Source organism: Pseudoalteromonas rubra, from assembly GCF_005886805.2.
Taxonomy (GTDB): Bacteria; Pseudomonadota; Gammaproteobacteria; order Enterobacterales; family Alteromonadaceae; genus Pseudoalteromonas; species Pseudoalteromonas rubra_D.
Genome location: NZ_CP045430.1, coordinates 749,730 through 807,400, shown reverse-complemented (window position 1 = coordinate 807,400; position 57,671 = coordinate 749,730). Strand labels below are relative to the sequence as shown.

The following is a 57,671-nucleotide window of genomic DNA, read 5'->3' as shown; positions in this document are numbered from 1 at the left end:
CTTCGTCTTTACTGAATGTGTCGTCGTGATTCTTATCCAGCCAGACAGTAAAGCGTGCACCAATCTGATTGTTACCATATAGATTGTCTATGGTGGCGCGAGGCAGGAAATTGGTCGAGCCAACAACCGTTAGGTATGAATTATCGCTGCGAGAGAAGTCGCTCAGAGCTGTAAAGTTATATCCTGACGCGTTATATCCGGCTACGCCAGTCACCTCATGCAATACCGTGGAGTAGTAATTGAAAGTCAGTTTGTCGATGTACAAGACTCCTGCATTGCTCGGGTCGGTAATACTGGCGCTGCAACTTGAAACCGGTTGCAAAGTTAAAACCTGACTATTGCTATCACTGTCACTGCCATCCTGATATCGGGTGGTCAGGGATATGTTGAATGTCCCACCATTTTCGGGAAACTGGATAACCGGGTTTTCGTCGCTGCTGGTTTGATTATCAAATCCAAACTGCCAGCTATAACCAGGCTGTTTGGCCTGATTGGCGGCACTGTTGTTAATGAATTGAACCTTATTCCCTTCTAAAATTTGATAGCTGAAGTCGGCAATGATAGGCAGGTTAGGAGAATCAGCATCGATCATCACATCAATGACCTGGCCCGCATCCACCACACCACAGCTATGAATGTAGGAGTATTTGTCATCTGAGATGGCGATTCGCATCAGACCGATCCCTGCTGGTATACTGCTGTTAAGTGAAAAAGTGGCGCTATTACCTGAAATAGTTTCGTTGCCGATGAGCTTTTCGGTATAGGCGAATTCACCATCTTTGTCTGAATCAAACAGGACTGTGAGCTTTTTGCCGCTGAGATCTTTATCAAAACCCAGCGTGTAGTTACGTTTGCGAGCCAAAGGAATTCGAGCGCCGACCTCTGACGTATATTCTCCAATGATATTACTGATTTCATGGGTAGCAATGCTTAGACTGCCGGTATGTACCTGAGGAGAGTTTTGATACGGCGGACAGTTGACATCAGCCAGACGGCTAAAAAAGTGTCGATAAGCTGTTTTGGTATTGTTGTCACTGAACTGAACTTCTACGGCTGCGCGTGCCAAAACATTGAGTGGTAACGCGTGTGATTGCTGTAAAAAAGGGTAAATTGGCTGATTATCACTCTTGCGCCAGGTGCTGCTGGTGCCATCGCCCCAGTCTGCATGGATTTGCGCTATGGTGTCGGTAGCCAGGTGGCTGATGTCGTAGCTTACTTCGTTGTAGCTGAATCGCGTATTGGCGTCTAGCGTAGACAAATTGCTGTCTGCAACAATGCCGACGCCCAGCAATACGTCACTCACATCAGCTTTACGCTGATCAGCATTCTTACCGGCGATTTCAATGAAAGCGGTTTGTTCAGCCAGACAGTAGCCGTACTCATCCATGCTCATGTTAGGAAACATACATCCGGCTGTTTGAGCACGTAAGAATACTTTAAAGGCATCCTGAATTGACCATTGCTTGGTTTTGACCAGTTCATAAAAGGCTTTGCGTAGCACGCCACCATTGGCATGTTCTGTTTTCCCGGTCGAAAAGTCAGCCACATGATCGATACTGGTGCCGTCCCAGGATGGCAATTCATAAAAACGCACGCCCTGATCGGCATAGATTGCATCCCAGCCGAACCACCATTTGCGATTCTGGCCATACTGACCCGCCTGCTCAGTAAATTGTTTAGTAAAGTATTCCGACTGACTGTACGCGCCGCTGGCCTGATTTTGGAAGTAGTCCATAACCGCAATGGTCACCAAGTCTGAGAAGCCCTCGTTAATGGCACCATCTACACCTTCAGCACCAATGCCTGAATTCCAGTTGGTGATGGCGTGGCCGATCTCATGTGCAGCAATACTTAGTGTGGCTTGAGAATAGAAATAGTAACCATCACCTGAACCATAGTTGACAAATTCGCCGTCCCAGAAGGCTTTGTTAGTACCAAATATGGTATTGCTATGTACTTTTTGTTTAAGCGGCTTAAGGCAATACCCACTGGTTGAACAATCTGAGGACTGATTCGGATATAAGTGTGCAAATTGATTATGAAAATACTGCATGACCACACCTGCATTAAAGTGCGCTTCGCTGGCATGGCTATAGGTAAACCAAGTATCGAAGTTACCGGTTACTTTGGTCGCATCGAAATTTTCATTTTTTTCGCCACAGGAGTATGACACGGGACTTGTATCTGAGTTTCTGGCATCAAAGGTGCTCAGGTAGGGGTTCTCAAGTGTGCATGAATCCAGTTCTTTTTTGACAATCAGGGGGTATCCGCCAAATTGGGCGAAAATCGCATTGGGATTGGTGTCAGTAAACAACAGGCGTTGCCCAGTTGGCGTAAATTCATCGTATTTATATGTTGTACAGGCTTGCATGCTGTCTGGCTGTGGTGAATAACAGATTGCGCCCAGTTTATCGTTGCCACCTATTCCGCCTCCGGGGACAAAGCTACTATCCAGTACTGTGTTTGCTGAAACGGTTTCTTTTGAAAAGAAAGAGGCTCTGGAGTGATGGCGGATCACGGTGCCCTGAGCGCTGTCGACAACCAACTGCTCCGCAATACCCTGGCGATTGACCTCGACCACTGTCACATCAAGTAACTTACCATTTACAACTAAATAAGCCGCGGTTGATCCACGGATTATCGTGTGATTGTCCTGATAATGGCGTGCAACGCTTGCTTTGAGGTCTGGCTTGAGAACAGTGGCCTGCTTCGTGAGTTCAACCTGACCACTGAGCAACTTGCCCATGCTCTGGATAACATTGCCATTCATATCTCGTGCAATGATCAGCTGACTATCAAGAATAGGTTTGCCCTGATAGTAGGCCTGATAGTGTTCGTACTTTGGCTGGTCACCTACGGCTTTTTCTAGCCGATAGGTCAGCGCAGTACCTACAAACTGAGCCTTAGTGTTCAGAGAGGTGTGTTCTGATTGAGCCGCTGTCGGTAACTGTGACCACAGGTGCTGCTGATTTAATAGCGCTTGAGATTCGATAGAAGCTGCGGCTTGTGTACTAAACAAGGTAACAGCTCCGGCGCCAAGCACTGCGCTGAGGCGTGTCATAAATAATCCTTTTTTGTTGCATTATTGGTGTTTAATAGAGTTAAAACTCTCAATTGCTCACCAAGTATACAAATTAAATTAATTGTTGCAAATGTTTATTTATTGTTTATTTTTGCGGGTTTTTTAGTTGGTAAGGATGGGTTTTATGTATTGGGTACGAACTTTTGTATGGTTTTGTTTTTGTTGCCCTTTGTAAATAATGGCAGGAGACATAATTCGTTTGTTGCGCTTTGGGGTACGGTTTGTGAGGAGGTGGATTATTTAGTTCATGGCTTATGAAGCCATCGTTTTCTCAAGCGGATTAGGCTTAGTGCGGGGCTGATAAATGGCTCTGACACGAGCGTGTTGGCCTGCCTTTGGCAATAAAGGATTTTTGAATGTTGCAGGAGTACTCGCCTGATCAGTGTCAATGAATGTCAGGCGAGCATGTCGAATTGGTCAAAAGAAAAAGCCGAAACCTATATGTATTATTACTGCAACCACAGTGCAATGCGTTCGTACATAAAGTCCCGGATAATGGGCTGAGCTTCAGCATTGGGGTGCAAGTTATCGTTTTGCATAAGACTGCGATCTGCTGCAATGGGTAACATGAAGTACTCCATCAGATAGGCGCCAGTTTGCTCGGCCACCATGGGGTAACTGTCAGCGAATAGAGTACTATAGCGTTTGCCATAGTTTGGTGGTATCTGGATTTGCATCAATGCGACTTTGGCGCCGCTAGCCTGACTTTTCTCGACCAGTTCGCGTAAATGTTTGCGGATCAGTTTAGGCGGAAACCCTCGCAAACCGTCATTGGCGCCTAGCTCGATAAGTACGTGGCTGGGTTGGTGGCTTTCTAGTTGCTTGTCGACCGTTAGCAGCGCATTATCCGTGGTCTGTCCCGAGACGCTGGTGTTCACCAGAGTGATCGCTTTTTGCTCTGCTTCGTATTTATTTTGTAACAAATTAACCCAGGACGGTGCTTGTTTGAGACCATAACCGGCGCTTAAGCTATCACCTATGATCATAATTTTGGTATCGTTGGCATTCGCTTTTAAGACGAAAAGTGTGCCGAAGATCAATACCACCAGTTGTAGGAAAAATCGCATCATGTCAGTGCTTTCTCAGTTAAATATTATTCAGGTTAAGGAGTTGGGTAAAACCGTCAGTACCTTTGAGGGTGACCTCACTATCCTTAGCGATATCAATTTTTCTGTCAAGTCAGGTGAATCAGTGGCAGTGGTTGGCACTTCTGGCTCGGGCAAGTCAACGTTACTCAGTTTACTGGCAGGGCTCGATATTGCCAGCAAGGGAGAGGTTTATCTCGATGGTGAAGCGCTGCACCGTCTCGACGAAGAGCAGCGCGCAAGACTCAGAGCTGAAAAAGTAGGTTTTGTGTTTCAGTCATTTATGCTGGTTCAGAGCTTGACTGCACTGGAAAATGTGATGCTACCAGCAGAACTCGCTGGTGAAAAAAATGCCCGTGAGCAGGCACAAGCCCTATTGGACAAAGTGGGCTTGTCGCATCGGGTTGGTCATTATCCTTCACAGCTATCTGGTGGTGAGCAGCAACGTGTTGCCATAGCTCGTGCATTTATCGGTACGCCAAAAATCTTGTTTGCCGACGAGCCTTCCGCGAATCTGGACTCTAAAAACGGCCACTTAATCGAAAGCCTGTTGTTTGATTTGAATAAACAGCACGGTACAACCTTGATTCTGGTTACACATGATGAAGACCTGGCTAAGCAGTGCGATCGCATTATCCATATTGAGGGCGGTCAGCTGGCAAAGATCCGTGATGGAGAAGGAGTGGCTGTTCATGTGGGCTAGATTGGCGCTAAGATTATTTTTCCGGGAGTTGCGTCGAGGAGAGCTGACTATCATTTTCGCTGCCATTGCATTGGCGGTGCTGACAGTTTTTAGCCTAAGCTCAGTGACTGAACGGATCCGACTTAACATTGAACAAAAATCTGCTGACTTTATTGCGGCCGACCGCCGCCTGTCCAGTAACTATGAGCTGGATGAGAGTTACCTTAAGGTCGCGCAGGATTTCGGTCTGCAAACGGCACAAAACATCTATTTTGATTCCATGCTCTTCGTGGGAGACGAGTTGGTGCTGGGGTCAATTAAAGCGGTGAGCGATAGCCACCCCCTGCGTGGTAAAATAACCCTCAGAGACGCACTGGACGCAGAGAAATACGACATTGCTGCGGCACCTGGCAAGGGTGAAGCCTGGCTAAGTGAAGGGCTGTTTTACACGCTCGGACTTAAAGTCGGAGATAAAGTAGAAATTGGTGCGGGCATGTTTACCGTGACAAAGGTTTTGGTACAGGAGCCCGACGCAGCATTTTTCTCACTGGCGGGTAACAAGCGTGTGTTACTGAATATTGCCGATATCCCAACTACACAAGCGGTTCAGCCAGGCAGCGATGTGTTTTATCGACTACTGTTTGCGGGCGATGAGCAGACACTCAAAGATTATTATGTTTGGTTAAAACCTCAGCTCAGAGAAAATCAGAGTTGGCAGGGGATCAAAGACCGGCAGTCACCATTGGGTGAGAATCTTGAGCGTTCCGAGCGGTTTTTACTGTTGGCTGGCTTATTTGGCATTATGCTCGCAGCGGTGGCAATGGCCGTGTCTGCAAAACGTTACTGTGAGCGTCAGTACGACCCAGTTGCCATGATGAAAACTTTGGGTGGTAGTCGCGGGACAATCAAGCGTATCTTCCTGATGCATCTGTCGCTGGTAACCGTTAGCTCTCTAGCGATTGGTCTGGCAATTGGTTATGGCTTACAGGAAGTGGCGGTTGATTATCTAACCAGTTTTGTTGCCAACGAGCTACCTCTTGCCGGACCAAGACCCTGGCTGTTATCTATTGCCATTGGTGTCGTGTGTGCACTGATGTTCTCCCTTAAGCCGTTATTGGACTTGTTTGATATTCCCCCTCTGCGGGTGCTCAGAAGAAGTTTGGGCGATAAGCTGGCGGTAAGCCGGGTGCACATGGCGCTTTCGGTGGGCACCATCTTTATGTTGATGTGGCTGTTCAGTGGGGACATTAAAACCACGCTGTTATTGTTTGCTGGTACCGCGACACTGATGGGGGTGCTGTTTGGCTTGTCCCGGTTGTTCTTCAGTGCGGGTCGTAAATTGGGGCTGAGCCCGGGCAACAGTTGGTCTCTGGCGATTGCAACATTGCAAAAACGGGCCAATGCAAACGCGATTCAGCTGATCAGCTTTGCACTTGCCATTAAATTGATGTTGTTCTTGTTTGTACTCAAAAATGACATGATCTCTGACTGGCAAATGCAGGTACCTGAAGACGCACCTAATGCCTTTTTAATCAATATTGGAGAGCGTGACGTTGCGCAGTTTAAGACCTTCTTTAATGAGCAAAATATTCATCATGAGGCATTTTATCCGGTCTTCCGGGGCCGCGTTAATGCTCTAAACGGTGAGGCATTTGCCCGTCGGGTATCCAAACAGGAAGGTGAGGAGCAACAAGAAGACGCCCGTAATGGTGTTGGCCGTGAACTCAACCTGACCTGGAGCGATACTTTACCGGATGGCAACGAAATCCTGGAAGGACAGTGGTTTGAGCAAACAGATGAATTACAGGTCTCTGTGTTTGAAGGCACCGCGGAGCGGGTTGGTATTGAACTTGGAGATACATTGACATTCTTGGTCAATACGCAGACCTTTGAAGCCAAAGTAACCAGTATTCGCAGTGTCGACTGGGGAACGCTCAAGCCTAATTTTGTAATGATTTTTAACTCTGCTATGGCCGAGCGTCTGCCAGTGACTTATTTTACGGCGGCCAAGTTGGAGGATAATCATGTTCGCCCGATTAGCCGACTGTTACTGCAGTATCCGACTGTCAGTATGATAGACATTAAGAACAATATCGCCCAGGTACAATCTATGATTGCTCAGGTGTCTCTCGCGATTGGTTTTGTGCTGTCCATTGTGTTGATAAGCGGTGCCCTGGTCTTGATATCTCAGGTGCAAGCCAGTCTGGCTGAACGTATGCAGGAAGTGGTGATCTTGCGCACACTCGGTGCCAGGGGGAAGTTGATTAAGCTGGCGACTCTGTATGAGTTCTTGCTGTTGGGCGCGCTGGCAGGTTTCGTTGCTGCACTGGTCAGTGATATCACCCTGTTTGTTATTCAGCAGCAATTGTTTGGTGTGGATGGCAGACTTCACCCTTATGTGTGGTTACTGGGGCCGGTGTCAGGCGCTATGTTCGTTGCTTTAATCGGCTATTTTATGGTGGCACATACCATGCGTCAGAATACTCAGGGGTTATTGCGTAAGGTCGCCTGATGGTGACCCTCTGAGCGGTTGCGGTTTGTATTTTTCTGATACAAGCCGCGTCTCTCGCCTGTTAATTTGTCTATTAATCTGCGTTTCCATAGCGTTGATGATCTAGTTTTTCGGATTGAGGTTATAAAACGCCCATCTTAGTTAACGTAGCCTTGGCGATTTCGACCCGGGTGGATACGACTTCTTTAAAGTTTTTGGCGTCCATATTAAAAGCAAAGTAGTGACGCCCCTGGTTGTTTTCAACAATGCCAACATACCAGCCTATGTACTTACCTTTGGCGACCGGTCCGGTTCCCGTTTTTGCATACAGCTTGGTGTTGGCCGTCTGTTCTTGTAAGAAAATTTTGTCAAATGCCTGATAGGTCGCGGGCTTAAGTTTAAAAGCTTGGGTCTGTAACCGGCGCAGAAATGTGACCTGTTCAACAGCACTGATTTTTATGCTGCTGTTGAGCCAGAATTTATCATGAGGTCCGCTGATATCACGGTTGCCATAGTTAAAGTCATCGAGGTACTGTTGCATCACAGGCTTGCTCAGCAAGTTAGTCCAGGTCTGATATAGCGGCAGTGCAGAGTACTTGAATGCGTCTTGTGGGGTAATTGACTCTTTGCGCCAGGCGTCAAACCACCATTTTTTAGCCGGATAGGTATTTAAATCTATCTGGTAACCCTGTCCGGGTTTGATGGTCTGCGTATCTAATAAGATCAATGTATTGGGTACTTTATAAGTCGAGAAGGGAGTGTACGCTTGTTGTGCGCGCGATTGGTTTATAAATTGCCATTGTTGCGTGCGTTCGCTATAGACAGCCATAGTACACGCCTGTCCCGTTTGACAGGCTGGCAAGGTCGCGGAGGTTGAAAGCACACTGGCTGTAAGTAGCGGTGTCAGAGTCAGTGCAGTAAGTAGCGGCATGGGTTCATCCTTAGTTATTATAGTTAGACCGCGCCTATCATATAAGCGAATCCTTACCTTAGCCTGAACCGTATATTAAATCAGCGCTTTTTGCTGTACTCGAGCACGAAACTGGCTGGGTGTGCATTGCTTGATAGCAAGAAATCGGCGGTTAAAGTTAGACAAATTATTAAAGCCGCACTGGTCGCTTATTACAGTGATTGGGGCTTTGGTTTTGAGTAGCAGCTTACAAGCTTTGGCGATCCTCAGCTGATTGATAAACTCAGTCACCGTACACTCTGTGCGCCTTTTAAAGAAGCGATGAAAATGATTGGTACTCATATGGGCCTGTCTTGCCAGCAGCTCTGCACTTAGCGACTCAGTGTAATTGTCGTAGATATAATTTATCACATGGTCAAACTTATCTTTGGCGGGATCCAGCTGTTTGGCAAAACTAAACTCCATGGTAGACAGCGTCTGATATGCGCTGTTTGCCATCAGGTTGAGCAGCTGAAAGAGCAAAATATAGCGCTCTATTGGTGACGCATTTTGCATTCTACTGAATAGCTTTTCACTTTTTTTAGCTGTTTTTTTGTTAAAGCTTAGTCCGCATTTTGCATGGTCCAATAAGGTATGTAACCCTTGCAGCTCTGGGTTTTGCTGCAGTTGTTGCTGTAGCCAGTGGGCCGGGATCTGTGCCACATGAACTACGTGTTGACTGCCATCTGTATTGTCGCGAGATTGCCAGGTGTGTGGCAGTTCAGGGCCCATGAGCACCAGGTCGTAGTCGTCGTATGGTGCAATATGATCACCAATGTGACACATACCCTGGCTATTCAATGTCAGGCAAATTTCATATTCTGGGTGGTAATGCCAATTAAAAGGGATCTCGTCCAGTTGATAGAGGCAATAACGCCATGAACAATTGTGAGACGGAATGACTTTTTCACACATAGCTTTCATTATATTGCTCCTTCATGTTAGTTAGCTGTGGGCTTTAGGCGTACGTTTTTTGTGCTAATAGCCTGTCTGTCCTGCTATCTTCTCGCCCTGCGCTCTGAAAGGTGATGCATTTCACTGCTCTTGCAATACTATCCTATTCAATATGTACAAAAAGGTACAAAATATTAACATTGGTTAAGTGAAAGCATGCATAATGCCGACACATGGCTGGTCATTAAGTAGTGTGTTTTAAAATGACAGCGCTGTTATCTGATAGATTTGTACCGATATGAGTTTGAAAATGCAAACTTATAAGTTACAAGCCTGTTCAAATAGGGAAAGTGCCTGATGATTATTTCACCAGGCGTACATCTTGATAATACAGAATAAGAGGAAGAAGATGAAACACAGCAATGCAGCATTCAGATTGTCTCGCATTTCATTTGCGGTCACTGCCGCAGTGATTTCAAGCACCGCCTTTGTTGCTCCGGTTCAGGCTGAGCAAGAAGAGTCCGTGGAAGTTATTGAAGTTCGAGGGATCCGAGCTTCGACTGAAAAAAGTCTTAACACCAAACGGTTTGCGGATGGTGTTGTTGACTCTATCACAGCTGAGGATATAGGTAAGCTGCCGGACGTGACAATCGCTGATTCACTACAGCGTGTACCGGGTATCCAGATCCGTCGAAGTGCCGGTGAAGGCTCAACGATCAACGTACGGGGTATGCCACAGGTTACCACGCTACTAAATGGCGAGCAGTTCCTCAGTGCCGGTTCACTGACCACAGTACAACCAGATTTTACCGATATTCCTTCGAGCTTAGTTGGTGCTATGGATGTGATGAAATCACCAACTGCCGATACGTTGGCGGGTGGTATTTCAGGTACGGTTGATCTGAAAACGCGTAAGCCATTTGATTTAGAAGAAGGGTTTAGCGGTGCAGCATTGATAGAAGCATCTCGTGGCTCTTATTCAAAAGAAACCGACCCTAAAACCATGATTGCAGCAGGCTATAACGCTGAGCGCTTCGCGGTACTAGCGACACTGACCAGAGATGAAGTAAATCTGGCGAACTACCGTTTTGGTTCGACTAACCACGGCTGGGGCTATGCACCACAAGAAGCCGGTGGTTGTTGGTATTGTCCGGATGGAGATATCAATGGCGATGGTGATACTGATGATGCTGAATTCACTTACGTCAGCTACGGTATGGTTAACCGTTTTACTGAGCGTGAACGTACAGGTGGTAGCCTGAGCTTCCAGGCGCAGCTTAGTGACAACTTTGAGCTGAGCGCAGATGTATTTTATACCAAAATGGATGATGCAGATCGCCAGCGCGGCCTGATGGCGGACAATGCCTGGGGTGGTCACTGGGATTGGCAGGAGCAGCATGATGCGATGGAGCGAGGCAAGACGTCTGGTGGATACAACCTATACACAGCGCAGGACATTACGCTGCATGCGCCACGTGTTGTTGCGCACTCTGAAAGCCATACCAATGAGCGTGAATCAACCAACTATAACTTTGAGCTAACCTATAAAGGCGATGGTAATTTCTCTGGTAAGATGCGCCTTATCACGGCTGATGCAGAGCGTATGCACACTGAAAACGTTGCTCAGGGTTACATGACCAGTGGTCTGGCACACAACCTGCGTCGTAACGAAGGCAATGGTCCGATTGCGGTAAATCCGAACGGTTACGGCCCGGGCACAGTGCCGGTCAGATTGAACTATCAGGGCGATCACCCGGTATTGCTGCCGCCTAATGAGTTGCAAGGTGAAGTGTTTGGTTCCAATATGAGCCGTTACTCAGTGGTGTCAACGTACTCTGAGAATAACTTTAATGAAGACGCCAGCCTGGATATTTTACGTCTTGATGGTGAATACTTGTTCGAAGATATGGGCTCACTGACCAAAATGAGCTTCGGTGCTCGTTTGGGTAATCGTGAAGTATCCCGTGAGCAATATGTATTGCTGGCGCCATTCAGCAACCCGGTTGGCGAAGGCAGTGTTGACGTGATGTGGAAAGACCAAGGTCTGGCGGCCTTTGATACTGACGGCAGCGGCGGCGTACCGAGTGCATCTGCTGGTGACCTGACAATGGGTTACGATACACCATATACCTTTGATAAATTACCAGAGGCTTGGATCCAACAGGTATCTGATTTTGGCCCTGTTAATGGCGGCAGCTATTTCTTTATTGATCCGCGTCAGCTTGACGACCCATTTGCATTCCAGAATCAGCTTTATCCAGGCAACAAAAAAGGTGGTGTACCAGGCAGCACCTATGAGGTTGAGGAAGAAACACAAACGCTTTACTGGCGCGCTGATTTCTCAAGCGATCTTTACACCGCTAACCTGGGTTTCCAGTACATCAAGACAGATTTGGATATCCTGCAAAACGTGATTGGCGACTCTATTTGTGTGAACTGTCCTGGCTCAGTCGCTGCCGATGCGGGTGATATAAATACCAGCAAGTCGTTTAGTGATTTCCTGCCTTCATTGAACCTGGCGGTTAACCTGAGCGATGACCTGATCTTCCGTTCTGCCTGGGGTAAAACCATGACGCGTCTGGATCTTGGCGCAATTGCGGGTGGTTTGCAGGTAAGTCGTTCACGTGCCGGTGATGACCTGGCAGCGCGTGAAGGGATTTCTCCTGACTTGTTGATTGCAACTAATGCAACCATGCAGGGTAACCCAGAACTGGAACCATGGCGCGCCACAAACACAGATCTTGCGTTGGAATGGTATTTCTCACCAAGCGCGTTGGTCAGTGTGGGTGTGTTCAATATCCAGCTTAAATCTTTCATTGAAACCAGTACCTGGACAATGCCATTGGCCGATGCGGATGGGGTTGTACGCCGTGAAGTCAGTGTGACAGGTCAAGTCAATGGTCAGGGCGGAACAATGAATGGTGCTGAGTTTACCTATCAGCAAGCGTTTGACTTCTTACCGGGCTTCTGGAGCGGATTTGGTGCGGCATTTAACTACACCTATTCAGACAGCGAAAGTGGCCGCGTTGACTTCTATGGTGACGCTTTACCACTGGAAGATAACTCTAAAGAATCGTCTAACGCGGTGCTTTGGTATGAAAAAGATGGCTTCCAGTTCCGTTTAGCAGCTAACCATCGTTCTAAGCGTCTTGCGCAGGTCACGACGACGGGTGGTATGGGTGATACGGCTATTTGGACCGAGCCGACAACCTACATAGATATCTCGGCCAGTTATGATGTGACCGACTATATGACTGTGTATATGTCGGGCAGTAACCTGACTGAGGAATACGAATCTAACTATGCACAATGGAAAGATAATCGTATTTCACAAAACGTTTATGAGCGCCGCCTGACATTGGGTGTTCGCGGTCGCTGGTAATTCTCCCTCAGGCCTGAGTATGTGGTTCAGGCCTTTTCTTTTTGTTCTGGCATGAGATGATGCGTAACGCTGGATAGGGTGGGCGACTCCGTTTGTTCCCGTGATTTTTTCTCATGCTATTTAGTTTCTTTACCGAATATCTTCTGCATGCTTACGTACACCAGCACATTTGCTGTGATTGAAGTGGAACTTACCCACAAAAATCCGGATAAATGATGCATTTCTCTCACTTCGTTTAGTGTATTAAATAGAATTTATTAACTTATTCATATGGTAAGTTGAATAATATTTTAGTCTTGCCTGTTAACATGCCGAGTAAACATCGAGCTCCTGATTAGACGGCTAAGCTTATTGATAGTTATCCAGTTTTTATGCCTATGGCCGACTATACAGAGCACGAGAAAAGTATTAGCAATTGTTTGAAATGTGCCGCTACAGTGCAGGCAATGACGGCAAACTAGTCTTACCAACGAGTTAAGGCGGTGGCTATCCCTAGCAGGATCCCCTTGGATCATTGAGTTTGTCTGCCCACAAACTGATTCCAAATAAGCCACCGCCTTTTTACTTCTGAGCTCACAATAAGGTAAGACACATGAAACCCAATTACTCCGTGGTTGCCCTGGTGCTGGTAACCTTTTTTATGGTGTCCTTTTTCACCAATATTCTCGGTCCATTGTTTCCGGAACTCATAAAAAGCTTTGACATCGGCCTCACACTGGCTGGCTTATTCCCTTTCGCTTTTTTTATTGCATACGGCGTGATGTCTATCCCTGCCGGTCTATTGGTACAGCGTTTTGGTGAAAAACGCGTGATGCTTGGAGCCTTTATGCTTGCCGGTGCAGGGGCGCTGTTATTTGCCTTAGCACCCGTGTTTGCGGTAGCTATGCTGGCGCTGTTTTTGATTGGCACCGCTATGGCGATGTTGCAAGTTGCCATTAACCCGTTACTGAGACGCAGTGGTGGCAGCGCACATTTTGCCGCGTTCTCGGTACTTGCTCAGTTATTGTTTGGTGCGGCTGCCAGTTTGTCACCCTGGGTTTATGTTTCACTAGCCGGTCAGGTACAAGCGCAGCCCGCCGATTTTACCTGGATCCCCGCTACGATGCCCTGGTTAAGCATGTACTGGCTGTTCGCACTGCTTAGTGTTTTGATGTTGGTCTGGATAGGGCTAAGCAGGCTCGAAGCGGTTGAACGAAACGAACAAGAGACTTTAAGCTGGCAAGCGTGCGTTGGCTACTTTCGTAACCCTACTGTGATCCGCTTCTTTTTTGCCATAGTGGCGTATGTGGCACTGGAGCAGGGGATTGCCAACTCAATAGCGGTATTTTTACAGACTTATCATCAGATTGAACCACAATACAGTGCGCAGGTGATCAGTCAGTTCTGGATGATGCTGACGCTGGGATGTGTATTGGGGCTAGTGTTGCTGAAGCTGTTCGATGCCAAACTTGTTCTCATGTTGTTTTGCTTAGGGGCCGCTCTGAGTCTCATTACTGCATTGATTGGCAGTACAGATATCGCGCTATTGGCTTTCCCGTTATCCGGTTTTTTCTTATCGGTGATGTGGTCAGTGTTATTTTCTCTGGCGTTAAACTCTGTGTCGAGTGGTCATGGTGCCGTATCGGGGGTGTTATGTACTGGCATTGTTGGGGGAGCACTGGCTTCTCCTTTGATCGGGATTCTGGCCCAACTGAGTGGTTCTTTACAGCTGGCATGTTTAGTGTTGCTCTTGCCGCTTGGGTACATTGCCTGGATAGCCTGGTGGGCACAACCAATTGTGCGTAATCACACCGTCAGAATGTTCTGGCACAAGCAAACTCAACTGACAGAGAAACAGGAAGCGACGGGCCAATGAGTACAATAGTATGTGTTGATCTGGGTGGCACCAAAGCACAGGTTGCCCGGGTTGATGAACAGGGTGTTTATGAGGCTCGCCGTTATAGTGTGCCTGCTTCAGCGACTAAAACACAGGTTAACGAGTTTATTACAGGCATTATTGCAGAGCAGCTCAGCGATGTTTGTTGCGGTATCGCTATAGGTGTGCCCGGTATGGTTGATCTGAGTAATGGTACAGTGCTGGAGACGGTTAATATTCCAGCGTGGCAGGATGTGCCTCTGGCTGCACAATTAAATGCACATTTTTCTTTGCCTGTAGTTGTTAACAACGATGTTAACTGTTTTACTATGGGTGAATATTGTTATGGTCGTCATTATCAACCAGGCGCTCCTTTTTACCAGCCGGTAAGCAATCTGATGGGGGTGTGTCTGGGAACTGGCCTGGGCGCAGGGCTCATTTTTGACGGCCGGCTATACAGTGGCAGGCATTGTGCGGCGGGAGAGTTCGGCAGCTTTCCCTATCGTGATGGTATTCTGGAGCAATATACCAGCGGGCAGTTTTTTCTGGAGCGAGGCACTAACGGTGCAGAGCAGGCAGTGCTTGCGCAGCAGGGAGATCGTTATGCGCAATCTCTGTTTGACGAGTTTGGAAGCCACCTTGGGTATGCACTGGCGCAGACGCTGTTGGCCTTTGACCCGGATAAAATTGTCCTGGGTGGATCTGTCAGTAAGTCGTACGACTTATTTCAGCGTAGTATGTGGAAAAGCCTTGCAGGACAAACACATCCTGCGTTATTTAAACAGCTCGAAATTCAAGTAGGTAAGCTGGAGCATGCCGCGTTGCGTGGCGCTTATAAGTTGTTCCAGAAACAGTTTTCGGAGGGAATATGAATAAGTTTGCTTGCCTGTTAATGGCACTATTGGGTGTTCAAACAGCACTCGCGGCAACGGAGCCGTTAACACAAGGCGAGTTGAATGCGTTGGCTGACAAGCTTCAGATCCGTTATCAGTTAATTGATTCTATGCCACAGCAGTGTCCGGAACCCGCGAAGCAGTGTTATTTTTCTGAGTTACGGCTAGGTTCACCCCAGCCTTATAACGGCGCTGATTGGGCCATTTATTTTAGCCAGCTGATGCCAATTTATCAGGTCGAGTCTGACTCGTTCAAAATTGAACACCTGAATGGTGATTTGCACCGGCTGACTCCCACTGAGCAGTTTACTGGTTTCTCTGCGGACGAAACCTATAGCGTGCGTTTTTACACTGAACATTCGCAAGTCACCCGCTCTGAGTTTATGCCCAATTATATCTTAGCCGATCAATCTGAGCGCCTGCGCCCCAGAGTGATCGCCAGTACGCGCTCTGTCCGGGATGAGCAAACTGAGCTTGAACAGCAGCCATACCTGGCACCGTTCGAGTCTTACCATCAGTTGCGAGTCAGTAATAAAGATCAAACCCCCTGGATGGGCGCGACTTATCTGGCGCAACACCAGTCTGAACCCGAGCTTCGCAGTGCGCCAGAGGGACTAATCCCGGCGCCCCGCGAGTTTAAAGTGGTATCACAGGGACGGATCAGTTTGAAAAAAGGGATCCGTTTTGAGCTTAAGGGCGTTGATTTGGCACAGATCGAAATGGCGGGCAAGCGACTCGCCCAGCTGGGGGTTAAACAAACTCAAAAAGGGTTGTCAGTGCGGGTCACTGTGGACGCCTCACTGCCCATAGCTGCGCAGGGGTATCAGTTCAATAGTTCTACCCACCTGATTGATATTAAGGCATCTGATGCAGCGGGTGCTTTTTATGGGGTGCAAACATTGGCTGGGCTCATGGATTTGAAAACCCACAGTATTCCCAGTGTGGCTATTACTGATGCGCCTCGATATGGGTTTCGGGGGCTGCATATCGACAGTGCCCGAAACTTCCGTTCCAAGCAATTTGTGTTAGATACCATAGCGCAAATGGGCGCTTATAAATTAAATAAGTTACACCTGCATCTGGCTGATGATGAAGGCTGGCGCCTCGCTATTGCAGGCCTGCCGGAACTGACAAAAGTGGGTGGGTTACGCTGTTTAGAACTCAGTGAAACGCGTTGTTTGTTGCCGCAACTGGGCGCAGGTACCGGCACCGGTGCGCCGCGCAATGGCCACTATTCTCAGCAGGATTACAGTGAAATTTTGCGCTACGCTAAAGCGCATCACATTGAAGTGATCCCATCGCTGGATATGCCCGGACACTCCCGTGCCGCCATTATTGCAATGGAAGCGCGTTACCGGGCTTTGATAGCCAAAGGAAAAACTGAGGCGGCCAATGAATATCGGCTGGTGGAAGAAGCTGATGAGACGCGCTATTCCTCCATCCAACATTACCACGATAATACCCTGAATGTATGTTTGCCAGCGACGTATCGATTTGTAAATAAGGTACTGACTGAGCTTCAGCGGATGCATGAGCGTGCTGGTATACCTTTAAAAACGTATCACATAGGTGCGGATGAAACAGCGGGCGCCTGGCTAGACTCACCCGCATGTAAAGCGCTGAATGCAAAGCAATCTATTGTCTCGATGAATGGATATTTTATTGAAAAAGTGGCGGCCATGGTCGCTGAAAAAGGCATTACGGTGGCAGGCTGGAGCGATGGCCTGAGTGATGTGAACCCAGAAAAAATGCCTAAAAATGTTCAATCCAATGTCTGGAGTACGCTTAGCGAACAAGGGCATAAAGTGGCGCACAAGCAGGCTAATCTGGGCTGGGATGTGGTGCTGTCGTTGCCCGATGTGACTTATTTTGACTTCCCTTACCAGTCCCACCCTGAGGAGCGCGGCAATCACTGGGCCAGCCGGGCATTAGATACCCGTAAAGTATTTGAATTTATGCCGGATAACTTGCCTGTGCATGCGGAGTTTTGGCGAGATGTGTTGCATCACACCTACAGCGCGGATGACAGTGACTCCGCTCTGAAACCGGACGTTGGCTATACAGGTATGCAGGGGCATCTTTGGAGCGAAATGATTCGGGATGATCTGCAGGCTGAGTATATGCTGTATCCACGCTTGTTGGCATTAGCAGAGCGTGCCTGGCACAAGCCTGCATGGGCTGTCCCATACCAGGGCGGTCTGGTATACAGTCGCAACAGTGGCCATTTCAATGATAAAAAGCGACGATTACGTGAGCAGGACTGGCAACGTTTTGTCGCTTTGCTGGGCTATCGTGAGTTACCTAAGTTAACGCGTCAGGGTCGTTTTTTCCGTATCCCTACCGTAGCTGCAAGTCGCCGTGATGATGGGACACTGAATATGTTCAGTGAGATCCCAGGGTTTAAACTCGAAGCACTTATCAATGGTCGCTGGGTAAACTATCACCCAAGGCTGGATTTTGATTCGGTTGATGCCGTGCGAGCTGCTTTAGAGGACGAATCCCGAACCGGGCGGGCGTTACCATTGCCAGCCCCGGTAGGGTCTGGCAACCGTTAACCTGGTTAGACAATAAGGGGCTTAACTAGCCCCTTAATTAATTTAGCGCTGGTAAATAATTTCGCCATCCAGCAGTGTCATTACCACTTGTGTATTGCGGATCTCGTTGGCGCTGGCTTCGAATAGATCGCGGTCAATGACCACTAAATCGGCTAATTTACCCACTTCAATACTACCGACTCGCTGCTCCTGTCGCATCGCATAGGCGCTATTGAGCGTATACGCTTCAATGGCTTGCGCCAATGAAATGGCCTGTGGCTGACGTGATACCGCATTACTTAAACCGATAAACGGGTTAAACGGGCTGACATTCCAGTCACTGGAGAGGGTGAGCGTGGCCTGATTGTCGGCCAGGCTGCGAATGGGCACCAGATCCTGGGCACGCTCCGCGCCAATCAGTGGAATGGTGTCAGGCCAGTGGCTCGGGTCGGTGAAATCTCCGGCGACTTGTGCATCAGCAATCACATTCAGCTTGGCAAAGCGTGGTAAATCATCAGGGTCAACGACTTCCAGGTGCGTGATGCGGTGACGGGCCTGACCATTTGAGGCATTTTCAATGGCATTTAACGCTTCGTGAATACCACGATCGCCAATCCCATGAATGTTAAAGTCAAACCCTGTTGGCTCCAGTGCTTTGATGTATTTTTCAAGCCGTGCCTGAGTAAAGTAATTGAGGCCACGATTGCCATCCAGTTCAAGCCAGTTCTCCAGGTAAGGTTCATGCATGGCTGCGGTGGTATTGACTAAAATGCCATCCATATAGAATTTGACCTGATTTACCTGTAACAGCTCAGCTGAATTGCTCTGATATAAAGATTTGAGTTTGGCAAGCTGAGTGTTGTCGTTCATTTGCGGATATGCCCATAGCCCAAGCGAAACACGTAATGTCAGCTTGTCTTCATCTGCAACGCGTTGCCAGGTTTCCAGGTGACCGCGCTGCCAGTAAGTGCGGGCATCACTGATGGAAGTGATCCCCGCCTTGTTAAGCTCTGGCATGGTGTATTCAAGCAGACCAAGGTAGTCACTTTGTGCAGCATCTGGAAGAGACTGCATTGCCTGCTCCATGACCTGATTTCCGGCATTGTCGTACAAAATACCATTCAGCTGGTCTTGTTCATTGCGACCCAGCACACCCCCAATCGGATCTAAGCTTCTGGCTGACAGGCCCGCAAGCTCCAGCGCTTTGCTATTAACCCACATGGAGTGAGAAGTTTGTTCCATGATAATCACAGGTCGGTCTGGCACAGCTTCGTCGAGTACCGCCAGTGGTGAGTCGGACATTTCCAATAGGGTCGAGATTTCATGGCCATAGCCAATCAACCAGCTAGCGGTAGGGTGCTGACTGGCGGCATAAGCCACTTCGTCTATATATTCCTCTGCCGTTGCAGCGGCGGGTACGGTAAATTGGGTGGCTTCAGAAGCAGATTCAAGCGGGTGCATATGCACATCATGAAACCCCGGAAGCATCATTTTACCTTGTAGGTCAATATGCTGTGTTGTGTCACTGATATACATTTGAGCTTCTTTGTTGCTCCCGACCAGGACGATTTTATTATCCTGAAGTACCACCGCCTGTGCCCAGGGTTGCTCGGCATTAACGGTGTAAATTCGCCCGTTGGTGAACACCATGGACGCGCTGTGCGTTTCATTAGTTTGCTCAACATTTGGCGTTGTTGAAGTTGATGGATTTGTGGTTTGGTTGTTGGATTGATTGTCAGAGTTACAGCCACTGAGGGCTAAACCGGCTATCAGAAAACTGCTTGTGATCATCTTTGTTGCTCGCATTGTTGACTCCTCATTGATGCCGATACACTATCAGTAGCATGGTAACCACAAAGTAACAGTATAGAGGTTAAATGCTGATCTTATTGGTTGAAGACGATGCCGTACTGGCAGCGCAAACGATAGACTTTCTCAATGCTGAGGGAATCGAGGTGGATTATGCCGCATCGCTGAGCTGCGCGAAAGACATTGCAGCGCAAACGGCCACTTTCGATAAATATGATGCGATCGTGCTGGATATGGCGTTGCCTGATGGTAATGCGTTGAGTTTATTACAGCAGTCGTTGGCCGGGTTTGATGCGCCTGTATTGTTTTGCACGGCGGCAACGGATCTGGATGACAAACTGGCTGCTTTCGCGGCAGGGGCACTGGATTATATGACCAAGCCCTTTGCCCTGCCTGAACTGGCGGTTCGAATTAAGTTGTTGGCGGGCAAAGTAAATAAGCACAATCAAGTGTTTGAGCTTGGCAGCCTGCATGTGGATTTTTCGGCAAAAATAGTTACCCGTGGCAGCCGCACCATTGTTTTGTCACCCCAGCAATGGCAACTGCTTGCTTTACTGGCGGAGCAGGCCCCGGCTCCTGTTTGCAAAGCGCAGATCTTGCGCCATGTCTGGCCTGACAGTGAGGTCAACAACAATATGTACAAGTCACTATTGACTCGTCTTCGGCATAACTTGAGTCGTGACGATGAACCCTCAGTCATACAAACACTTAAGGGTCAGGGCGTTGCATTGAGAGAATCGAGTTCATGAGGCAAAAAACACTCAGGTGGTATCTCGCACGATGGTTGTTTGCCTTATTTGGACTCTTTTCCTTAATTTGGATCTGGGTGGCCAGTCAGGTGTATCACTATGCCTGGGATGGGACCTCAGAATATTATCTTTATCAGGACCTTGAGGTAGCGTTGTCTGGACAGCTGATGTTGCCATACGAGGATGGTGGTAAATTGATGGGGAACTGGCAAGATTTACCCACAGACTATCAGCAAGCTTTAAGTCAGCATGGGCTTGGGCCAGAGGCAAAGGAGCAGGAAATCTCGCAACTGCTGACGCTGTCAGATGATTATCTATATACTCTGCGCTATTCAGAAAGCGCCTTCGAGCCGCTGTATATTATTCATCGTATTAGCGGCCAGGATTCGCCAAGTCTGGTGGCGGTATTCATTGCGCTGACGCTGGCCTTGTTGATACTCGCTGCAGTGACTTGGTGGCCAATACACCGGCGTATTGCGCGTGAATCCGGGCGACTGACAGCGTCTTTACAGAGCGTATCTTTACAGGAGAATGGAACTCAGGCAGCGCAATTTGAAGAGTTCTCTTACCACTCGATTCTCGCTGCAACGGATGCGTATGCACAGCGTTATGCGCAGCAACAGGAACGGCTTTATTCCGCTTTTTTAAGTCATGAACTTAACACACCGCTGGCTCAGATCCACAATACGATCTCACGTTTTGAACAACTTGATGAGCTTCCTTTAGATGCGTTACCTTTGCTGGCCCAGCTTGAAGAGGCCGGGCAGGATCTGGCTTCGCTGAGTGAAGCCATTTTGTTGTTGTGTAAAGCCGATCAGGTGCGGCTGACGTCAACTGACCTCAATGTATTTTTGCAAACATGGCAACAACACTGGCAGCAACAGGGGCTCAGGATCACGCTGGAACTCCCATCAGAGTCGATAAGTAAGCCTGTGCAGTCGCGTTTGCTGAATCTCCTTCTGGAGCAGATTGGTAAAAACGCGTTGCAACACGGTGAGGGCTCGCTCAGTGTGTCGTTGGACAGCGATGGAATGATCTTCACGAATGGTATCAGCACACAGCAAACGCATCAGGGGCAGGGGTTAGGCACTCGCATTATGTCACGCGTGTGTGCTTGTTTTGGCTGGCAGGCACAGCATAAGCCGGGTCAGCATTACACACTGACAATCCATTTTTAAGGCTGTAGTGATTGAACCAGTATTTTCCGCAACAGCAAAGGCTGCTGTAAAACTCAGCAACAGAGAAGTTCGCTACGTCATACTGGTGCGGGAAAAGCCATGATTACGGTTGAGTCCAATCACAGGCAAATGAATTACAATAGCCTGCGACGTAATATAAATGGCCCAGTTGATAGCTCTGATCTGGGGGTAATAACCTTGTCCTTCATTGCCAAAGATCCAAAATTGGCCGATAAGCGCATCTGCAACGGTCGCTAATATCATACCGAGTGCCAGAAAGATTCTCGGCGCTTTCGGTATATCAGAGCTGGTAAGTAAACACAGACCTAATAATGCGGCTTGTGCAATGACTATGGCATAGCTGCCGGTTAATAGCGTGACATACCAGCCACTGCCTGGTAAGTGCATATTTAAGTAACTGAATAAGGCCAGCAGCGATGTAATTAGCATGGCAACTACAAAGTAAACCACCTGAGTGTCCGAATAGCCCAGCAAACGCCAGCAGGCAAGAAATAAGAAGAGATAGCCGGGCATAAAAAACCACACAGAGTCTGCGAGATAATCATGTTTTACCACGGCACTATGCTGGAAGTAGTTTTGAGCCAGATTGAAATTAACAACGTCGCCTGCCAGACAAAACATAAGAGAAAACACAACCAGGTTTGCAAGTAGCCGATAAGTATGTGCGTATTGATGTTGGCTGATAACTTGTCTTATTATTAAGCAATTGCACAACAATAAAATCAGGGTTAATGCTTCAAAACTCAATACCCAGTTGCGTGTTTCACCTTCCACGGACCACACGCCGAGCAGGGTGAATATGAGGTCGAGCATGGCGAGTGCGATGATTAAGACACTTATTTTTACCGTATGCCAGCGGGTAACCATCCTGAGTCCTTGTTGTTATGTTGGCCTATTTGTTAGAGGTACAACTTTTAACAGTATTCTCGATGCAAAAGCAATGCTTTTTGTGTAGATTGCCAAGCTTGAGAGGAAATATATGTCACAATTGAAAACCACACTGTCGTTTACTTTTTCGGTCTGTGCGCTTAGTGTCGCGCTCTACAGCCACTTTACCCACTCTCCAGTACTTAGTAGTACATCTGATGTTCAATCAGCAGAAAATGTATCGTTGCAAGGTCACAGCGAACAGTATACGCCTGTCGAGGCAGGTAGCTTGGTTCAAAAACAGCAACATATTGAACAATTAGAGGAACAAGTGCGTTACTTACAGGAGCGTGTTCTCGAATTAGAGAATCGCACGTTCTCAGCGCCAGCGTCTCCTGAGGCGCTTGAGGATTCTGTATTGGCAATCCTGGAGAAGAAAGAACAGAAAGAACGTGCCGCACACAGACAGAGCAATCCGGTTTATGGCTTTTATGAAGACCTGCCTGATGACTATGAGATGCGCCTGAAAACCGATCCTGAGTATGCGGATAAACTGAGCAGACAATTACAGCAAAAAGTGCTGGATGAGAGTTTACCTGTGATTGACCGCTTGTCGGCAATGGGCCAGTTACAGATGAATATGTATGTGCTGAATCGTACGCAAATGGACACCATGAGCTACGACACCGTGGACGCTGTGATTAAAATCAGCCGCGGCCAGTATGATGATAAACTCCGAGTTCAGGCGTTGGATGTAGTTGCACAAACGCCTGTGGTAGACGCGCGTATAGCGCGTTCTTTACTGGATATTGTTGAAAAAGAAGACAACGATTACATGCGAGCAACGGCTGCAGAAGGCCTGATGTCGCAATATTATCAGGCTAACGATGAGCAATATCCAGGCCTTAAAAGGCAGCTGGCAAACGATATTCTAAAATTATACGACAATGATATTGATAATCAGGTTTATAACCTGATGCAGCGTATGATCGGAGACGAAGACCTGCTGGAACAAATTCGCAAAGATGCCAACAAGTAATGTTGGTAATCAGTCAGGTTTAAAGTTTCTCCCTCTTTGCAGATATGTTGCTCGACATGTCAGCCTCGCTGCTTTCGTAATGTATACAAAAGCCAGGAGTAAGCTGTATTTATCAGAATGATAAGCGATAAGGTGTCACTTGCTTATTTGATGGATGTGATTGTATTTGAGGTGCCTCAGAAAAGGGGTCAAAAACTGCTTGAGTATATTTTTTCGCATTCACAATTCAAGACCAGTCAACTGGCTGTCGCGCACAAATAATGCGCGGGGCTACATCAACAATATGGGTTATGGTTTTCGACGAGCCAGAAAGCAATATGACAATGCCAAGCAAGGTGTGAACTGTAAAATCGAGAGCTCATTAACTCTGATAGATTAAAACAGCGTACTAACGGGCCAGCTTTGTCAGCTATTTTAGTTAGGCTGAGTTAAATTGAACGACTAATATGGGTAACCGTATTTCGCAGTGTAATAATTACTTCTATATTTATATTGTATTTTTCATCAATAACTCGCGTATTTAACACTGTCATCTAGCTGCATATAAATAAATTAGGTGGTAGTAAAGGAAGGTATAGCCATGTTGCCGTTGCGGCTTTCCATAAAACACAAAATCACCTTGGGCTTTGGTGGAATTGGTATGTTGCTGGTCATTGCCAGTGCGCTGGCTTATTGGGCACTGTTAGAGATCCAACGTGCCAACCATAAAGTAACAGACACCGCCCAGCCCATCTTGCATGCCGCCGAGCAGTTTCAGCAACAGCAACTTAGGATCAGTAATCTGGTATCCAAGGCATACAGTGCGAGTGATGAAAGGGCAATACAGCAGATCCAGAAAGCATTTAACCAGGCTGAAGCACGCGCGCAGTCGCTATTTGATGAATTAGAAATGCGCTCGGCAGATAATCCCGGCGTGGTGCGGCCGCTTCGGGAAGTTGCTGCAGTGCGTACTGAATTGCGACAATTCTCAGAAGCTTTGTTCGCAGCACGTCTGGTGCAATTTCGTGCGGGCCACACTATTCAGCAAGGCGTTGGCCAATTTTTTGAACACAGAAATACTGCGGGTACAGCGATGTTGGATATCGAGCTAATCGAAACAACGGATACCCGGCTGAGAGATGAAGTTGCGGGGACCGGGATCCGCATTGATGATCTGCTGTTTACGCTGGAAAACAATGTGCAATCTTTGGCGCAACTAGGCTCTGATGCCCTTGCGACGCATCGCGATGACGTTGGCTTTATTATTGATAACATCAGTGACAACCTGACATATCTGAAACGTCAGTCTGCCGGGCTGCCTATTGAATCATTACTTCAGCAGTTTGAACCGGCCTGGGAGCACATTGCTCGTCAGTTAAAAGAGCCTGGCACTTTGTATCAGGCGCTAGAGCGGCGCCACCGGGGCCAGCAAACCGCTATGGAGAGTTATCGGCGTGCTGAGCAGACCTTTACCGACTTGTTTGACCAGATTGATACCATCCAAAGTCAGGCCCAGAACCAGTTTGATTTGTATCAGCAAGCATCAGATCAATTGATTGAAAAAGCTCAAAATGCGGCGCTGATATTAGTACTGGTCTTCGCCATTTTAGCGGTCTGGATCGCACTGTCTACCAGCCGTGCGATGCTTATCCCACTGGCGGCAGTAAACAAAATGCTGAGATATATAGCCAGTGGAGATTTTTCCAGGCAGATAGTCAAACGTCAGGATGATGAGTTTGGCACTCTGACTGACAACATCAATCAGGTAAAGCAAAGCCTAAGCAGTTTGTTGGAAGAAATTGATACTCAGGTCTATGAATTGAAAAACTTAGCCGGCTCATCATTGGCGCGCAGCCAAACATTGACCAGCCGGGCAAAGGCTCAGGTTGAGCGGACAGACAATGCGTTGAAAATTGCGTCTAATATAGCCAACAGTGCTGTTGATGTATCTGAACAGTCACAAGATGGTGTGTCTGGGCTTAAGCATGCACAGCGGCTGAATCAGGAAACGGCTCAGAGCGTTATGCATAATAAAGAAAAAATCATGTCTTTAAGCAGCACGATGACTGAATCAGTGGGAGCGATGGACGGACTCAGAGGCCACAGCGAAGACATAGGGAAAATCCTTGATACAATAGTCGCAATTGCTGAGCAGACTAATTTACTGGCATTAAATGCGGCCATCGAGGCTGCAAGGGCCGGTGAACAAGGTCGTGGCTTTGCAGTAGTGGCTGATGAAGTCAGACAGCTCGCTATTCGCACACAAAATGCCACGCAGGAGATCAACAAGATGATTGCGACTCTGCAAGCCGATACGCACACTACCGCGACTCTGATCCAAAATGGGGAGCAGGATGTTCGCGCTTGTGCCCAGCAAAGCGAAGTGCTCGCGAGTAACATGGCGCAGGTTAGTGAGGCCATAGAACAAGCAACCGCATTGAGTGAACGGGTGCTAGAGGCCGCAAATCACCAGGCAGCACATTGCGAAAGTATTGCCGGGTTAATGAAAGATGTTCAGGAAACGGCTGCTCGTAACTCACAGGAAATGGGCTTCATGGCCAGTCACTTAGTGGCTTTGCAGCCAGGCTGACCCAGCTTATTGAGCGCTTTAAGCTCTAGCTTTTTGACTTTAACCGGCGCTGTCGATATGGCCCATATCGCGCCCGGGATCGAGCTGATCCCGCACCCGACGCTTCAAAATTTTAGCTTCCGGAAAGCCGCCATCACGCTCCCGACACCAGATCAAGGTATCGTCATAATAGATTTTAAATACGCCCTTGCTGGCCGGGACCAGAGCGACCTCGGCCAACTCATCTGCAAACGTTGATAGCAATTCCTGGGCAAGCCAGCCACTGCGTAGCAACCACTGGCATAAAACACAATACTGAATTGCTATTCTGGGTTTACTCATGTTGGTTCCTGATTATCATCTATGCTGCGCGCATGTTGCACAAATTCGGAGTAAATTGAGTCTTTGATCAGTCTGTCGGGAGTAAAGGCATAGTAATTCTGATAGACGTTTTCGATTGCACCAATGAAATTTACATCATAGTGTCGCTCTATTTCTTCGCGCACAGACAAAGGTGCAGGAAATACCCCGAATCCTTGTTGCCCCAATGCTTTCATCAAAGCACTGTCGTCTACATGACCGGCAACAGATATCTCGATTTTGAGTTCATTGAGCCAATACTGAATGGCGCTGGTGACCGGACTGTTCTTGGCTGGCAATATGATTGGTGTGTCGGCCAGTGCAGCTGGAAAGTTGTCGCCGGTTAAGGCCTGATCCTGCTTCATGCCATAAAACCCGATCTGACTCTTACCAATTTCGTGACAGAAGAGTTTGAACGGAGTGTCACCATCTAAGGGCTTATCCGCCAACACCAGATCCAATTTGTGCGTGGCCATTTGTGCCAGCAGCTCAGCTTGTTGACCGTCAATGCAGTGCAGGTTGGAGATACGCTCGTTATCAATCAAGGGAGCCAGCCATTTCGAGACCAAAGACTTTGGCAGCGCATCGGAAATACCGACCTTCAGTGTTCGATTGATTGAGGCAAGATCACCTTTGGTGGTTTCAAGCCACTCTTCTGCAATGGCAAACATGTCATCGGCATATTGCTGGGTGAGTTGTCCATACTCTGTCAGTCGTAATCCCCTGCCTTCTCGTAAAAACAGCTGCTTACCCAGACGCTGCTCCAGACTGGTGATCTGTGCGCTGATAGTTTGTGGTGTCAGATGCAATATTTTGCTGGCCGCGGCAATGCTGCCGTGGCGACTAACCTGCCAAAAGTAGTACAGGTGATTGTAATTTATGTTCGTTATCATTCGTAATATTCGAGGTTTCGCTAAGAATTAATCAGCTTTTTTCTTTTTAAATACATTAGTAGATTAGCCTCATCGACGCAACAATATGAGTTCAATTTCCAGTAAATTGCTGGCTTTGTACAAGAGGTTGATAGCATTATGAAACTAAATTTCAGAGCAACAGGCAAGCGTATTGCGGAGGCGACCAAGTCGCAGCTCGCAAAGTTGGCAACCAACAAGTTTATGCGCTACGCCGCCCATATTCGCAAAGTGCGCATTGATGTGGATGAGCAGCCCTGCCAGCGCCATGGCGTTTTGACTATCTGTAAAGTGGAAGTGTTATTGCCCGGGTTACCCAGTGTCTTCGTTCGAGCCAAAGGTAAGAACATGATGCAGGTTATCAAGCGTGCATTGCGTGACAGCGAATTGCTACTGGCACGCCAGTTTAATCGGGTTGCTTAGTTTAGCCCCAAGCGGACTAAAGCAACTTTAGTTAAAAAGTAGAAAATTTATTCGACCCAAACTGAACGAAATAGGAGGTGGCGTCCAGGTTAGAATATGATTATGCAGTATTTACAGTTATTCCCAAGCACTTGCGGCGGCATGGAGGCCGCGCTTTCCGCTCCTCTTTTCAGTTTATCCACTTAACAAGCTTACCTGTTCCCGCTACAAATAGAGTTGTTTGGCGCAAAAATTAGCCAACTAAGAGCAATAATGTACCCAGATTAATTTTCAAACTGATTAAAGTATTAATAAAATGTTTATTGTTGGTGACATTTAGATGGAGTTTTGCTATTTTCAGAGCCTGGTATTGATCAACACTTTTTAGTTTCAAGGACGTAGTGCATGCAGTATATCGACGATACCAGCGCTCAGGACAGCCAACTAGAGAAAAAACACAACTACAAACTCTATTTCCTGCTTATCGCTGGTGTATTTATTTCATTATATTTTGTTGTTCCTCAGATACTTGCCTGGGCAAGTGGAGAGAGCGCCGTGAGAATGGAAAACATTCATGTGGCGGAAGTACGTCGTGGTGAATTCGTTCGGGATATTTCTGTTCAAGGCCGTGTGATAGCGTCACGACGTCCTACATTATACAGTCCGGCAGAAGGTACAGTCACTTATTTGGTGACTGCCGGAGACTCGGTAGAAATGAGTCAGCCATTGGCGCAGATAGACAGCCCTGAGCTGAAAAGCTTGCTCGCTCAGGAACTGGCAGAGTTAACGCGTCTCAGTACTCAACTAGAGCGAGAAAAAATTCAGGCAAAGAAGCAGGATCTTGCTCAGGAGAATTATCTGGGTAAAGCAATCGTGGCGCTGAATGCGGCAAAGCGTGAAATGCGCCGCAATGAAGAAGGTAAAAAGAATCAGGTAGTCAGCGATATAGATTACCAAAAAGCAAAAGATGAACTGGAAAACGCACAGCGAGAACATCGCTTGGCGGTTAAAGAGGTTGCTTTGCTGAAGGAAAGCCAGAAATTTGAGATCCAGACACGCGCCATTGAATTGCAAGCTCAACAGGTTTTGGTGGACGAACTAAAGAGGCGGGTGGCCTCACTGGAAATACGTTCCCCGGTTAACGGCATTGTGGGTAACCTGAGTGTCGATCAGAAAAATACAGTGGTGAAAAATCAGCCGTTGCTGAGTGTGGTGGATTTGTCCCACTACGAGGTTGAGGTCAATATTCCAGAGAATTATGCCGATGATCTGGCTTTGGGAATGCCTGCTCAAATTACTTTAAATGGTCGTGCTTATGAAGGCGAGCTCACTGCAATATCACCCGAGATAGTGCGAGGCCAGGTTGAAGGCAAGATCCGCTTTAAGGAATCAGAGATCACCGGCCTGAGACAAAATCAACGTTTAACCAGTCGTATTGTGCTGGAAGAAAAGTCTGGCGTAACGTATTTGCCCAGAGGTCAGTTTGTCGATGCATACAGCGGCAAATACGCCTATGTACTGGACGAAGGTAGTGCGGTGAAAAAGTCCATAAGTTTGGGATCGAAAAGTCTCGGACAGGTAGAGATACTGTCAGGGCTAGCTGTGGGTGATACGGTCATCATTTCTGATACCCGCATGTTTAATAGTGCAGAGCGTGTGCGAGTAGTTCAGTAATTTAATCAATGCGAAGGCGTGATCACAACGATGATCGTGCTAACCCGGCGCTATTCTCGGGTTTAACAAGGTGGAGGAAGCATGCTGATGAGATATTATTTCAAACTGGCCTGGATAAGCTTCAAACAGACTCCACTATTAAGTTCCTTAATTGTGGTCACCATTGCGGTCGGTATTGCTGCGACGATGACCACCTACACCATCAATTACATGATGAACCAAGAGCCCGTGCCAGGCAAGGCAGATACCTTGTTTTTGGTGCAGCTCAACAGCTGGGGCCCGGAAAAAGCCTATTATAGTCAGGGTGAAGAAGAGCGGGTACCGCCTTATCTTACTTTTCAGGACGTACAAAACTTATGGCGAGCGAACCGTGCCCAGTCGCACATTCCCATTAGTGGCTACCGGGATCAGTTGAAGCTGTCCGGGCAACCAGACTCTAACGCGAAAACAGCATTGGTGCGTTCTACCAGTCGGGACTTCTTCAGTGCCTTTAACGCCCCCATGAAGTTTGGTACTGCCTGGTCTGCTGAGGCCGATAGACGAGGGGAACAAGTGGCTGTTATCAGTGCTGATGTTAATCAACGGCTGTTTAATGGTCAGAACTCGGTTGGTCAGTCTATTACGCTGGGCGCACTGGAGTATCGCGTAATCGGTGTGTTGGACACCTGGCCAATCTTGCCGCGCTTTTATGGCGAAGCTATGCATGCTTTTCGCAAGCCTAGAGATGTGTTCATTCCATTTGAAACCCAGGTGCGTAATGCCCTTTGGTCTGCAAACTTACAGCCTTTTGAATGCTGGCGTGACCCACAAGACAGCTCGTTCGAAGCGCTGTTGGCATCTGAATGTGTCTGGGTTTACTTTTGGGTGGAACTACAAGATGCCAATCAACGTCGTGCTTATGAAGAGTTCCTCTATTCCTACGTTCAGGAGCAGCGTGTGCTGGGACGTTTTCAGCGCAAAATTGTCAATAAGCTGAGCACACCAACTGAATACTTGGCCGATCGCGAAGCTATTTCTGACGATAACCGGGTGGCGCTCGGGTTGTCATTGTGTTTTCTATTGCTGTGTTTATTGAACAGCACCAACCTTATGATGGCAAAGTTTCATGGCAAGGCTGGTGAGATTGGGTTACGCCGTGCAGTGGGGGCGAGCAGGCAACAGGTTTTTATTCAGTTCAGTGTTGAAACTGTGTTGATGGGGATATTTGGCGGTGCTCTGGGCTTGGTGCTGGCCCAATTGGGTCTCATAATTTGCAGTCGTGCATATCAGCACTTGAGCAGCGATTTGATGCAAATGGACTTGTATATTCTGGTGTTGACGCCGTTGGTGGCGATATCAGCCAGTGTGTTTTTTGGTCTTTTTCCTGTCTTTAGAGCCAGTCGGATAGAGCCTGCCAGCCAGTTAAACAGTGTGTGAGGGACAACTTATGAGAGACTTGCTACCTATTCTCAAAACGCTGAATCACAGTCGGACCGCACCGATGCTGTTTGTATTGCAAATTGCCGTCACCTTTATGATCCTGGTGAATGCCGCTTATCTGGCACTGCAAAAGCAAAGCTTATTATCCCGGCCAAGTGGATTGGATGAGCAAAATACCTTTTTTGTTCTCACCAACTTACCGGGCGATGCCGCTGCCAGAGCCGCGGATATTGAGCAAGACTTGCTGGCTTTGAAAGAGTTATCTGGCGTTATGAATGCGTCTGTCACTTCAGGGGTTCCGCTATCGGGATGGGGGCGCTTTTTGGAAGTCGCCACTCAGGCCGACGGAGACTACGATACGTTCAGTGGATACTATGGGGGTGATAATGCCCTGCTAGAGACGATGGATCTGACCCTGGTTGCCGGAGAGGGCTTTACACAACCCCCGCTCTATGCAGATACGGACGGGTTTCGCGTCGCGACGGAGATCATCATTACACAGACGCTCGCACAGTCATTGTATCCGGATGACTGGCGCCAGGCAGTAGGGAAGACGATTTATATTGATAAACGGCCTCAGCAGGTGCGTGGTGTGGTGAAAAGTTTGCAGGCCGCCTGGAGCTTTTGGGTGGTCGTAGAGCACAGCGTGTTGGCCCCTGTGATAGAAACCAGTGAATACGTTTATTACCTGGTGCGCAGCGCACCGGGCCAACAGGCTCAGGCGATGGCGAATACGGCGGATTATTTAATGCGCCGACATGGCCGGAAGATTGAAGAGTTGATGACTTTTACTGAAGTTAAACAGCAAAGTTATCAGGCTGAGTATGCGGCGAGTATGACCTTGCTTTGGGTCGTAGGTTGTTTGTCCCTGGTTACTGCCCTTGGCATATTTGGTCAGGCACGTTTTGCTGTCACCCGACGTGTTCGACAAATTGGCATTCGCCGTGCACTTGGCGCGCAACAAGGGCAGATTGTGGGCTATTTTATGTTAGAAAATGCACTGCTTACTTTGTTTGGCGTAGCACTTGGATGTGTTGCGGCGATAATACTGAATATGCAGTTTAGTAACTGGTTTGAATTGGCGACGGTGCCCGCTGAATTTTTTGCCCTGGGCGGGGTATGCATGATGTTACTGGGTCAGGCAGCAACCCTGGCTCCTGCTTGTCGGGCAGCTAGAGTGTCCCCTGCGATTGCAAGTCGTCTTGGTGCGTCCAGATAGACGAACGTATATGCGACTTGTTATGATAGCCCCCAGAGTAACGAGTCGTAGTCACTATGTTAAAGTTATCAAATCATGTCGAGTTGGCAGCCTGGGAAATTGAATTATCAGCGATCAGAGCGCAAGGTGCGGGTGGCCAAAATGTCAACAAGGTATCTTCTGCCATTCATCTGCGGTTTGATATTCAGCGTTCAACCCTACCTCCGTTTTACAAAGAGCGATTGCTGGCTTTGCAGGATAGCCGTATCAGTAAAGAAGGTGTGATCGTTATTAAAGCGCAGAGTTTTCGTACCCAGGAGCAGAACCGTGAGGATGCATTGGCCAGGTTGAAGGCGCTGATCCTCAGTGCAACGAAAGTAGAAAAAAAGCGCCGGGCAACCAAACCTACCCGAAGCTCGCAGCGAAAGCGACTTGATAGCAAAAATAAGCGGGCGCAAACCAAAGCGATGCGTGGCTCCGTTAAATTCTAATTAGCCTGTTTGCTAGGCTACAAGTGGCAGCCTGAGCGTAAAGCGGGCGCCACCCAACTCAGAATCATCAATCTGGCAGTCGGTGTGGTGCCATGACAATATTTTGCTGACAATGGCAAGGCCTAAACCAAATCCGCCTGTATCTTTGTTACGACTCTTGTCGAGTCTGGAGAACGGCTGGAAGACCTGTTCACGCTTTGATTCAGGAATGCCGGGGCCATCATCCTCAACCATAAAAACAGCCATATTGTGCTGTCTTCTCAAGGTGACCCGAATGGTGCTTTGACCATATTTATCAGCGTTCTGTAACAGGTTTTGTATGACCCGGGTTAACTGATGTGGATCGCATTCAACCGGGACATCACTGATAATGTCTGTCACCAGGTTTTTGCTAGTTGTTCGGGCAAGTTTTTCAAGCTGATCCAGTATCAGCGGTGCCAGATCACATTGCTGCATGTGCAGTTGCTGATTGGCAAACTCCAGTCGTGCGTAGCTGAGCATCTCGTCAATCAGTACTTCCATTTCGGTGACGTCTTCTTCCATTGCTGAAACCTGCTCCGGTGCTTTTGGTGCCAACATGGCCAGGGCAAACTTTAAACGTGCCAGTGGGGTTCTTAGTTCATGGGACACGGCATTGACCAGTTGTTTTTGGTTGCTCATCAGGCTGGCCGTTTTCAACGCCATTCTTTCAATTTGCTGAGTCAAGGTGTAGATGGCTGAAAATCGCGATCTGGTTGGTGTCAGGTCGAGTGAGCCTGATGCGAGTTTCTCGGATGTACGCTTGAGTTGTACCAGGTCAATCCACAGCGGTCTTAACCATATGACTAGCAACAGTGCCAGCACGGAATAAGAGAGCAATTTGATGGTGTATTGCTTCACTTTAGCTGATTTTGCAGGAGCAAATGGACCGAGCTGAACGACAGAGGTACTGTCGTTAACAACGAAAAGTAGCAGGGCGTTACCTTCATCATCAAAGGAGGTAATGATTTCGCCTTGCTTAAGCGCCGTCAATTGTTCGGGTAACCAAGCGACATCTTCATATGAAAATACGCTCAGCTGCGGTTGTGCTCTGAGGTAGGAGTCTAGCTCATGTTTCTGCAGGTAAGTGAGTGCCTGCTGGTAGTTCTTAGCAACCTGAGTCGCGTGACGCAAATCATCAGGTGCTTGCTCCACCCAGTTTCGCCATATCGTCTCACTGCCTAGGTTAATCGCAATGATACTCGCAAATACCACAATATAGAGGCTGACAAGTAAACGCAGCATCGCGTATTAGTCCCAGGCTGATTTAGAGCACAAATATCCTTTCCCCCAAACTGTGATTAACCGGTAGGGTTGTTCCAGGTTGTCATTGAGTTTTTTGCGCAGTCGGGAAATCCTGACATCGACGCTACGGTCCAGTCCGTCATAAGGTCTGCCCACAACCTGGTTATATATGTGCTCCCGGCTTAGGGTATCACCAGCGTTTCGGGCCAGTTCCCACAGCAGATCAAATTCATAACTTGTCAGGTCAATTTCCTGTTCACTCAGATAGGTTTTACGTGCGGCTTTATCGATGCGCAGCTGGCCGAGTGTTAATTGATCCTTACTGTCATTTTGTTTACCCTGACGGCGCAGGAGTGCGTTGAGTCTGGCGAGCAAAACGTATGGTTCAACTGGCTTGATTACATAGTCATCGGCACCAATTTCAAGGCCTCTGACATGGTCAAAATCACTGTCTTTAGCGGTCAGAAATAGCACAGGCCCTGGGTAGTCTGGTCTGATCCGGCGGCATATTTCGAAGCCATCAAGATTGGGTAGCATAATATCCAGAATCACTACATCAGGTTGCTCACTGATGATTTTCTCTGGTGCGAGTGCCCCATCGTGTACCAGGGTTACATCATAATTGTTACTTTGTAAAAACTGTCCGGTGAGCTGAGCCAGTCTCTCATCATCTTCTACCAGTATGACTTTGGTCATTAGAATAAACTCCAATCTGTTTTAAGTTTCCTGCGATACTTAGTGCTGACAACAGCATTGACTTTGACAGTCTTTTTGGCGAGCGTATTTTGATTTGTATCCCTCAAACTAAACTCCATGTTTTGTGCCAGTTTGACAGCTAGCTTGGCTGTTCCTTTGTTGCTGCTCTCCCAGCAGTGTAAGCGCGCATTCGCCTGATACAGGCATAGGTTTTCCGGTACGGCGTGATGCCAATTAACCCGAATGGTCATCTGACAGGTTTGTCCTTGCGTTTTTACCATACAGACCAGCGGTTTTATCTCGAACAGCGGGGGGGGCTCTGAGGTGGCTTGCACTGAAAACGTGCACCACATAAATGCCCCAACTGACAAGCTGTACAGGGCACAGTTAAAATGCATACAAGCCTCCAATGAAGACAGAGGTTGTATAATCTTCATCGACGATAGGACTGTTTGCGATACTTGAGCCAAGCCATTGATGTTTTGCGGTGAATTTAAATTGCCAGCTGTCGCTCAGTTTGTGGTTATATGCTATGCCAATATAAGGATTGAAAGTGCTCTCGACCTGGTAACGAAAGTGAGTAAGTTCGGTATCTCTCTCAGTAATGCCGTAGTAATAACTACCTAATTTTGCGTCCTTGTAGTCGACGCCCACCTTAAACTGGAGTTGAGCATATTTGGGGTCACCAAATGGCAATTTGTAACTATACCCCACTGAGCCGTGAAACCCGTTATAAATTCCCCTTACATCGTGCAGTAATTTTACTGTTAGCTTTTGTTGTTCAGAGATGTACCAGTGCGCCAATATACCACTGTCGATCGCCCATTTTCTTTTTGCCAGATCATCAAAGGTTAAAGAAGGTTGTTGAGGCTGTTCTGGATTTTGCTCAACGTCGGTGAGAGGGACTTGGACACTGACCTCATTGGGCGGATTAACGTTGTCCCCTCCGTCTGCACCGGCACCATTGTCACCGGAATTGATATCAGTTTGGGGTAGGTTAATCCGTTCGCTGATGTCCGGGGAAAGCGTATTTGAGCGCAATAACGTACCGGGTCGGGAGCGGCTAAAGAAAGCTTGTTCAGAATTGAGCTCAGCAATCCAGCTAACATCAAATGCATGATGGTCAAAAAAGGTGTAACCGATAGCTGTGTTATCGAGGAAAAACCGGTCGCTGTAATAGCGCACATAGGGTAATACGATCAGAGGGGAATGGTCGCTATCTTTTAAAGGGTTAGTTGCAACACCTGCCCCTAGCGCGACGGAAATCTCCCATTGCGATACTTCAATGCAGTTTTCGGGATGGGTATCACAGTTGGCCAAAGCCATACCACTAAACAACACTGAGCCAATCACACCTGACAGACGTTTCACTTTTTTCACCCACTCCTACCCTGAACATCTGTACTTTACCAATAAAATTACTAATTGCCAGAAAGAGTTACATTAAATAACATTTCAAACCGCAGTAGTAACAGCAACTCTTTGGCATTCGAGTAAGGTTATGTACATACTTAATCCCAAGGAGACAGCCAATGTTAAATTCTACCCAGCAAAAGTTTTGTGCTGCTGCGCTTACTTTAGCGCTGCTCAGCGCATGTGGCGGAGGGAGTGACAGCAATACTTCCACCCCGGATCCAGGTAATGGTGGTATACAACCCCCCGACAAAGTGCCTGATTTGTCTACCGGCGAGGCCAGCGCCAAAAAGTTGCGCAAGGCAAATGCGTCAGACTTTTCAACTTACCTTAAAAATGGTGTTTACCTGGTTCAAGGTACGACAGCACACCAGGATAGCGATGAGGTGGCCGATTCGCCAGTTGCGGATGCTGCAACACCTGAGTATTCGTCCACTAATGTTCAGGAGCAAGCGGTTGATGAAAGCGACAGAGTTAAATATGACGGTGCACATTTGTATATTGCAAATACAGCAGATTTTCAGGCCGCTGAAGGAGAGCACAAACAGTCTGTGCGGATCTTAAAACGCGAAGAAAGTGGTGAGTTGGGGTCATCCAATACTTTGGTGACCAGTACAGATTATTACGCAAGGCAGCAACTATACCTACAAGAGGGTAGTCTAGCCGTGGTGCTGAGTAATGACAAATTCGGTTTTTTCATTGAGCCTGCTGTAGCATCAGATGTCGTGGACACATCCATGCCCTATTTATACTCGCGTGATTTTGCTCTCACGTTGGCTGATGTCAAAGATCCTTCGCAGGGCAATATCACGCACCAGCTCCGCTTCGACGGCGAATTGATTGATTCTCGTGTTATTGGTGATTCACTCTATTTGATCAGTGAGTTTTCTGCGAGTTTTGACGGATTTGCGCAAGATGGCGAGGATCTGGAATTAGCGAATTATCAAAAAATCACCGAGACAGATATCGCTGAGTTATTGCCTAAAGTGACGGATCTTAAAACTGGTACGGAGCGACCTCTGGTCGACCCGGCGACCTGCTATATGCCAGATGAAGCATCAGAGCTGAATGGTTATCACCGCATTACATCTGTGACTCGTGTGTCACTGAGCGATCCGGGTTCGCTAACGACAACTTGTATCGCCAGTCGCACTGAGGGGATCTATATGTCTCAGAACAATGTGTATCTCTACGGCTATTATTATGAGTCGGAAGAAGTCACATTTAATGACTCGATACAGACAGTGATCCACCAGTTTAAGCTGGCAGAAGATGCTGTAAATTATGCTGCTTCGGGCAAAGTGGCGGGGCGCTTAGGTAGTAGTAATCGTAACCTGAGATTTAGTGAGCATGAAGGGGTCTTGCGTGTGGTGACGTCACGCTTTACGGAAGAAAATGGCAGACTGCACAGGCTCTATCTGCTGGAAAATACAGGTGACGACCTGACTGTGATCAGCCAGCTACCAAATGAAACGCGCACCACGCCCATCGGAAAAGTGTCTGAAAATGGTCTGGTTGAAGAAGACATCTATGCAGTGCGTTTTTTCGGTGACAAAGCTTACATCGTAACCTTTCGTCAGATTGATCCTTTATATGTGCTGGATTTAGCAGACAAAAATGACCCTAAAATCACGGGCGCATTAGAAATACCTGGCTATTCTGCATACCTCCATCCGGTGTCGGAAGACTTACTCATCGGCATCGGCCAAAATGTTCAGGACTGGTTTTTGGACGGGCCTTTGGAAGTTGATGACGAAGTTGGTGCCAAAGTAAGCTTGTTCGATGTGAGCGACATTAGCGCGCCGTCACTGGTTGATGAAAAAGTGTTTAGTGGCGGGTTTAGCCCGGTTGAATTCGACTATCACGCTTTTAGTTACTTAAAACACAGTGATCAGGTATTCAGAATGACTTTACCTGTCGAAAGCTGGCTTACAGAGAATGACAGTGACAACACTGTAAACTGGTATAAGCGTAACGAACTGGCCGCATTTGAAGTACATACAGGCGAAACGCCTAAGCTACAGTATATGGGCAGTAGTGTGCCGCAGCAGCAACCCGACGTTGAAGTATCTCCGTATATCTGGGCAGGTGATGATCGGGGTGTCCTGCATGGCGATCATATTTACTATGTGCACGGCAATTTTGTTTGGTCTAGCTTGTGGCAAACACCACAAATCACCACCGGACCATTCTAACGTGATCGATAAAAACGATGCAGCCGGTTTACTTTAGGCCGGCTGCATTGTTGTATTTAGCGTGTTGCAATTAAGCCCAGCTTTTGGTCGTTACACCATTGCCCGCCGATAATGTAGTTGTCTTTAAGTGTACCTTCATGCTCAAACCCCAGACCGGTTAGTAAGTTAAATGATGCCTCATTGCCTTCGGTGACGGTTGCTGTCAGTTTGTGATAGCCGCATTGATTAAAGGCAAAATCGATAATGGCGCTGGTCGACTCTTTTGCATACCCCTTACCCTGATGCTCAGGGGCAAGCATAAACCCAAGCTCAGCCTGCTGATAGGGTGTCCAGTTGGATAAGAAGCCATGAAGTCCTGCGGGATTGCCGGTTTCTCGCTCTTCAATCACTAATGTAAGCCACTCCCCGCTCTCTTTGCGCCAGTTGATGAGTCGACGGTCAAATTGCGCGCGGACTTCATTTTGCCCAGGCAAGTCGCGAATAAAGCACATTACTTGAGGGAGCTGATGAAGGCGCAAAAAAAATGGCCAGTCAGAAGGCGTTAATGGCCGCAGTAGCAGGCGGGAAGTGTCAATCATAGTGAAATCCTTTTATTGTTCGATGTTATTGGGTTTGGAGTAATTTTCTGATAGTGACGATTTGATTAATGCTGTCCATGTTGTCGCCGTGCACACAGAGGGTGTCTGCTTTGAGTGGCAAAGCCTGACCACTTGTTGTGGTTACTGTGCCATGGGCCAGCAGTTGTTTTACCTGTGCCAGTACGTTTGCCTCGTCGTGGACTGCATTGGGCTGTGTTCGTGGGCTAAGTTGCCCTTGATCTGTGTAAAGTCTGTCAGCAAAGGCTTCAAATAGTAACTCTACGCCAAATTGCTCCGCAAGGCGTGTATGATGCGCTTGCTCAGCCGTTGCCAGCAGCATTAGTTTGAGCTTAGCAGGGTACTCGGAGAGCGTTTGGAGCACCTGAAGAAGCGTCGCTTCGTTGCGCATCATGTCGTTATACAAGGCGCCGTGAGGTTTTACATAGCTCAAAGTCATCCCCTGCACTCGCGCCATTCCCTCCAGCGCCGCAATTTGGTAATGCAGTGTGTTACGCAGTTCGGTGTTACTCAGGGTCATCGAGCGACGTCCGAACCCTTGCAGATCGGGATAACCTGGGTGGGCACCAATACCGACATGATGTGCTTTGGCCAGTGCGAGTGTGTTTGCCATTACAGTCGGGTCGCCTGCATGGAAGCCGCAGGCAATATTGGCCAGATCAATGTGCGGCATAACATGGCTGTCCAGTCCCATTTTCCAGGCACCGTAGCTTTCGCCCAGATCGCAATTTAGTAGCATAGAATACTCTTATTTTGGGTTTTTCCAGACCTTAACATGGATTGCAGCGTCAGGGTTAGGGCTTCACGCCCAATCAAGTTCACGTCTTCTGATCATAGTTACAAAACCAGGCTGGAGTGTGTCAGCTGAGGACCAGGTTTAAATCGGCTTTGTCCGTAACCAACAGATGTTGTGGGCTATTGATAATACACAGCTCAGGGGCTGCCCGGGTAATTGCAAGGTGAGCTGTGAGACTGGTTGTCCAGAAGACGGGAAGTTTATCGTTGGCTATGGGAAGCGGTTCACCAAAGTTTGGTTTATTCAGGTTGTTAATGCCGATGTCGCTTGCTTCACCGAAGTGCAGAGGGATGCCATGTGGTACCCGGCTGACTGAACCCGCCTGAATGGCTTTGATCAACTCTGGTTTACTCATTGGGCGCATGCAGACTACTTTATTGCCACTAAATGGCCCCACCTGGTTACTCTCTATATTGCTGATATACATAGGTAAGGAGTGCGTTGGGTTGGCCAGTGGACTGGATATACCGAAGGAGTTGAGCACATTGTCAAAGGCGAGGTAACTGGCTAGTGCAAAAGTGACCAGGTCGTCTCGCCATAGCTGTTTGATATCTGAGACTTCCTCAGTAAGCTGGCCGTGTTTTAGGATCCGATAGCGCGGAATATCGGTACGAATATCAATGTCCTGACCTAACTGGTCGAGATGATAACACCCTGGTGAAATACTGCTTGCTAACAAAGGGCAGCAGTCAGCGTTGTGATGACAGTAAGTCATAAATTCAAACGCATAGGCTTCAGGCAGGATCAGAACATTACACTGGGCGAAGCCGGGAACAAAGCCGTTAGTTGGGCCGGAATAGTCCCCGACCCGGATCATAGCGCGAATAGCGTTAGGTGCAGTGAGTGATGCCTTTGGGTCCATACATGTCCTCATCAGGTAACAGGCTGATTCAACAACATCTCACTCAATATTATAGGCAGCTACGATTAATCTGCCTGTTTGTCTATGGTAACGGGGAGTGTTCCTTTGGCTTTTTCATGACCTAAGATGACTTTGGCAAGCGCGGTATACGCCGGTCCGCTGACTTCACTGGCGGTTTCAACGTCAACATTATAGGCATAACTTGCCAGTACAGCCTGGCTGTAAGGGGCAAACCGGGTGATTTCATAGGGGGCACGCAAACTGATGAACACGCTTGGTTTGTGCTGAGACTGAGCAAACCGTAATAAACCTTGTAATGCGTCAGGCTGGGCCTTGGCTGCCAGAGAAAACTGCGACAGTGTAGCCAGGTCTTCCATTCCACCAATTTCTACTGCGCTTTGCGCGGGCGTGGCATGACCGGCAATGACGAAGTCTGCATTTTTTATATCTGCTTCTGCCCGGGCAGGGTCGAATCCTTGTAAACTGGACAGAGTAACCGTGAGCGGATGAGTTGCATGAGCTAACAAGGCTTGTTTCAGAGCCGTTGCTTTTTGTTTGTCCGGCATAATCACATGAATTCGCTGATTTGCTCGGGGTGCCAGTGGTAACAGCTGGTTATTCTTCACTTGTGTTATGGCCGCCAGTGCCAGCTCAGCCTCCAGTTTACGATGCTGTGGATTCCCCAGTACAGACTGAGCTATAGCCGAGGACAGCTGACGCTTTGGCGCTAAAAAGCGGGCTTTGAGCGTTTGTATTCTCAGGTTAGATGTCCTTAGTTCAGAGATGCTCAGTTGCGCTGTGGCTTGTTGATAAAGTGCATCCATAAATTGTCTGAATGCGCTGATATCCTCTGTGCTGCGTATCGCAAAAGGCATCAGGGCAATGTCTACACCCGCAGCAAAGGTCTCTATGACGGCCTGCTCGGGCTCGAAAAAGTCACTGATCCCGGCCATATCCAGTGCATCTGTGATGGTGACACCCTGATAGCCCAACTCTTCTCTTAATAGGTCATGCATAATTTTGCGTGACATCGTCGCCGGGCGCAGCATTTTTTCATTACGTTTGTTGAGTATGACTGTACTATCCAGCGCTGGGTACTGGATGTGCGCCGTCATTATCATACCCGGTGCGTGGTGTTTGATGATGCTGGCAAACGGCGCAATGTCTTGCTGCTGTATCTGTTCCAGGCGATGATTTACGCGGGGTAAGCCGGTGTGACTGTCGACATTGGTATCACCATGCCCCGGAAAATGCTTGATGGCAGATATCACCCCCTGTTGCTCGAATGCTTTGACTTGTGCGGCACCCAGTTTTGCCACCATGTGTGGATCTTCGCCAAATGACCTGACATTAATGACCGGGTTATCCGGATTGGCGTTGACATCAACGGTTGGCGCGAAATTGACATTGATCCCAAGTACGGACAGCTCTTTACCTATGACTGACGCAACCTCCTGCGCATAGCGTGTACCATGCAGAGCGTAGCTGGCTCCTATGCTCATATTGCCAGTGAAGGAGGTGGCCTCAGCACGATTAATTCTGGCAACCCGACCACCTTCCTGATCAATGGCGATAAAGGGAGGTTGCTCTGTTGCATGGTGGATCTGCTGCGTCAGTGCGACTATTTGTTCAATTTCCCGTACATTTTCGGCAAATAGGATCACGCCGCCAATCTGATAGTCATGCAGTATCTGCTTGAGCTCCGGTGGCAGGGTAGTCATTGGCTCCCGACATTTTGCCCCTTTGCCTTGTTGACAAAAGTATCGTAAATCGAGCATTAATTTTTGGCCGATCAGGGTACGTAATTCAGGTGCCGATTGAGCACTATGGCTTGGGGCTGTGAGGGTCATGAGCAAACCTATTAAGAGTATGCGAAACAAGATATTCATCATCAATATGCTAATTTATCTGGCACTCTATCACGCCTCAGCGCTAATATGGAGCCGATTCAGTTCAATATGTTATCGGTTTTTATCAGGTGCAGGTGAACGCACATTGAATGCCGAGACAATAATAAAAAAGGAAGGACGATGAAACACCATACGCTTAACTATGTAGAGTTTGCTGCTTCTGATTTACCGGCGACGCAGGCATTTTTCGAATCGGTTTTTGGTTGGCAATTTCAGTCATACGGTCCGCAGTACGTTGCGTTTAGTGAGTCTGGGCTGGAGGGGGGCTTTTTCCAAAGCGATCTCTCAGCCAGCCAGGCGCAAGGTGCCCCGCTACTGGTATTGTACAGTGATGATTTAGTACAAACACAGCAAGCCATAGAGCAGGCTGGTGCTACCATCAATAAAGCGATATTTAGCTTCCCCGGTGGCAGGCGATTTCATTTTATTGAGCCCAGTGGCAATGAATTGGCGGTGTGGAGTGATAAGTAAGCCTCAACTGGCGATGCCCACGTCCAGTTTTGCAAACCACTCAAGAAATTCAGCGACCGCTTCGCCTTTGAACAAGCGACCATGCTGAGGTGCCATAATGTCGATGTCGAGCTCTCTCACGCGGGCTATCCAGTTTGCTTTAGCGCGATTGGATGGCATCCAGCGACGATGGAAATACTCCATATGCTTAACGTGAGCCGCAAAATCGTCCACAAATATTGGAGCGTTGGTTTTTTCCAGCGCCGCACCTACATCACCACTCATCAGTATTTTTGCCAGTGGGTCATACACATGAAAATTACCTGATGAATGCAGATAGTGTGCCGGGACGAGTTTCAGGCTGATGTCATTCAGACGGATTTCGCCGCCTTCGTCTTTGATCCCCTGGTATTTGATATTGCTCATACCAAAGTGGCGGATAAACCCTTCCCACAGCCAGGGCGCATGCAGTGTGGCATCTGGCAGGGCTTTATCCCAAAGTCCCAGCGAGGATATGATGTCGGGATCCTGATGTGAGGCGAATAAGGTGGTAAGCTCTTCCAGCTCAATATGTTGCAAGATGGCAGCCAACATGGGTGAAAAGAGCTCTGTGCCTCCCGGGTCAAGCAGTACCGCTTGCCCTGTGCCTTTCACCAGATACTGGTTAGTATCAATGATCTTTTCTGGTTTGCCTTCGTCACGACCAAACATCAACCAGGAGTGGCTCGGAGCCTGATGGAGTTGTGTTGCTTTCAATGCAGGGCGCCTCTTAGAGTATGGATTTCGTTTAAGTTTACAGTGACTGACTGCTTAATTGTTTTGGCTGCACTGGCAATAAAATCAGAGACCGACTGTAGACTGTCGCTAAATTCTCCGGCGTTTGATGCCTCAACCCGGCTGGTCACGGCAATGTATTCCGCACTGCGCATTTGCTTGTTGATCTCTTCAAAAAAGCTCTCCAGATCCTGTAAAGCGATTTCCAGTTTTTTGGTCTGGTATTGCCGCTCTTGTTTTGCTTTATTTTGCAAAGCAACAACTTGAGATGTGGAGACGAGCATTGCTGCATTATTAACATGCATATCGAACTGGGTACTTCGGACTGCCTCGAGCGCAATTTTGAACAGCTGATTAGATAGCGTGGAGATATGCGTAGTGGTCTTGATGGTTTGTTCCGAAAACTCATCAATGAAGTTTGTAATGGGTTTAAAGCCAGAGGCCGAATCACCTGCTCTCAGCGCGACCACGCGGGCATTCTTGGCGGTAAGAGAGAGGTTTTTAGCTTCGGCCAAAATCGCGTCAAGATTTGCAATGATACGCGCAACGCGAATGAAGCTGTCTACTATATTGTCGTCGCTCAATGCGAAACTCCACTGTCTACGGGCTGCTTTCAAGACACTAGAATAAAAATCGCCGAAATTCCAGAAATCAGCATAATTGAGCGTTTAGTTTTTGTCTTTGTCAAAACATTAAACTCTATCATTAACAAAGGCTTCAAAAACTTCAGTTGCAGTACCAAAGTCTTGTTATTGCGACTACGCTTGATAAGAGCTGTGTTTAATAGATGACCGGAGTCTGAGTGAAAACCTCTGCCTTGCAATATTTTGTAAGCCTGTGTTTGTCTGTTGTGGGGTGGCAGGCGAGCGCTGCGTCTCACAGTACTTCAGTGCTTGCGTCTTCAGCTGGTGGTACAACTAGCCCGATGATTCTGGCGCTAGTCGTCGGCGGCCTGATGGCAGCAATGGCTGGCACCGTGATTTGGTGGTTGAGCCGTCGATCGGACCAGAGACGCCATAATGGTCATGATGAAGCACACCACTTTTACCTCGAAGCATTTCAGGCCAACTCAGGCTTTGAATTTGTGTTTAGCTCTGATGCCAGTCTGATTTGTATGAGTGACGGGCTGACAACCGCGCTTGCTAAAAGTCACAAAGCGCTATTTGCCTATAACCTGCATGAATTGCTGGAACCAGATAGCTGGGCACGGCTGGCAGCCTGGCTAGAGGAGCCAAAACCTGGTCAGGTGATTAAACTGACCCTGGTTAGCGCGCACAGTGAGCGTGTCACAGGACTTTTTGAGTTACAAAGCTCTGAGCACCGCAATTTGCACCTTGCCCGGTACTTACACCTTTCGCCTCATCTGGGTCAGGCAGATACAGACAGCGAGCTGCTGGCAGTGACGCTCAGCTCCATCGGTGATGGTGTAATATGTTGCGATATTGATAGCCGGGTGATTTTTATGAATCCGGTTGCTGAGGCGGTACTTGCCTTACTTACCGAAGAAGTAAAAGGTAAGCCCATTACTGAGGTGATGCCGTTATATCATGAAGGGAGTGAAGGACCCATCGAAGATCAAATGGCCGTGTGTATGCGCAGTCAGCAAACGGTTAGCCTGCCGGATTCTACCTGCTTTCGAAATCACCTTGGGCTGGAGTTTGCCATTGATGATTCCTGTTCCCCGGTATACAACAATTCAGGCAAAGTCATTGGTGCCGTGATGATTTTTCAGGATGTGACTGAGTCAAGGGCACTCAAGCGCAAAATGAACCATCTGGCCCACCATGATGCACTGACGGGGTTGCCTAATCGTTTGCTGCTTCAAGATAGGCTTATCCAGGCGTGTAAACGGGCGTTGCGTAATCGCCATCAGTTTGCGGTTGTGTTTATGGATCTGAATAAATTTAAGAAAATCAATGACTCTTTGGGACATGATTTTGGCGATTTACTCCTGAAACACATTGCACAACGATTAACGGATTCTGTTCGGGCATGTGATACCGTGTCCCGGATGGGCGGTGATGAATTTGTATTGTTGCTGGATGCCATTGAAGATAAACGTCATGTACGAAGCGTGATTAAAAAAGTGCTTGATGGCGTGTGTGGTCAGTATGAGATCAAAGGCGTTGAAGTACAGGCTGCGCTGAGTGCCGGCGTTGCGCTGTATCCTGACGACGGCGATAACGCTGAATTACTGATGAAACGTGCTGACAGCGCGATGTATCGGGCAAAAAGGTCGGGCAAAGGTGGGATGCAGTTTTACTGCTCTAAATTGGATGATGAAGCTGAGCAAAATCAGGCTCTGGAGCAGGCTATTTTAGACGCTTTAGCGGCAGATAAGTTTGTACCGTATTTTCAGCCTGTTGTCTGCGCATCAGATGGTCGGCTTGTGCAGGTGGAGATGTTGGCGCGGTGGCATAAAGAAGGCACGCTTGTCGAAGCAAATCGATTTATCAATGAAGTGAGCGAAGTCGGTTGCCTGATGGCATTGCAATCTAAACTCTGGGAGCAAGCATTTAAGCACTTTGCCAGTTGGCAAGCAACAATCCCTGAACTCAGGCTGAGTATCAATGTGTCTGTGAAAACACTGCAACAGGATGAGGCATTGAGCGAACTGAACAGGCGCCTGATTGAACATCAATTGCAACCCTGGCAAGTCGAAATTGAAATAATGGAGCAGCAACTCACATTGCTGGGTACGGAGGCTGATAACGTGATAAACCATTGGCAACAGGCTGGCTTTACAATTGCCATCGATGATTTTGATGCCAGCCACACGAGTATTGGACAGTTACATGAGTTAAAAATCGACGCCTTGAAGCTGGATCCGGGATTACTATCTAGACTGGTCGACGAGGAGTCGCAGAGTTTAATAAAATCTGTATTAGTGATGGCAAAAAATATCAATGTTACTTGTTGTGCTGAGGGAGTTGAGTCAGCTGAGCAGGTAAAGGTATTGTCCGAGATGGGCTGCACCCTAATGCAAGGTTACCATGTTGGCCGGCCTGTCAGTGCTGAGCAGTTGACTGACTATCTGGCCAAGCTAAACGTACATTAATTCGAGCATACATCGACCATTTTCAATCCTTAAGGTTGTCTTAATTTTCTAAATTTAACCTGCACCTAAGTTAACATTACGGAGCAGCGTATGACAGCCCTCGTTCAAAATCTCGGAACCGAATTTGCCCCCCTGCAATTGAGCTGGGCTGAGCAAAACTCCTCTTTACGAGCAGCGTTAGAAAGCGATATTCACGCAGGTTTTCGTAAAGCATTTGATGCGCAGATCAAACATTTTTACCCCCTATTGAGTGAGTTTCGGCTGACATGCGGTCATTGCTGTTTGGGGTTGAGGCTTGCTGGCAAACATGAGTTGTTTGTCGAGCAGTACTTGCGACAAGATATTGAGCAGGCAATTCAGGCACATTCTGTTGGCCAAGAGTTCAAAGGTCAGCATATGCGCTTTGAGATAGCAGAGTTGGGCAATCTGGTCTCGACGAATCGTAAAGCGAGTTTGCTGCATTTTATCATTGTCACTCAGGCACTCACGGCCTATGGCGTTCGTTACCTTACCTTTGCTGCCACCAGCCAGGTTAGAGCTTTGCTGTCTTTGCTAAAAGTGCCTGTACACGTGCTTGCAGATGCTGCGGACGATATCGCCGTTGCAGCGGACTATGGCTCTTACTATCAGCAGCAACCCAAAGTGTGTGTTGTGGCTTTATCAGATGCAAAGCTGCTTATTCGGGAAACAGCGCTTTTCAGACGTTATGCAAATCAGTACCGCAGTGAAACTGAATATTTGCTGGAGGGGCTACGTCATGCATAAGTTTTTAGATAAGACCCCACACAGCCAGCAACAGGTTATTCTTGAAGATGAACATGGCACATGGACAAAGCACTTGTTGCAGCAGGCGAGCAACGAACTAAGCGGTGTCTTTGCAGAGCTTGAAGGAGAGTGTGTTGCATTTCAAATGGATAACTCAGCTGCCTGGATTGCCGTTGATTTCGCTTTGAATGATAGCAACAAAATTGCTCTGCCATTGCCGTTATTCTTCACCCGGGCACAGTGTGAACATGCGTTGCTAGAATCTGGTGCCAGTTGGTTACTGAGCGAGACGTTGAATTCAGATAATGTCTTGAGTAAAACGATTAACGTATGTGGTCGCACTGTTTATGTCTACCAGCTTAGTAGCAAGCCAGCAGCATATTTTGCAGGCACTCGCAAGATCACGTTTACTTCAGGCTCGACAGGCACGCCGAAAGGTGTGTGTCTGTCGGACCTTACTATGCAGCAAGTTGCCAGTAGCCTGTGTGAACGATTGGTACTGAAGAACCCAAAGCACTTGTGTTTATTACCGCTGGCTGTGTTGTTGGAAAATGTGGCTGGTGTCTACGCTCCCCTTCTGAGTGGCGGGCAGGTGATTACGCCTTCGTTAAACACACTTGGCTATCTGAGAAGTCAGCTACAAGACCCAGAAAAGATTTTGATGTGTATTAGCCAATTCGAGCCACACACTTTGATTTTGGTGCCCGAGTTGTTGCAGTTGCTCGTAGCGGCCTGCTCAGCTGGGTGGCAGGCTCCTGAGAGTTTAGTATTTATAGCAGTTGGCGGAGCGCGGGTCGATGAAAGCTTGCTCGTTAAGGCCAGGAATAGCGGTTTACCAGTCTTTCAGGGGTATGGTTTATCCGAAGCTGGCTCCGTCGTTGCATTGAGTAAAGTTGCGCCACAATCTGAGGGCGTGGGAGACGTCCTCCCTCATCTTGAATACAAGATAGTGCAAGGCCAGCTTTTCCTCAGAGGGCCCCTGTACTTAGGGTATCTGAATGGACCTGAACATTCTCCTGAACATTGGCTGGCAACCGGTGACCTGGTCAGGCAAACAGAGAGTGGACTGGATATCTATGGGCGGCTTAAAAATCAACTTATTCTCAGCTCTGGGCGAAATGTTTCACCGGAGTGGCCAGAAGCGCTACTACTTAGTCAACCGGGAGTGGCTCAGGTTGTGGTTTTTGGTGATGCGAAAACGCACCTTGTGGCCTTGATTTATGCCGCCTCTCAGCTCAGTGATGATCAACTGGAAAAACACATCTCTTTAATAAACAGTCAACTACCTGACTACGCCAGGATCGGAACCTGGCACAGGTTGGCTCAACCCTTATCGACAAGTAATGAATTACTGACATCAAATGGTCGGCCGAAACGTGACGTGATCGCACGTTACTATCGCACTGAATTAACCGCGCTCTACTGCGATAACGCAGAGCTGCAGGCGTAACAGCCAAAGATGATATTGGAGAAAAGTACATGAGTAATTTTTATGAGACATTACAGAGCGCAACGCAAATTGAACGTGAATATTTACTGAGCGCTCCGATTTTTAAAGCGGTATTTGAAAGTGAGATCTGCATTGAGCAGTATGTTGGATTCCTGGAGCAGGCTTATCACCACGTTAAACACACTGTACCACTTTTGATGGCGTGCGGAGCTCAATTGGGTGACGATAAGGAGTGGTTACGAGAAGCTATTGCACACTATATCGAGGAGGAACTGGGTCATCAGGAGTGGATCTTAAATGATATTGCGGCATGTGGATTCGACAAAGAAGCCGTTCGTCATAGTCAGCCGGGGTTTGCAACAGAAATGATGGTGAGTTATGCCTACGACAGCATCCAGCGTATATCGCCATTAAGCTTTTTCGGGATGGTCAATGTGCTGGAAGGTACCTCAATCATGTTGGCTGATAAAGCCGCAACACAAATCCGCAACAAACTGGGGTTGCCTCAAAAAGCCTTTAGTTATTTGACTTCCCACGGTGCGTTGGACCTAGAACATATCGACTTCTTTGCAGGGTTAATGAATCGCATAGAGGATCCACAAGAACAGCAAATGATTATTCATGCTGCAAAGCGATTTTATTGCCTGTATGGCGCCATTTTTCACGCTATTGACACTCAGGTCGGGTCTTTCGTAAAGGAGGCAAGCTAATGACATCTCAAAAATTAGCGGTACTCACAGGCGCCACGGGTGGGCTGGGGCGAGTGTTTGCACACCGTCTGCTTAAAGATGGCTGGCGCTTGCTTTTGGTTGCACGTCAAAAAGCGCCATTACAGGCGATGGTCGCGCAACTTGGGTCGGAGCATCAGGCCATTGCTGTAGATTTGAATGATGCTGAAGGTGCCTGTCAAGTTGCTCATCAGGCAGCTCTAATGGGCAATGCCAGTCTGCTGGTTAACAATGCAGGTGTGAATCGGATGGTTGCCTTTGAAGATATGAGTCAGGCTGAATTAACACGGCAGCTACAGGTGAATTTGGTTTCACCTGCATGTTTGACGCACGCGATGCTAGATCAACTGGAGGCAAATCGAGGAACAGTGATAAACATTGGCTCAGCGTTGGGTGCCATTGGGTTTCCTTATCAGAGTGTTTATTGTGCCAGCAAGTTTGGATTACGTGGTTTCAGTGAGGCTTTGTCTCGAGAATTGGATGGACGAATTGCAGTGAAGTACTTGTCTCCACGCGCTGCGGATACCGCGATCAATGACGAGTCAGTACGTTTATTGAACAAAAAGCTTGGTAACAGAATGGATTGTCCTCAGGTTGTTGCGGATGAGTTTATGGCGTTGCTGAAGAGCAAAGCTAAACGCAAAGGGATTGGGTTTCCTGAGAAGTTTTTTGCCAGGCTCAATGGCTTTGTGCCTGAACTTGTGGATGGCAGTATTCTTAAACAGCGGTCGACTATCCGCGCGCATTTCGCGGCACAATCCGCAAAATTCTCTTCACGTTTGGAGGACTCTTTATGAAATCGACTTTTATCGCACTCGGTGCTTCTGTGGCTCTATTTTTCTGTGCTAAAAGCCATGCCGCGCTTGCAGACGACATAGCGCTGTTGCAACAGAGTTGGGCTAAAGTTAATTATGAGCTTAAAGATGATGCGCAGGAAAAAGCATTTAAAGCTCTGATCAAAGACAGTCAAAAGGTTGTGACAAGTTATCCGGATGATGCAGAAAGCCATATTTGGCATGGCATTATTCAGTCCAGTTATGCGGGCGCAAAAGGGGGGTTGGGAGCGCTGGGGCTGGCGAAGCAAGCTAAAGTCGAATTCGAACAAGCGATAGCGATTGACCGTGAGGCGCTGAGTGGTTCTGCACTGACTAGCCTGGGTACCCTATACAGTCAGGTGCCAGGGTGGCCGATAGGGTTTGGGGATGACAGCAAAGCACGTGAATTGTTTGAGCAGTCATTAGCAATTAATCCATACGGCTTGGATATCAATTACTTTTATGCCCAATTCCTATATGATGAGCGCGAATACAGCACTGCTCTGTTACACTTACAGAGGGCGCAAGCTGCGCCGAAACGTCCTGGCCGTGAAAACGCGGATCTATACCGTCAGGCAGAAGTGATCGAGCTATTAGCGCTCGTCGAGAAAAAGTTAAAGCGCAAAAAATGAGATTATTATTAGTTGAAGATGATGCCCTGCTTGCACAGGGTCTCGTCCAGTCACTGAAGAAAGAAGGGTATGCTGTCGAACATGTTGACAGCTGCGCTGGCGCATTGGCATCAATTGAAGTGGTGTTGCCCGAGTTAGTAGTGCTCGACTTGGGGTTGCCTGATGATGATGGTTTGAGTGTTCTTAAAGCACTCAAACAACATAAAGAGCAGGTAGGTGTATTGATCCTGACTGCCCGGGATGAATTAGACGATAAAGTGGCTGGGTTAGATCATGGTGCTGATGATTATCTTGCAAAGCCTTTTGAGCCACTAGAGTTATTTGCCAGATTAAGAGTTGTTGCCAGACGATTTGGAAAACAGCAGGACAGTCGTTTGAGTTGTGATCAGGTTACCCTTGACCTTGCTAGTCACCATGTTGAATTTGAACAACAAACCTTGCAGCTACCACGCAAGGAATACATGTTGCTAAAAGCTCTAATGGAAAACAAGGGACGGGTTTTGGCTAAGAGCCAGTTGGAAGACAAGTTGTATCATTGGGGCGAAGAACTTGGCTCAAATGCCATAGAAGTACATATTCATCATTTGCGCAAAAAACTACCAAGTGGGTTTATTAAAACGCTACGAGGTATCGGTTATGTAGTGGGTAGTTGAGTGTCGTTACACCCTGTTCATCGGCCTATTTCCATTAATCGCAAGCTAACTTTGATATTGGTCTCCTGTCTGATCCTGTCAACTTTCTGGGCGCTGTTGAGTGGCTATCAAGCCAGTATGGAAAAAGCAGAACAGCAACTTGATGAACAGCTTAGAGAAATGGCGACGTTACTCTTGGAAACAGAGCTCACACAGACAATTCCCACTCAGGAGATTTATTTTCAAATTTGGCAGCATGGCGTGCTGCTTGCTGCAAGCGAGCGGCTTAGTAATACTGAGTCTCGAGTTGACCTTTCATCAGGTTGGCAAACACAGAATATTGCTGCGATGCGACTACGTACTTATGTCATAGAGCGAAGAGAGCGTGTGGTATTGGTGGCCGAGCCCGTAAATAAACGTTTTTCTCTGGCTGAAAGTCTGGTGCTGTCGGCCATGATGCCGTTGGTGATCATCATGCCTATACTGGCTGTATTCATAGCTTGGTATATCTATCGTGCGCTCCGGCCTTTAACTCAATTATCATCAGAACTAAAGGTACGGCGAGCCGATGATTTTACTGCATTAAATACGTTTAGTCAGGATCGGGAAGTGGCCCCAGTGATAGCGATGATGAATGCGCTATTTGCTAAAGTTGAAGCTGCTTATTTACGGGAAAGATATTTTGCCTCTGATGCCGCACATGAGTTAAAAACGCCCATTGCAGCACTCAAGATTCATTTACATAATCTGGCAGGAGGTCCCACTAAAAGCAGTCTAAAGGGGATAACGCAAAGTGCAGAGCAGCTCAATCATATTGTTGAGCAGATGCTGACACTGGCGCGAACTGAACCTCAGGTATGGCGCAGGCAATTTGACCCTATTGATACAGAAGCCGTGACTCAGCAATTGGTGGCACAAATGTATGATAAAATTGCTGATAAAGCGCAGCTGATCAGTTTGCACTCTGAGCCGCATTCCATTTTGGGCTGTCAGTTCACCCTTTCAACTTTACTTGGTAATCTTTTGAGCAATGCCATCAAATATACACCCCCGCAAGGAGAGATCCGCATTGATATCACGCGCAATGCACACCAAGTTTTATGGCAAATACAAGATTCGGGTCCAGGCATGACTCAGGCCCAAATTGACCGTGTATTTGACCGTTTTTATCGGGTTGGAGGCGATTCACACCCAAGCGGAGAAAAGGGCGCAGGATTAGGGATGGCGATCGTAAGGCAGATCTGTGAGATTTACGATGCCACACTGACATTGTCAGACTCTGAATTAGGTGGTTTGAAGGTCTCTCTGGCGTTTAAAGGAGCACAAAATGAATAACACGCATTTGGCACTGGCACTGTGCATGGTGTGTGCTCCAACATTTGCATTGGAAACTCGTAGCATTGTGCTTAAAAACCACCTCTTTAGCCCTCAATCAATTGTTGTACCAGCAAGAAAAAAGATCCGCCTGGTAATTGAGAATCAAGACCCCGCAGCAGAGGAATTTGATAGCTTTGATCTTAATCGGGAGAAAGTACTATTTCCAGGCAGAAAAAGTGTCATCTACATCGGGCCGCTTGAACCAGGTGAGTATAGTTTCTTCGGTGAATTTGCTCCTAATACGGCGAGAGGCATAGTTATCGCGAAGGAGGATAGCAATGCTCCTTAATTCTGTGGTGATCACATTGAACCAATGTTTGCCTGTAGCCGTGGTTTGCGTACTGCTTTGTGCAACCGGGAAAAACGTTTTATCGGTAAAACAAGGCGCTTTGGGTACCTTACTAGGGGGCTTGGGTTGTATGGCCTTATTGATTCTGGCTGCAGATATTTCAGTGTGGTGGGATTATCGTGGGCTGGAGCTGATTCAGATTTTTATGCTGATAACGTTATTTGTTGGTTTAGCAGGCCATTATATCTTTGATCTTGCTTGCGCCAGGGTGATGAGCCTGGCTGCTGCACTCACTTTATACTTAAGTAACTTCCTGACTTATTTTAATGGCTACTGGCAGATGGATGAAGCCTTTGCGTTAATGCTGGGTACTGTTTTGGGGGTCAGTATATGCGCCAGTTTCGCAGTATTGTTGTATTTTTCTTTACTCTGGGCGACGCGAAAAATGTTGTTACTGGTGACTGTGTTTGTCGCCTTACACAGCGCCAGTAAATTGGTATTCGCCAGTGATTTGGCTGCCCAGATCGATATCATCCCGGCTTATACAGCGTTGTTGGATATGCGAACTTGGGTGGATGAATACAGTGTTGGAGGTCGGATCCTGAAAGTACTATTTGGCTATGAAGCCACGCCAAGTTTGTGGTCGATATTGGCTTTGGCAGCGGGAACGGGAGTTTTTTGGTTTGTTTATAACTGGAGGCAGGGCAGTGAAGCATAATATGATGCTAAAGGCCATTATGATTGGATGCCTTGCCGGGCTTGTGGTCAAGTCAGGCCATGTTAAGGCAGACGATATGGTCGTTGATAAAGTATATCACCCTTACGTGCTGCCTCTGGAACGTGAAGTCGAATGGCGTTTATTATCCCGACAAAATGATACTGGGAATGTACTGGCGCAGCGCTTGGGATTAGGCTGGAGTTTGACGGAAACCATGACTGTTGAAGGCTATGCAATTGGTGAACGAGATCCGGATGATAATTTCGATATGGCGGGATATGAAGCTGAGGTACGCTGGCAGCTTGTTGAACAAGGGCGATACTGGGCTGATTGGGGGCTGTTGTTTGAATATGAAAAACGTCATAAAGAATCGGCTTATGAAGCGACAGTAGGTCTTTTGTTTGAGAAAGAGTTTGGCCGTAACAGTCTGACACTTAATGCTTTTATTGCCAGAGAGTGGGGTAGTATGGTCAGTAATGGGTGGGAGGCCGAGTTCCGTGCTCAATATCGCTATCGTTGGATAAGTGCTTTTCAGCCGGCAATTGAAGTTTATACCGGAGAAGACTTTGTGGGAGTGGGGCCTGCTGTGATTGGGTTACACCGTTTTCAGGGTCAAAAACAGCTCAAGTGGGAAATTGGCTTTGTCACAGAATTGAGTCAGGTGAGCAAAGATCATAGCTTCAGGCTGGCATTAGAGTTTGAATTTTAAAATGGTGTGAGCAGGCTATACTCACAGAGCAAGTCTGACAGGCATGTTGCCAGGAAAAGGGCTTGTGAGGAGCAAGCGAGTGAACACCAATACTTTATCAGATCAGCTGGTGATGCAATGGAACGAGCTTTTAAGCCGGGTTGCCGAACTATTGGAAGTTCCGGTGGCATTGATCATGAAGCTCAACGGGCCGCATTTGAGCGTGTTCAACAAAAGCCTCAATAAAGAAAACCCGTACGAAATTGGTGACAGTGAATGCTGGGAGCGCTCAGGGTTATATTGTGAAACCGTCATAAAGGCAGAAAGCGAACTCTGTGTGCCCAACGCTTTGGCAGACCCTGTCTGGGACCACAACCCAGATATTAAGCTCAACATGATTGCTTATCTTGGCTTACCCATAAAAAATGTTGATGACTCTGTCTTTGGCACAGTCTGTGTTCTGGACAGTAAAGAAAATACTTTTGGCACTATGGCCAGAGCCATGCTGAGTTCCCTTAAGCACCTGTTCGAGCTACAACTCAGAATGTTGTCACAGCAAAAGGAACATGATCACAAAGAAGCTTTTAAAGAGCAAGCTCTGATGACCATGGGGCTGGCCCATGAATTGAATACGCCGCTGGGGGTCAGTGTGACTTCGGCATCCATGTTGAGTGAATCAGCAGAGCAGCTTAGCCGCTTACTGCAACAAAACCCTGTGCTTTTACCTGAGGTACAAAAGCAGGCAGCATGCATTCACCAGGCTGCTGACTTATTATCACGTAATCTCCATCATATTGATGACAAAATAGACAGGCTTAAGCAGTCAATTGTTCAGGGGCATGATGGTGTAACCAGGGTATGCCGCATTACCGATGTATTTAAATCACTGGAAAGTGTTTGGGAGTCTTCTTTGGCGATGCACAATGTTGTGCTGAATATTGACGTTGAGCAAAGCGCTGATGTGCTCCTGTATCTAAAGCCTGCCAGTCTCATCGAGGCGTTAAATCATCTCATTACAAACGCAATTGAACATGCATTTTCAGGGGGTGATCGGCCAACGATTACAATCGCTGTAAAAGTAAAACAAGCTGAGCTTAAGCTCAGGTTTAGTGATAATGGGGTTGGGGTGAAGTTGGTTCATCCTGAAGACATATTTGCCCCCTTTTATTCGACCAAAAAGCAAGTGGCTGGCTCAGGACTGGGTCTGGCTCACGTCAAACGCATTGCTATGAATGATCTTGGTGGGACCGTTTATGTAAATTGCAATCAAAGTGGGTTATGTATCATGTTACGCTTTCCTGTGACCCATGCACAATCAGAGCCCATAGAGGATTAGAATCAGAGCCCTTTTTGCGCTTTGACTGTTGAGATAGCCAGAGCAAGTTGCGCTGCAAGCCCAGCATGCTTTTTGTGCATCACATGGTAGGCTTTGGAGCGAAATAAGTGGTGCACATGTAAATGAGACAGTGAGTCTGGGAGCGGCCACTGAGTAGAAACCACAAATATTGCATAGTCAAACCGATGTACGTTCAGCAGCTCGGGCAACTTGGCCAGGTTGTTTATATGGTAAAAGGTGTTTCTGTTCGCGTGCGGATACTTATTGAGCAAAACACGTTTGGACTGATCGGTTGCGACTATGGTGCTGGGCGTTGCCACCAATACTGAGTTATCGCACGGTACATTCGCAACACATAAGAGGATAAATTCCACTTCCGTTAAAGCAGGCCCGACAGCAATAACATCTTTAAAAGGGGCGAAAATCTCTCGTGCCAGGATCACATCACCATCGGTGTGTTGTGCTGTAATTTCGTGCAGTACGCGGTGTGCTGGCATGGCTACAAAATTGGCCTTAATTCCTGCCTGGTTGTAAGCGGCCTGGATTAAAGGCAGGGCCTGATCGCGCACACTTGGATGTTGAAGGTAAGAGATTGTTAATGGTGTGGCAAATAGTGATGCACTAAAAGTACACAAGGTGATAACTTTGGCTATTAGGCTAAAAATTTTTTTGAGCATAAAAAACGCCTCGCGAGAACTTCGCAGAATTATACCCAGTTTGGATGCAAAGCATAGTCTCCAAAGGTGTTATATCAGGTTAAATTAACCACAATTTGCCCTCGATCATAGTCCCACCAATTAGCTAAAATAAAAAAGGTACACCCTTGTCTCCTCTGCCTTGAAAGCGACTTGTTAGTGTCATTAAGAATTAATAAATATGATTAAAAATTAGTTGACTTAGAGGGGCAGCCCGATAAGATGAACGTAGACAGAATTTGGGTCAGTGTTTATAAATCTCCATTACGTTGTTGTATAAGTTTTTGCTTGTAGTAGTACCGTCCTGAAGTTTTATCACCGGCAAAATTTAGGTCTATGCGCCCACATGGGCATAGGTTTGCCAGTTTTTTGTATAGAAGGATCCTTTGCAACAGGGCAGAGGTTAGCTTTTAAGGATTGGCATCATTTTAATATTCAGGATTTACTATCATGTCTAATACTTTAACAGGTACCGTAAAGTGGTTTAACGAATCAAAAGGCTTTGGTTTCATCGCTCAGGAAAATGGCCCAGATGTCTTTGCACACTTCAGTGCTATCAAAGGTGACGGCTTCCGTACACTAGCTGAAGGCGAGCGCGTTGAGTTCAAACTGACTCAAGGTCAAAAAGGCCCTCAGGCAGAAGAAATCGTTAAGCTATAATTTATGGCTTAAAAGAAAAAGCAAGCTAAGGCTTGCTTTTTTTGTGCCTGTAATTCGTCATAACATACCTTTCAGTTGGTGGGCTGTGGTAAGATCGCTCTATTACTTCCTGATGTGTTTTATTCCATGGATCAGACTCAATTCTGGCAGCTCATTGCCATTGATAACCAAACCAAAGGCAAAGCGGCTCAATTAAAAGCCAGGCTCGAGACGCTCTCTGATACTGATGTCGCTGATTTTGATAGCCACTACAGTAAACAGCTCAGACGTTTATGGCACTGGGATATATGGGGCGCAGCCTATGTTATTTGCGGTTGTAACAGCGAATATGACTTTCTGGATTTTTGTAACTGGTTACTG

At 47.5% G+C, this 57,671-nt stretch carries 50 protein-coding genes (2 of these 50 cut by a window edge); 31 read left to right on the top strand and 19 right to left on the bottom strand.

What is annotated here, in order from left to right; translation table 11 throughout:
* On the bottom strand, positions 1-3,061 hold the 5' portion of the coding sequence (locus CWC22_RS22405; protein ID WP_138538420.1) for a M4 family metallopeptidase. It extends 251 nt beyond the left edge of the window; 3,061 of the gene's 3,312 nt are visible here — the first part of the coding sequence; its start codon is at positions 3,059-3,061; its stop codon lies off the left edge, out of view.
* Positions 3,062-3,531: 470 nt separating this feature from the next.
* Positions 3,532-4,152: an arylesterase gene (locus tag CWC22_RS22400; protein WP_138538419.1), complete on the bottom strand. Its 621-nt coding sequence runs from the start codon at positions 4,150-4,152 to the stop codon at positions 3,532-3,534.
* Between CWC22_RS22400 and CWC22_RS22395 the strand changes: the two genes are divergently transcribed.
* Positions 4,151-4,870: an ABC transporter ATP-binding protein gene (locus CWC22_RS22395; RefSeq protein WP_125562584.1), complete on the top strand. Its 720-nt coding sequence runs from the start codon at positions 4,151-4,153 to the stop codon at positions 4,868-4,870. The genes CWC22_RS22400 and CWC22_RS22395 overlap by 2 nt on opposite strands.
* Complete coding sequence (locus tag CWC22_RS22390; RefSeq protein ID WP_138538418.1) at positions 4,860-7,361, top strand: ABC transporter permease; 2,502 nt, start codon at positions 4,860-4,862, stop codon at positions 7,359-7,361. The genes CWC22_RS22395 and CWC22_RS22390 overlap by 11 nt, the downstream gene beginning before the upstream one ends.
* A 121-nt stretch (positions 7,362-7,482) precedes the next feature.
* On the opposite strand, the gene CWC22_RS22385 is transcribed toward CWC22_RS22390, so the two are convergent.
* Both CWC22_RS22385 and CWC22_RS22380 read right to left on the bottom strand, forming a co-directional pair.
* Complete coding sequence (locus CWC22_RS22385; protein ID WP_138538417.1) at positions 7,483-8,271, bottom strand: class D beta-lactamase; 789 nt, start codon at positions 8,269-8,271, stop codon at positions 7,483-7,485.
* Between the two features lie 75 nt (positions 8,272-8,346).
* Positions 8,347-9,213 (bottom strand): AraC family transcriptional regulator, encoded by an 867-nt coding sequence (locus CWC22_RS22380; protein WP_138538416.1) that lies wholly within the window; start codon positions 9,211-9,213, stop codon positions 8,347-8,349.
* A 379-nt stretch (positions 9,214-9,592) separates the two neighbouring features.
* Here CWC22_RS22380 and CWC22_RS22375 point away from each other — a divergent pair, with 379 nt between their 5' ends.
* From CWC22_RS22375 to CWC22_RS22360, 4 genes are all read left to right on the top strand, one after another.
* Positions 9,593-12,565, top strand: coding sequence for a TonB-dependent receptor (locus CWC22_RS22375; RefSeq protein ID WP_138538415.1), 2,973 nt, complete (start codon positions 9,593-9,595; stop codon positions 12,563-12,565).
* Between the two features lie 592 nt (positions 12,566-13,157).
* Positions 13,158-14,420 carry an MFS transporter gene (locus CWC22_RS22370; protein WP_138538414.1) on the top strand — a complete coding sequence of 421 codons (1,263 nt, stop codon included), beginning with the start codon at positions 13,158-13,160 and terminating at the stop codon, positions 14,418-14,420.
* Positions 14,417-15,292, top strand: a complete 876-nt coding sequence (locus tag CWC22_RS22365; protein WP_138538413.1) for an ROK family protein — start codon at positions 14,417-14,419, stop codon at positions 15,290-15,292. The genes CWC22_RS22370 and CWC22_RS22365 overlap by 4 nt, the downstream gene beginning before the upstream one ends.
* Positions 15,289-17,868: a family 20 glycosylhydrolase gene (locus CWC22_RS22360; RefSeq protein ID WP_138538412.1), complete on the top strand. Its 2,580-nt coding sequence runs from the start codon at positions 15,289-15,291 to the stop codon at positions 17,866-17,868. The genes CWC22_RS22365 and CWC22_RS22360 overlap by 4 nt, the downstream gene beginning before the upstream one ends.
* A gap of 42 nt (positions 17,869-17,910) precedes the next feature.
* Here CWC22_RS22360 and CWC22_RS22355 read toward each other — a convergent pair whose 3' ends face one another.
* Entirely contained in the window at positions 17,911-19,653 is a 1,743-nt protein-coding gene (locus CWC22_RS22355; protein ID WP_171045072.1) for an amidohydrolase, read from the bottom strand.
* Positions 19,654-19,724: 71 nt separating this feature from the next.
* On the opposite strand from CWC22_RS22355, the gene CWC22_RS22350 reads away from it, so the two are divergent.
* Positions 19,725-20,405 (top strand): response regulator transcription factor, encoded by a 681-nt coding sequence (locus CWC22_RS22350; protein WP_138538411.1) that lies wholly within the window; start codon positions 19,725-19,727, stop codon positions 20,403-20,405.
* On the top strand, positions 20,402-21,583 hold the full coding sequence (locus CWC22_RS22345) for a sensor histidine kinase (protein WP_138538410.1): 1,182 nt from the start codon (positions 20,402-20,404) through the stop codon (positions 21,581-21,583). Before CWC22_RS22350 ends, CWC22_RS22345 begins: the two co-directional genes overlap by 4 nt.
* 72 nt (positions 21,584-21,655) lie before the next feature.
* Here the strand turns inward: CWC22_RS22345 and CWC22_RS22340 are convergent, their stop codons facing one another.
* A complete protein-coding gene (locus CWC22_RS22340; RefSeq protein WP_138538409.1) occupies positions 21,656-22,471 on the bottom strand; it encodes a hypothetical protein in 816 nt (271 codons plus the stop codon).
* A gap of 112 nt (positions 22,472-22,583) precedes the next feature.
* Here CWC22_RS22340 and CWC22_RS22335 point away from each other — a divergent pair, with 112 nt between their 5' ends.
* Both CWC22_RS22335 and CWC22_RS22330 read left to right on the top strand, forming a co-directional pair.
* Positions 22,584-23,510, top strand: coding sequence for a hypothetical protein (locus CWC22_RS22335; RefSeq protein WP_138538408.1), 927 nt, complete (start codon positions 22,584-22,586; stop codon positions 23,508-23,510).
* A 640-nt stretch (positions 23,511-24,150) separates the two neighbouring features.
* Positions 24,151-26,079 carry a methyl-accepting chemotaxis protein gene (locus CWC22_RS22330; RefSeq protein WP_171045071.1) on the top strand — a complete coding sequence of 643 codons (1,929 nt, stop codon included), beginning with the start codon at positions 24,151-24,153 and terminating at the stop codon, positions 26,077-26,079.
* 39 nt (positions 26,080-26,118) lie between these two features.
* On the opposite strand, the gene CWC22_RS22325 is transcribed toward CWC22_RS22330, so the two are convergent.
* Positions 26,119-26,400, bottom strand: a complete 282-nt coding sequence (locus CWC22_RS22325; protein WP_138538407.1) for a SelT/SelW/SelH family protein — start codon at positions 26,398-26,400, stop codon at positions 26,119-26,121.
* Positions 26,397-27,311, bottom strand: coding sequence for a transcriptional activator NhaR (gene nhaR, locus CWC22_RS22320; protein ID WP_010380070.1), 915 nt, complete (start codon positions 27,309-27,311; stop codon positions 26,397-26,399). The genes CWC22_RS22325 and nhaR overlap by 4 nt, the downstream gene beginning before the upstream one ends.
* A gap of 138 nt (positions 27,312-27,449) precedes the next feature.
* On the opposite strand from nhaR, the gene CWC22_RS22315 reads away from it, so the two are divergent.
* The 5 genes from CWC22_RS22315 to arfB all read left to right on the top strand — a co-directional run bounded on the left by CWC22_RS22315 (position 27,450) and on the right by arfB (position 32,513).
* Entirely contained in the window at positions 27,450-27,752 is a 303-nt protein-coding gene (locus CWC22_RS22315; protein ID WP_125562615.1) for a hypothetical protein, read from the top strand.
* A 384-nt stretch (positions 27,753-28,136) separates the two neighbouring features.
* Positions 28,137-29,405, top strand: a complete 1,269-nt coding sequence (locus CWC22_RS22310) for an efflux RND transporter periplasmic adaptor subunit (protein ID WP_125562617.1) — start codon at positions 28,137-28,139, stop codon at positions 29,403-29,405.
* A gap of 87 nt (positions 29,406-29,492) precedes the next feature.
* Complete coding sequence (locus CWC22_RS22305) at positions 29,493-30,821, top strand: ABC transporter permease (RefSeq protein WP_228553408.1); 1,329 nt, start codon at positions 29,493-29,495, stop codon at positions 30,819-30,821.
* A 10-nt stretch (positions 30,822-30,831) separates the two neighbouring features.
* Positions 30,832-32,043 (top strand): ABC transporter permease, encoded by a 1,212-nt coding sequence (locus CWC22_RS22300; RefSeq protein WP_138538406.1) that lies wholly within the window; start codon positions 30,832-30,834, stop codon positions 32,041-32,043.
* 56 nt (positions 32,044-32,099) lie between these two features.
* Positions 32,100-32,513, top strand: coding sequence for an alternative ribosome rescue aminoacyl-tRNA hydrolase ArfB (gene arfB, locus CWC22_RS22295; RefSeq protein WP_049863493.1), 414 nt, complete (start codon positions 32,100-32,102; stop codon positions 32,511-32,513).
* A gap of 12 nt (positions 32,514-32,525) precedes the next feature.
* On the opposite strand, the gene CWC22_RS22290 is transcribed toward arfB, so the two are convergent.
* From CWC22_RS22290 to CWC22_RS22275, 4 genes are read right to left on the bottom strand one after another with little or no spacing between them, the layout of a single operon-like run.
* Positions 32,526-33,776 (bottom strand): ATP-binding protein, encoded by a 1,251-nt coding sequence (locus tag CWC22_RS22290; RefSeq protein ID WP_138538405.1) that lies wholly within the window; start codon positions 33,774-33,776, stop codon positions 32,526-32,528.
* A gap of 6 nt (positions 33,777-33,782) precedes the next feature.
* Positions 33,783-34,472, bottom strand: a complete 690-nt coding sequence (locus CWC22_RS22285; protein WP_125562625.1) for a response regulator — start codon at positions 34,470-34,472, stop codon at positions 33,783-33,785.
* Positions 34,472-34,870: a DUF3019 domain-containing protein gene (locus tag CWC22_RS22280; protein WP_171045070.1), complete on the bottom strand. Its 399-nt coding sequence runs from the start codon at positions 34,868-34,870 to the stop codon at positions 34,472-34,474. Before CWC22_RS22280 ends, CWC22_RS22285 begins: the two co-directional genes overlap by 1 nt.
* Positions 34,860-35,852: a MipA/OmpV family protein gene (locus CWC22_RS22275; RefSeq protein ID WP_138538403.1), complete on the bottom strand. Its 993-nt coding sequence runs from the start codon at positions 35,850-35,852 to the stop codon at positions 34,860-34,862. Before CWC22_RS22275 ends, CWC22_RS22280 begins: the two co-directional genes overlap by 11 nt.
* Positions 35,853-36,004: 152 nt before the next feature.
* Between CWC22_RS22275 and CWC22_RS22270 the strand changes: the two genes are divergently transcribed.
* Entirely contained in the window at positions 36,005-38,080 is a 2,076-nt protein-coding gene (locus CWC22_RS22270) for a beta-propeller domain-containing protein (RefSeq protein ID WP_138538402.1), read from the top strand.
* Between the two features lie 56 nt (positions 38,081-38,136).
* Here the strand turns inward: CWC22_RS22270 and CWC22_RS22265 are convergent, their stop codons facing one another.
* From CWC22_RS22265 to CWC22_RS22250, 4 genes are all read right to left on the bottom strand, one after another.
* Positions 38,137-38,658 (bottom strand): GNAT family N-acetyltransferase, encoded by a 522-nt coding sequence (locus tag CWC22_RS22265; protein ID WP_138538401.1) that lies wholly within the window; start codon positions 38,656-38,658, stop codon positions 38,137-38,139.
* Positions 38,659-38,683: 25 nt separating this feature from the next.
* Positions 38,684-39,415: a 5-oxoprolinase subunit PxpA gene (locus tag CWC22_RS22260; protein ID WP_138538400.1), complete on the bottom strand. Its 732-nt coding sequence runs from the start codon at positions 39,413-39,415 to the stop codon at positions 38,684-38,686.
* Between the two features lie 121 nt (positions 39,416-39,536).
* The gene (locus CWC22_RS22255; protein WP_138538399.1) at positions 39,537-40,334 is read right to left on the bottom strand and encodes a D-glutamate cyclase family protein; all 798 of its coding nucleotides are present in this window, start codon (positions 40,332-40,334) and stop codon (positions 39,537-39,539) included.
* A gap of 65 nt (positions 40,335-40,399) precedes the next feature.
* The gene (locus CWC22_RS22250; protein ID WP_138538398.1) at positions 40,400-42,184 is read right to left on the bottom strand and encodes a glycoside hydrolase family 3 protein; all 1,785 of its coding nucleotides are present in this window, start codon (positions 42,182-42,184) and stop codon (positions 40,400-40,402) included.
* A gap of 180 nt (positions 42,185-42,364) precedes the next feature.
* On the opposite strand from CWC22_RS22250, the gene CWC22_RS22245 reads away from it, so the two are divergent.
* The gene (locus CWC22_RS22245) at positions 42,365-42,715 is read left to right on the top strand and encodes a VOC family protein (protein ID WP_138538397.1); all 351 of its coding nucleotides are present in this window, start codon (positions 42,365-42,367) and stop codon (positions 42,713-42,715) included.
* A 3-nt stretch (positions 42,716-42,718) separates the two neighbouring features.
* Here CWC22_RS22245 and CWC22_RS22240 read toward each other — a convergent pair whose 3' ends face one another.
* A complete protein-coding gene (locus CWC22_RS22240; RefSeq protein WP_125562644.1) occupies positions 42,719-43,450 on the bottom strand; it encodes an MBL fold metallo-hydrolase in 732 nt (243 codons plus the stop codon).
* Positions 43,447-44,052 carry a chemotaxis protein gene (locus CWC22_RS22235; RefSeq protein WP_138538396.1) on the bottom strand — a complete coding sequence of 202 codons (606 nt, stop codon included), beginning with the start codon at positions 44,050-44,052 and terminating at the stop codon, positions 43,447-43,449. The genes CWC22_RS22240 and CWC22_RS22235 overlap by 4 nt, the downstream gene beginning before the upstream one ends.
* A 218-nt stretch (positions 44,053-44,270) precedes the next feature.
* On the opposite strand from CWC22_RS22235, the gene CWC22_RS22230 reads away from it, so the two are divergent.
* From CWC22_RS22230 to CWC22_RS22175, 12 genes are all read left to right on the top strand, one after another.
* On the top strand, positions 44,271-46,526 hold the full coding sequence (locus tag CWC22_RS22230) for a putative bifunctional diguanylate cyclase/phosphodiesterase (protein WP_138538395.1): 2,256 nt from the start codon (positions 44,271-44,273) through the stop codon (positions 46,524-46,526).
* A 90-nt stretch (positions 46,527-46,616) separates the two neighbouring features.
* Entirely contained in the window at positions 46,617-47,291 is a 675-nt protein-coding gene (locus CWC22_RS22225; RefSeq protein WP_125562650.1) for a thermostable hemolysin, read from the top strand.
* The gene (locus tag CWC22_RS22220; protein WP_138538394.1) at positions 47,284-48,741 is read left to right on the top strand and encodes an AMP-binding protein; all 1,458 of its coding nucleotides are present in this window, start codon (positions 47,284-47,286) and stop codon (positions 48,739-48,741) included. Before CWC22_RS22225 ends, CWC22_RS22220 begins: the two co-directional genes overlap by 8 nt.
* 29 nt (positions 48,742-48,770) lie before the next feature.
* Positions 48,771-49,451, top strand: a complete 681-nt coding sequence (locus tag CWC22_RS22215) for a TenA family transcriptional regulator (protein ID WP_138538393.1) — start codon at positions 48,771-48,773, stop codon at positions 49,449-49,451.
* Positions 49,451-50,266: an SDR family oxidoreductase gene (locus CWC22_RS22210; RefSeq protein WP_138538392.1), complete on the top strand. Its 816-nt coding sequence runs from the start codon at positions 49,451-49,453 to the stop codon at positions 50,264-50,266. Before CWC22_RS22215 ends, CWC22_RS22210 begins: the two co-directional genes overlap by 1 nt.
* Complete coding sequence (locus CWC22_RS22205) at positions 50,263-50,916, top strand: hypothetical protein (protein WP_138538391.1); 654 nt, start codon at positions 50,263-50,265, stop codon at positions 50,914-50,916. Before CWC22_RS22210 ends, CWC22_RS22205 begins: the two co-directional genes overlap by 4 nt.
* The gene (locus CWC22_RS22200; RefSeq protein WP_125562660.1) at positions 50,913-51,569 is read left to right on the top strand and encodes a response regulator; all 657 of its coding nucleotides are present in this window, start codon (positions 50,913-50,915) and stop codon (positions 51,567-51,569) included. The genes CWC22_RS22205 and CWC22_RS22200 overlap by 4 nt, the downstream gene beginning before the upstream one ends.
* A complete protein-coding gene (locus CWC22_RS22195) occupies positions 51,570-52,883 on the top strand; it encodes an ATP-binding protein (RefSeq protein WP_230090665.1) in 1,314 nt (437 codons plus the stop codon).
* Between the two features lie 25 nt (positions 52,884-52,908).
* A complete protein-coding gene (locus CWC22_RS22190) occupies positions 52,909-53,214 on the top strand; it encodes a cupredoxin domain-containing protein (protein WP_228553412.1) in 306 nt (101 codons plus the stop codon).
* Positions 53,204-53,932, top strand: a complete 729-nt coding sequence (locus CWC22_RS22185; protein ID WP_138538390.1) for an iron transporter — start codon at positions 53,204-53,206, stop codon at positions 53,930-53,932. The genes CWC22_RS22190 and CWC22_RS22185 overlap by 11 nt, the downstream gene beginning before the upstream one ends.
* Positions 53,933-53,936: 4 nt before the next feature.
* Positions 53,937-54,641 carry a hypothetical protein gene (locus CWC22_RS22180; RefSeq protein ID WP_416365171.1) on the top strand — a complete coding sequence of 235 codons (705 nt, stop codon included), beginning with the start codon at positions 53,937-53,939 and terminating at the stop codon, positions 54,639-54,641.
* Positions 54,642-54,720: 79 nt separating this feature from the next.
* The gene (locus CWC22_RS22175; protein ID WP_171045069.1) at positions 54,721-55,956 is read left to right on the top strand and encodes a GAF domain-containing sensor histidine kinase; all 1,236 of its coding nucleotides are present in this window, start codon (positions 54,721-54,723) and stop codon (positions 55,954-55,956) included.
* Between the two features lie 2 nt (positions 55,957-55,958).
* Here CWC22_RS22175 and CWC22_RS22170 read toward each other — a convergent pair whose 3' ends face one another.
* Positions 55,959-56,633: a hypothetical protein gene (locus CWC22_RS22170; RefSeq protein WP_125562670.1), complete on the bottom strand. Its 675-nt coding sequence runs from the start codon at positions 56,631-56,633 to the stop codon at positions 55,959-55,961.
* Between the two features lie 468 nt (positions 56,634-57,101).
* Here CWC22_RS22170 and CWC22_RS22165 point away from each other — a divergent pair, with 468 nt between their 5' ends.
* Together CWC22_RS22165 and CWC22_RS22160 are read left to right on the top strand one after the other, a co-directional pair.
* The gene (locus CWC22_RS22165) at positions 57,102-57,311 is read left to right on the top strand and encodes a cold-shock protein (protein ID WP_010380108.1); all 210 of its coding nucleotides are present in this window, start codon (positions 57,102-57,104) and stop codon (positions 57,309-57,311) included.
* Positions 57,312-57,437: 126 nt separating this feature from the next.
* On the top strand, positions 57,438-57,671 hold the start of the coding sequence (locus CWC22_RS22160; protein WP_138538388.1) for a DUF4240 domain-containing protein. The gene runs 270 nt beyond the window's last position; the window shows 234 of its 504 coding nt (coding positions 1-234); the start codon lies at positions 57,438-57,440; the stop codon falls past the right edge of the window.

Bases quoted from the DNA above. Each gene is read 5' to 3' on its own strand.
- CWC22_RS22395 (WP_125562584.1), top strand. From the start codon at position 4,151: ATGTCAGTGCTTTCTCAGTTAAATATTATTCAGGTTAAGGAGTTGGGT.
- CWC22_RS22400 (WP_138538419.1), bottom strand. From the start codon at position 4,152: ATGATGCGATTTTTCCTACAACTGGTGGTATTGATCTTCGGCACACTT.
- CWC22_RS22390 (WP_138538418.1), top strand. From the start codon at position 4,860: ATGTGGGCTAGATTGGCGCTAAGATTATTTTTCCGGGAGTTGCGTCGA.
- CWC22_RS22385 (WP_138538417.1), bottom strand. From the start codon at position 8,271: ATGCCGCTACTTACTGCACTGACTCTGACACCGCTACTTACAGCCAGT.
- CWC22_RS22380 (WP_138538416.1), bottom strand. From the start codon at position 9,213: ATGAAAGCTATGTGTGAAAAAGTCATTCCGTCTCACAATTGTTCATGG.
- CWC22_RS22375 (WP_138538415.1), top strand. From the start codon at position 9,593: ATGAAACACAGCAATGCAGCATTCAGATTGTCTCGCATTTCATTTGCG.
- CWC22_RS22370 (WP_138538414.1), top strand. From the start codon at position 13,158: ATGAAACCCAATTACTCCGTGGTTGCCCTGGTGCTGGTAACCTTTTTT.
- CWC22_RS22365 (WP_138538413.1), top strand. From the start codon at position 14,417: ATGAGTACAATAGTATGTGTTGATCTGGGTGGCACCAAAGCACAGGTT.
- CWC22_RS22360 (WP_138538412.1), top strand. From the start codon at position 15,289: ATGAATAAGTTTGCTTGCCTGTTAATGGCACTATTGGGTGTTCAAACA.
- CWC22_RS22355 (WP_171045072.1), bottom strand. From the start codon at position 19,653: ATGCGAGCAACAAAGATGATCACAAGCAGTTTTCTGATAGCCGGTTTA.
- CWC22_RS22350 (WP_138538411.1), top strand. From the start codon at position 19,725: ATGCTGATCTTATTGGTTGAAGACGATGCCGTACTGGCAGCGCAAACG.
- CWC22_RS22345 (WP_138538410.1), top strand. From the start codon at position 20,402: ATGAGGCAAAAAACACTCAGGTGGTATCTCGCACGATGGTTGTTTGCC.
- CWC22_RS22340 (WP_138538409.1), bottom strand. From the start codon at position 22,471: ATGGTTACCCGCTGGCATACGGTAAAAATAAGTGTCTTAATCATCGCA.
- CWC22_RS22335 (WP_138538408.1), top strand. From the start codon at position 22,584: ATGTCACAATTGAAAACCACACTGTCGTTTACTTTTTCGGTCTGTGCG.
- CWC22_RS22330 (WP_171045071.1), top strand. From the start codon at position 24,151: ATGTTGCTGGTCATTGCCAGTGCGCTGGCTTATTGGGCACTGTTAGAG.
- CWC22_RS22325 (WP_138538407.1), bottom strand. From the start codon at position 26,400: ATGAGTAAACCCAGAATAGCAATTCAGTATTGTGTTTTATGCCAGTGG.
- nhaR (WP_010380070.1), bottom strand. From the start codon at position 27,311: ATGATAACGAACATAAATTACAATCACCTGTACTACTTTTGGCAGGTT.
- CWC22_RS22315 (WP_125562615.1), top strand. From the start codon at position 27,450: ATGAAACTAAATTTCAGAGCAACAGGCAAGCGTATTGCGGAGGCGACC.
- CWC22_RS22310 (WP_125562617.1), top strand. From the start codon at position 28,137: ATGCAGTATATCGACGATACCAGCGCTCAGGACAGCCAACTAGAGAAA.
- CWC22_RS22305 (WP_228553408.1), top strand. From the start codon at position 29,493: ATGAGATATTATTTCAAACTGGCCTGGATAAGCTTCAAACAGACTCCA.
- CWC22_RS22300 (WP_138538406.1), top strand. From the start codon at position 30,832: ATGAGAGACTTGCTACCTATTCTCAAAACGCTGAATCACAGTCGGACC.
- arfB (WP_049863493.1), top strand. From the start codon at position 32,100: ATGTTAAAGTTATCAAATCATGTCGAGTTGGCAGCCTGGGAAATTGAA.
- CWC22_RS22290 (WP_138538405.1), bottom strand. From the start codon at position 33,776: ATGCTGCGTTTACTTGTCAGCCTCTATATTGTGGTATTTGCGAGTATC.
- CWC22_RS22285 (WP_125562625.1), bottom strand. From the start codon at position 34,472: ATGACCAAAGTCATACTGGTAGAAGATGATGAGAGACTGGCTCAGCTC.
- CWC22_RS22280 (WP_171045070.1), bottom strand. From the start codon at position 34,870: ATGCATTTTAACTGTGCCCTGTACAGCTTGTCAGTTGGGGCATTTATG.
- CWC22_RS22270 (WP_138538402.1), top strand. From the start codon at position 36,005: ATGTTAAATTCTACCCAGCAAAAGTTTTGTGCTGCTGCGCTTACTTTA.
- CWC22_RS22265 (WP_138538401.1), bottom strand. From the start codon at position 38,658: ATGATTGACACTTCCCGCCTGCTACTGCGGCCATTAACGCCTTCTGAC.
- CWC22_RS22260 (WP_138538400.1), bottom strand. From the start codon at position 39,415: ATGCTACTAAATTGCGATCTGGGCGAAAGCTACGGTGCCTGGAAAATG.
- CWC22_RS22255 (WP_138538399.1), bottom strand. From the start codon at position 40,334: ATGGACCCAAAGGCATCACTCACTGCACCTAACGCTATTCGCGCTATG.
- CWC22_RS22250 (WP_138538398.1), bottom strand. From the start codon at position 42,184: ATGACCCTCACAGCCCCAAGCCATAGTGCTCAATCGGCACCTGAATTA.
- CWC22_RS22245 (WP_138538397.1), top strand. From the start codon at position 42,365: ATGAAACACCATACGCTTAACTATGTAGAGTTTGCTGCTTCTGATTTA.
- CWC22_RS22225 (WP_125562650.1), top strand. From the start codon at position 46,617: ATGACAGCCCTCGTTCAAAATCTCGGAACCGAATTTGCCCCCCTGCAA.
- CWC22_RS22220 (WP_138538394.1), top strand. From the start codon at position 47,284: ATGCATAAGTTTTTAGATAAGACCCCACACAGCCAGCAACAGGTTATT.
- CWC22_RS22215 (WP_138538393.1), top strand. From the start codon at position 48,771: ATGAGTAATTTTTATGAGACATTACAGAGCGCAACGCAAATTGAACGT.
- CWC22_RS22210 (WP_138538392.1), top strand. From the start codon at position 49,451: ATGACATCTCAAAAATTAGCGGTACTCACAGGCGCCACGGGTGGGCTG.
- CWC22_RS22205 (WP_138538391.1), top strand. From the start codon at position 50,263: ATGAAATCGACTTTTATCGCACTCGGTGCTTCTGTGGCTCTATTTTTC.
- CWC22_RS22200 (WP_125562660.1), top strand. From the start codon at position 50,913: ATGAGATTATTATTAGTTGAAGATGATGCCCTGCTTGCACAGGGTCTC.
- CWC22_RS22190 (WP_228553412.1), top strand. From the start codon at position 52,909: ATGGTGTGTGCTCCAACATTTGCATTGGAAACTCGTAGCATTGTGCTT.
- CWC22_RS22185 (WP_138538390.1), top strand. From the start codon at position 53,204: ATGCTCCTTAATTCTGTGGTGATCACATTGAACCAATGTTTGCCTGTA.
- CWC22_RS22180 (WP_416365171.1), top strand. From the start codon at position 53,937: ATGCTAAAGGCCATTATGATTGGATGCCTTGCCGGGCTTGTGGTCAAG.
- CWC22_RS22170 (WP_125562670.1), bottom strand. From the start codon at position 56,633: ATGCTCAAAAAAATTTTTAGCCTAATAGCCAAAGTTATCACCTTGTGT.
- CWC22_RS22165 (WP_010380108.1), top strand. From the start codon at position 57,102: ATGTCTAATACTTTAACAGGTACCGTAAAGTGGTTTAACGAATCAAAA.